Genomic DNA, 57,671 nt, shown 5'->3' on the forward strand with positions numbered 1-57,671 from the left:
CTTGCATATCCGACAGGCCTCCCCAGATAAGAACGCCATCTTTCCGCCCGTGCCTGCCCAAGTCTACGGCTACAGCCCTTGGCAGCTTTGGATTTCGTCATGTATTGGTGACTCATCCGACTGCAACCGCCTCCAATTGGATTCGTGTACCTCAGGCCGTGCTTTTGCCTCCGGCTTCCTTCAGATTCCACCTCACGGTGGACACCCTTGCCCTTGGCTAACGGTAGGCGCTTGCCAGCCCCCGCTCGGGACTTTCACCCTAGAGATGACGCCCATGCTGGGCGTACAATGAAGAAAACCGTCCCATGATACCGGGACGGTTTTTTTGTACTGTTGCAAACGAAGAAGCCATTACCTGTTGCTTCCGCAGGAATCGCGAAAGACTAACTCAGGCTCCACAACCACGTTGCTTGCTACAGACTGATTATTAATCAAGTCATAGAGCAAGGAGGCGGCCAAGCGTCCGATTTTTTCCTTATTCTGACGAACTGTGGTCAGCGGCGGCAGCGTATATTGGCAGGCTTCGATATCATCACAGCCGATGATGGCAACGTCCTGGGGAATCCGTAGATGATGCTCCTTCAAAGCCCGCATGGCACCGATAGCGAGCAGATCAGAAGCAGCGAAAATGGCCGTGGGCAAAGGACCTGCCTGGATCATCTGCTTCATGGCCTCATATCCACTCGACTCAAAGAAATTGGTGCCATTCACGAACCAGGCGTCGTTTTGTGGCAGTCCAAAGCTCTCGATGGCATCCTTGTACCCTTTCTCTCGCAGATTTGAAATATCAGACTCCAGCGTACTCCCAATGTATCCTAAATCGCGGTGGCCCTGAAGGTAAAAATGCTCGACCACCTTGAAAGACATCTTATAATTGTCCGACATAACATATCCGGACATCTGCCCGCTTAATTGAATATCCACTCCAATGCAGGGAATATCGCTCTGATCCAGTTCGCGAATGGATTCCTCCACCTCCTGGCCGGTAATGATCACACAGCCGTCTACCTGAAAATGCAGGCAACGGGCCAAATAATCCCCATCCGAGGAACGAAATTTCTCATTGGAAAAGAAAAGTAAATCATAGCCTAGAAGGCCCATCTGCTTCTTGAATGAATTGAGTACCTCCACAAAAAAAGGATGCATGAAATCTACATTTAGCTTGCCCGCAAAAATAACACCAATCAAATTCGACTTTTTAGTAGCTAAGGTTTTCGCTGAATTTGAAGGGGTATATCCGGTTTGTTTCATAATTTCGAGAACTTTCGTTCGAGTTGCTTCAGAAATATCACTGTAATTATTAATAATCTTGGAGACGGTGGATACAGATACACCTGCCATTTCCGCGATTTTTTTAATATTCATCGACAAGGTAGGGCCCCCTTAACATATAACCAAGTATCTTTTGAATCAGAAATATGGTTTTGCTAGTTTACGAAAACTTTCGTAAATAGTGTACCTATCCCTGCGGCATTCGTCAATGACTTTGCTTCAATTCGGTTTTCTTTCAGGCAGGGCAAGGTGAATAGACTCTTTGCAGTGTTAGCTTGATAAAGGTGCGTATAAAAAGAGCTTTACAAACTAAAAAGATGATGTAATAATATGTTTGACGAAACCGCTTTCGTTAAAATGAAGATCATATTATTATTTGTTTTATTTTTACGAAAATTTCGGAATCCTCTTCGGGTAAAGAGAATAATCCGGAGAAGCGGTGTCAAGCCATTAAATTATGTAGGGGGTACAAAGCAAATGACGAAGAAAATTTGGGTCTTGGTTCTGGTCAGCGCACTGACGCTCAGCCTGGCGGCATGCGGAGGCGGTAATAAAGGCGACAGTGCAGCCTCGGAAGGAGAAGGGAGCAGTAAGGCGAGCGGAGAGAAGAAAGTCGTTAAAATTCTTCACTGGAAGCAAGAGAATATCAATAAAGCGATGGAAGAAATTAACGCAGACTTCGAGAAGCAGTATCCCGAATATAAGGTGGACTACACGACAACAGGTCCGGATGATGAATACAAGCAAGCCCAGAGAGCAAGAATCACGGCCAATGATGTAGACATTCTGGCCGATCTGTCGGGGATGCGTTTATCTCCGCAAGAATGGACGCCGGGTGCGAAGGTGCCGGATTGGCAGCAATGGATCGATTCCGGTCTGATCGCGGATTTGTCCGGTCAGGAGTTCATTAAGAACTGGAACGCCAATGATATTGAGAAGGCCGGTACTTACAACGGTAAAGTGTATGCGGTTCCTACAGGCAAGGTAGCGATGTCCGGTTTGTTCTACAATAAAGAAATTTTTGAGGAAAATGGACTTTCCGTACCTACAACCTGGAGCGAGTTGCTTCAGCTTTGTGAGGATTTGAAAGCAAAGGGCATTACACCGATCGGTGTGGCCGGCAAAGACGTGTGGCCGCTGAAAATGCCAGTATTTGCCCTGCAAGCCAAGATTCTGGGTGGCGGCGATCAGCAGAAGTGGATTGAGGGCGTTTGGAAGGGCGAAACGGCCTACAACGATGCTGAGGCTGTAGAAGTATTGGAGAAGATGAAGACACTGCAAGACAATTATATGATTGATGGGTTTATGGGTATTGACTACGCTTCGGCCCCGGCCATTTTTGCTACAGGCAAAGTAGCCATGCTGGCTGACGGATCCTGGGATGCTCCCACCATTGCAACGGCAAATCCTGATTTGAAGTTTGGTTATTTCCCGCTTCCAGCAACAGAGGATGCTGCGAAAAACGCTTCTTTCGTTGGTAAATACGATGTAACCTGGTACGTAACTGAGAAAGGTCCAAACCAAGAAGGTGCGCTAAAATGGCTGGAATTCTTCTCACAACCTGAGAACTATACGAAGTTCGTAAAAGCAGCCGGATTTATTCCGACACAAGACAATATCTCCACAGACAGTGAATTCATTGATAAAGAATTGACGCCTTACCTGGGCGATTTTGAACTGGCCTATGAAATTATGATGATTAACCGTCAGAATGTTGGGGAGCATCTTGCCGCAGAAGGCGTGCATACCGAATACCTTGCTCCGGGAGGAGAGTTTAAGTCCGCGAAGGAACTGGCTGACGTACAACAAAAAGAATGGGAAGCTGCAGCTCCTAAATAAGTAAAGGAACATTCAGACCATACTGTCATCGGGGTCCCGCACTCACGGGCCCCGATCATTTATTGATTTGGATCAGCGAGGTGAGAGACATGTATCCATTTGGAAAAGGATTTGCCCGTTATATCCCTTTTCTTCTATTACTTATTCCCCTGGCATTGTACGTTATATTTTATTTTGGCCCGTCCATGCTGACCGTTATTTATTCTTTTACGGATGTGAAGAACGTGCCTGGAAGCCCCATTCATTTCGTGGGTCTGGGTAATTATTATGATTTGTTCTTCTCAGGAAATTCAGGGGAGCGGTGGCGCTCCATTGCCAATACATTGATCTTTATGCTTTTGGTAACGATCTTACAGAACGGCGTGGGATTATTCGTTGCTGTGCTCATTAATCAAAGGCTGCGGGGCGATTATTTCTACCGGGCCGTATTTTTCCTTCCGGTCGTGCTGGGAGTCGCTGTGGTTGCCCTGATCTGGGGGATGATGTTCGATCCGCTAAGCGGTCCGGTGAACATGCTGTACGATTGGCTGTTTGGCTATAAGGATATGTTCTTCTCCAGCTTCACTCATGCATTTGGCTACATTATTTTCGTGCAAATCTGGATGTACATGGGCTATTCCATGCTGATCTTTCTGGCCGGTCTACAAACCGTACCCAAGGATTTGTACGAGGCGGGGTATATTGACGGGACGAGCAAATGGCAATCCTTCCGCCATATTACCTTCCCGCTGATTTCGCCTTCCTTTACCGTGAACATGCTGCTTTCCATCATTGGAGCGATGTCGACCTTCGATATCATTCTGGCAACGACGGATGGCCGCTTTAACACAAGAACCATGGCCTATGACGTGTACAAGGAAACCTTCCGCGGCAGCTTGGAGATGGGTCTTCCTTCTGCTTTGTCCGTTATTCAGTTCTTGATCATCCTTGCTTTCGTTGTGGTTGCGGTTAAGCAAATGCGTAAGAGAGAGGTGGAATACTAATATGAAAAACTCCAAGTCCTTTCTGATTTTATCTTACGCCGTCATTGCGATTTTACTGGTCCTATATGTTGCTCCGCTTATTCTGGTACTCAATGTCTCACTCAAGTCGTATCCCGAGTATCTGATCAATCCGATTGGTCTCGTCAAAGAGGTGCAATGGAGCAACTACATTAGCGCTTGGACGGAAGGGAACTTTACCAACTATTTTCTTAATAGTGTGATCTATACCGGGGTTGCGACTGTACTTACCATCATCGTGTCGGTGCTGGGAGCGTTTCCGGTGGCGCGGGGTTATGTAAAATGGAGTGGCTTCATTTATTTGTTCTTCTTGCTGTCCCAATTCCTGCCTAATCCGATGGTCGCACAATATAAGCTGATGCTGACATTCAAGGAAAGTATGGATTTCTTCGGTTACGATACCAAGCTGGGTTATATCATTTTGAAAACAAGTGGTACTGGCGTAGTGTTCATGATGTTTGTCGGTTACATCAAATCGATCAGCCGTGATCTGGATGAAGCCGCCGGGATGGACGGGTCAGGATATTTGCGGTATCTGTTCCAAATTATTCTTCCCTTGATGAAGCCGGTTATTGCGACTGGGGTTATTCTGACGGCGATCGGGGTCTGGAATGATTTTGTTGGACCGATTATGTATTTACCGAGCAAAGTCAATTATCCGATCACTTTCGGATTGAAGGAGTTCAAAGGGCAGTACGGCAACAACTGGCCGCTATTAGCCTGCGGGATTACCATTGTCGCTGCGCCGCTGATCATCCTGTATACCTTCATTCAGAAATATCTGGTGGATGGAGCGCTGGCCGGAGCCGTTAAATCGTGATGCGCCTAATCAAGAGGGAGAGGGAGAAACGAACATGAAACACCAAGGCTGGAGGTTTGAGGGGAAGGACGGAGCATTCATACTGGAGCAGCCTGAGCTTACGAGCTACCTGTACTTCCCATTAGTGAATGAAGCGGGGATGATGTCAGCCGTTGCACCCAATCTGCACGGGGAGATCACGACCGGACACAATACGTTTTTGATGGAGCCTATCTCGGCGGAAGACTTGCACAACTCTAAAGCGGCCCGGAATTTTTGGGTTTATTCTGAAGGCTTTGGCCCTTGGTCTGTCGGTGGCAATTCGGCGAAGCAACAGGCCGATGTATTCTCGGAGGATAAGGACCATACCGAGCTGAAGGCAGGCTTCTTATGGCATTCGGTGACGCGAAAGAACACCAAGCTTGGGCTGAAGGCCGAGACGGTTAACTTTATTCCGGTTACGGATGATAAGGTCGAGCTGATGAAAATACGGCTGACGAACACGGGAAAAGGCACGTTAAGACTGACACCAACGGCGGCGATTCCGCTCTATGGCCGCTCGGCTGATGATCTTCGAGATCATCGGCATGTGACTTCCCTGCTGCATCGGATTTATACCTCATCCCACGGCATTGAGGTTCAGCCGGCTTTATCCTTTGACGAGCGCGGGCACCGGGTGAATAAGATGACTTACGGAGTGCTGGGAGCTGAAGCGGATGGAACGGCGCCCATTGGCTATTTTCCGATCGTTGAGGATTTCATAGGGGAAGGCGGAGCGCTGGATTGGCCGCAATCCGTCGTGTCCAACTTGTCGCCAGAGGTCGCTTCGGGTGCGGTGCTGGAGGGATATGAAGCAGTTGGCGCCTTGCGCTTTGCTGATGTAGAGCTGCGGCCGGGCCAGACGGTCTCCTACGTTATCGCGATGATGGTTGCCGATGAGCGAATTCATCAGGAACAGGTTGTGGCCCGCTACTTGACGGAGCAGCGCTTTGAAGAACTTCTGGAGCAAAATCGTAGCTATTGGCGTCAGAAGCTGGACGTCGTATCGTTTCATTCCGGTGATACGGAGCAAGATTTGTGGATGAAGTGGGTTACCTTGCAGCCGGTATTACGTCGACTGTACGGCAATTCGTTTTTGCCCTACCATGATTACGGACGCGGTGGTCGAGGGTGGCGTGATCTGTGGCAGGATTGCCTGGCCTTGATGGTGATGGAGCCGGAAGAGGTAGGCTTCCTGTTGTATAACAACTATGCGGGGGTTCGCATCGACGGCAGCAATGCCACGATCATCGGCAGCAAGCCGGGCGAATTTATCGCTGATCGGAACAACATCCCCCGCGTCTGGATGGATCACGGAGCCTGGCCGCTGCTAACGACTCTGTTGTATATCCATCAAAGCGGGGATATCGGATTTTTATTACAGCCGCAAACCTATTTCCGAGATGTGTTCGTCAAACGCAGCCGGGAAAGGGACGATAGCTGGTCACCAGAACAAGGCAACAAGCTGCTTGCGGCTAACGGAGAAGTGTATGAAGGGACGATTCTGGAGCATATTTTACTGCAAAATGTGGTGCCGTTCTTTAATGTCGGAGAGCATGGGAATATCAAGCTGGAGGGAGCCGATTGGAACGATGGGCTTGATCTGGCTCCTGTTAAAGGAGAGAGTGTAGCCTTTACGGCATTCTACGCGAGTAATCTGGCGGAGCTGGCCAAGCTCTTGACCCATTTGCAGCAGTCAGCGGGAATTGGGGAGATTGAAGTTGCTGAGGAAATGGCCATTTTGCTGGACAGTTTGAGCGAGTCTTTGTCTTACGATAGTATCCAGGCCAAGCAGGAGCGGCTGAACAGTTATTATGATTCTGTCACTCCGTCGGTAAGCGGACGCAAGCTGAAGTTGCAGGTTGCCAAGGTGGTCCAGGACCTGGAGCGGAAGGCGGACTGGATGGTTAAGCACTTGCGCACCCAGGAGTGGATTCGCAGCGAGGCCGGGCTTGAGTGGTTCAACGGCTATTACAATAACGATGGTGAGCGGGTTGAAGGGGATCATCCGCAAGGTGTACGTATAACGTTAACCGGACAGGTATTCCCGATCATGGGCCAGGTAGCCACGGAGGAACAGGTGGGCCGTATTACAGAAGCAGTAGACCGCTACCTCAAGGATGAGCGGATCGGTTATCGGCTTAATTCCCGTTTCGGAGAGATACAGCAGAATTTGGGCCGCGCCTTCGGCTTTGCCTTTGGACATAAGGAGAATGGCGCCATGTTCAGCCATATGACGGTGATGTATGCCAATGCCTTGTACAAGCGGGGATTCGTCAAGGCTGGCAAGGAAGTGCTGGATTCCGTCTACCGTCTGTCTACCGACTTTCCAAACAGCCGGATGTATCCGGGGGTTCCGGAATATATTAACGAACGGGGCCGGGGCATGTATACTTATTTAACGGGGTCAGCAAGCTGGCTGCTGCTTACGCTGCTCACGGAAGTCTACGGAGTCAGGGGATATTACGGCGATCTGTGCATTGAGCCCAAGCTGACAAAAGAGCAATTTGATGCTAACGGAGAGGCATCCGTAGTGACGAGCTTTGCCGATCGCAAGCTGCATATCGTATTCCACAATCCCGAGGGGAAGGATTACGGAGATTACAAGCTTAAGGGAGCTGCACTGGGCAATAAGCCATTGTCCTGCAAAATGCAAGGGCAAGGCTGTGTGATTCCGCGCCGCGAGCTTGCGGCATTGTCAGATAAAGCTGTTCACCGTATAGAAATCACGCTTGGCGTGTAGAAATAGCAAGGTGGTAGAGCAGATGGCGTATATGTTAAAAAATGATGTGTTAACGGTAGAGATTGCAGGCTTGGGTGAAGCCTATTCGGGAGTCCGCTTTGATGGATCGGGCATCATTACCGGGGTTACGTTGGCTGAAGGTGGCCATCGCTTCTGTGTGAAGGAGAGCTTGGCCCCCGAAGGGGGCACGGGCGGGATCGGCTTATGCAGTGAATTTGGAATTCGCAAGGCGATTGGATATACAGAAGCCAAGCCTGGTGAAGCCTTTCCGAAGCTTGGAGTAGGGCTTCTTACGCGTCCCGATGATACAGGCTACCTGTTTTACAGAGATTACGCCTGCCAACGCTTCACTACCCGAATAGAACAGCCAAGCCAGGAGCGGATTAGCTTTATTACCTTGCCGCTTGAACATCAAGGGTACGCCGCTTATATGGAGAAGCATATCGAAATTAGCGGAGGCCGGCTTACGGTGGAATATGTCGTAGAGAATCACGGAACGAAGCTGCTTGATACCGATGAATATTCACACAATTTTTTCGGTATAGACGACCATAAGGTAGGGCCGGAATATGTATTGCGCTTCCCTGGGCCGGTCCACCCATGGAGTGACGATCCAGCCACGCTTGCGGGGGTGCGCTTTGCAGGAAATGAAGTGTCCTGGGAGCGTGAGCCAACGGAGGACTTCTATTTCTGCCTGGAGCCGCTGGATGGACGTGAGCAGCCCTGGCTGTGGGAGCTTTCCCATCGGCCAAGCGGAGTGGCGGTACGCGAACTCAGCAAGCTTCCGATATCTGAGGCGGCTGTCTGGGGGCATGGGCATGTGGTGGCGCCGGAGATGTTCGTTGAGGTGAAGCTGGCTCCTGGTGAACGGCAAAGCTGGACACGAATTTATGAATTCATGAAATTGGTTTAGGCCAGAAAAATGGCGATGCGGAGAAGCCTCCGTGTCGCCATTTTTCTGTTCACTGGGAGGGACGTAGGTAGTGATTTCGTTTGCTTGTGCATAAGAAACGACAAAAAAAGGACCAAAATAAACATTGCAAGCGATTTCAAATGTCCGTACACTTCAAGTGAACAGAGATTTGAGGGGGCGCTTGCCATGCGATTTATAGTTTCCTATATCGAGAAAAACAGGTGGAGCATTTCGCGAATTTTGAACACCTCTTTTTTCCTGATGATTACCATTCCGATTTTGTTGGTGACTTTATTTGCGGTACGCTCTCTTAATTCTATTATGCTGGGCAACTTGACCAACCAGGCCTTGCAGACTCTTGAACAGCAGGCTGACAGCTTTGATGCCAAGGCCACCATGATGATTAATACAGCATCAGCCATCGCCAATGATGATCAAATCATCTCAACATCTGCGGCGATTCATAAGAACGAGGGGCAAGCAAGCCAATTCGAGCTACGCAAGTCGTTGGACAAACAGTTGAACAATTATTTTCACTATACGTCCGATGTAGTGAGCGTGCTGTTCCTGTTTAAAAATCAGGGCTCCTACGCCTATAAAAGAAATATGGATCTCGATCTGTCGCAGTTGTATGCGATGGAATGGTATCGAGAGGCAGAGCAGCAGAAGAACCGGGTAAGCCTGTTTGGCGTGCAGGAGAGTGCACGCAGCTTGGGACAAGGAGATCATTACTTTACGGCAGCGGTGTCACCCAAATACAGTACATTATTTTATAACGTGGAAATGATATATTTCATCTTCCGTTCCTCTGATTTTCTGGAGCGGCTGGATGCCAGCAGGGGAGAAGGCGGAGAGATATACGTGATTGGCTCCGGGGGGGATGTGATTGCTGCCAATGACGTAGCTGCCATGCAGCAAGGAATCACGGACCGGCTCTATTTGGAGGAAGCTCTAGATGGGAAGCAGGGCAGCTACGTTAAAAAGATCGCAGGTAATCAGTCCTTTATCATCTATACAACGTCTGATTTGGGCTGGAAATACATCAAGGTGGTGCCTTATGGACAAATAGTTGATCAGGTCAGAAGTGTGTTCCTGAGCATGATTGTGTTCTCTATTGGTGGTCTGATCGTGTTCCTGCTGGTATCTTACGGACTGACTCATAGCATTGTGAATCCGATTCTGTCCTTGTTCCGCGGGATGTCCCAGGCTAAGACCGGCAATCTCAAAACAAGGCTAACCCCTTCCGGGCCGCTGGAAATTCATGTGTTAGGAACGGCATTTAACGAAATGAATGCGAACATGGAGCGGCTGATCGCTGAGATTAAAGATCAGGAAACACAAAAGCGTCTGCTGGAAATCCGGGCACTGCAATCACAAATTAATCCGCACTTTCTGTTGAATACACTTAACACAATCAAGCTGATGGGGGCTATATCCAAGGCGGATCATATCGTGAAAATGACGGATGCCCTGACCAGATTATTGTCCTCCACGCTGAATAAGGGCGGAATGTATGCAACGGTAGGCCAGGAAATAGGTTTGCTGGGGGAGTATCTTCAAATTATGAAGACCCGTTACGGTGACCTGTTTGATGTGCATTATGACATCGATCCGGCACTGGAGCATGTATACATTTTAAAGCTGCTGCTGCAGCCGATTATGGAAAATGCCATTCTGCACGGCCTACACGAGAAGGAGACGCGCGGGAACATCTATATTTGGGGCGAGCAGCAGGGGACTGACTGCCGCTTCGTTATTGAGGATGATGGCATAGGCATTGATGCTGAGAAGCTGCCGTTATTGCTGTCCTCCCAGCGACAAAGCAAGGAGAGCTTCAGCGGCTTGGGGCTCCGCAATGTGCATGAACGTATCCGTCTCAACTATGGTGAACCATATGGTCTTCATATTACCAGCCTGCAAGGCGAGGGGACCCGAGTGGAGCTGCTGTTGCCTTGGCTTGAAGAGAACCCTGAGGATATTTAATGTGCACGGCAGCTACCTCTATAAGGAGGAAAAATGATGATTCGAGTATTGTTGGTTGATGATGAGCCTATTGTACGTATTGCTATGCGCGAACTAATTCCGTGGGAGCGGCTGGGCTGTGAGATTGCCGGGGAGGCTGCTCACGGCCGTGAAGCCTTGAAGAGGCTGGAGGGGAACGGCATTGACTTATTGCTTGTGGATATGCAGATGCCGCATATGAATGGCATAGAGTTGATTCGGGAACTCCACGCTCGCGGGCGAATGGAGGAACTGGTTGTAATCGTGCTTAGCGCCTACTCGGACTATGAATACGTCAGAGAGGCCTTCTTGTATGGGGCCAGCGATTATATGATCAAGAACGACCTGGAGGAAGCCAAGGTCGTTCCGGTGATTAATAAGGCAGTAGAGGTGATTTATCAGCGGATGAATGCTTGGGAGCGGAGGAATCAGGAGACGCGATCCCGGGAGCAGAAGTTGAAGGAGAATTGGCTAGTTAATGCCGTAAGATTGCACGCAAATGGTTCTCCTGTGGCTGTAGAGACGTTATCTCTGGAGGAAGTCGGAGAGGGAACCAAAGCGGCGAATACGGAGCCATTTCTCTTCCTTAAGTGGTGGAGTGAAGCGGGGGGACGTGACCGGCAGTCAATCGGTTGCTTGCTGCTGGACCCATGCCATAGAGGAAAGCAGGGAGGGGATTTGGAGCAGCAGGCCCGGTTTGTTATGCATACCGTACGCCAGGTTGTGGAGGGCTATGGCCATGAGCTGATCATCGTGCCGGTCGATCCCGGAGAGTTTGCGATGCTTCTATGGGTGACGGAGCGTGCGGAAGGACAGCCTTATCGAATTCGGATGACAGAGATGCTGCACAAGACCTTCTCCCATTTGCAGCAATATGTCGGTGTCACCGGGGCGGTCGGCTTGGCGGAGCCATGCTCGCATTGGCAAGCTTGGCAATCCCGGTACCTTAAGGCACGATTGTTGGCGCAGCTCCGTTTTTTTCGGGGCGGAGGTGAGGTATTCTTCACGGAAGCATTACCAGCGCAGACGGAGCAGGGTCAAAAGCCACCGGTCTGGAATATCTCCGGGTTAATCCGCAATATCGAGCTGGGCAGTGGGGAATGGGAGAGGGAATTACAGGAAGGGATGGAACGTCTGAGGCAGTCGGGACACACCATGATTGAGGTTCTCCTTCAGCCTTATCTTGCCTTGCTGTGGGAACTGGGATCACTGCTACGCGCCCAAGGACTGGACTGGGGGGAGCTCAGTGTAGGCAATCCATCCCCGGCGGAGCAACTCAAACAGTTCAATTTCCTGACGGAGGTGGAGAACTATATGCTGGGCCTGGTTCGGCAGGTAGCCGAGATGGTGCATCCGCTCTCTCGTGTTGCAGAAACGGCGCCGAGACTGGTCTCCAAGGTCAAGGAATGGATCGATGGGCATTATCACGAGCCGCTCTCCCTGACCCTTGCCAGTGAGATGGCTGGCATCAGTGAAAGCTATCTCAGTAAGGTCTTCGCCAAGGAGATGGGCGAGACCTTCGTAGAATATGTTGCTCGGCGGCGCATAGAGAACGCTATCGTGATGCTGCAAAGCGGTATGAAGCTGTATGAGATCGGGGAGCGGGTGGGTTATCCAAACCCCGGACATTTCACGAAGGTGTTCAAAAGGATTACGGGGAAGACGCCGCTGGAATACCGTGAACAATTGAAAGAGGATGTTCAAAAAGTCGTCTTCCCAGAACGAAGCTGTTCGAGGAGTAAACTCGACATCGAATCTTGAATTCAGCCGGGCCTAGCAGAAGCTTCCGTAGTATGTTTCCTTCAGAAGCATTTGAGTTGCTCACGTACCCATGCTTCCGAAGTCGTTTTCTCCGAAAACGTGTAGCTCTGCTACTCAGTCCCTGGCTTTATCCAACTAAAGCGTTTTGAAAAAACGCACATCGAAAGCATAAGCTTTGGTCCTGTAAACCCGACTTTTTGAACTCGCGCTTAAAGGATAAAAAGAGAGAAGAAAAGGATAAACAGAGATAATTGAAAGCGCAGCCAAAGGAAATATAATAAACCTGTAAACGGATTCATATTACAAATTTATAAGGGAGGCCAAACGATGAACAGAAGAAAGTGGGCAGGGTGGCTGCTTACCTGTATGTTGCTGGTTACAGTAATTGCCGGCTGCTCCGGTTCAAATCCCCCGGCTGCGACAAGTGGAGGAGAGGAAAATACAGAGAGTAAGGGGAATGGAGAGAAGGTCGCTTTAAAGATGGCCATGTGGGACTCCAATAATGATTTTATTACCTTTGTTACCGAGAAGGTCAAGGAATATAGCAGCGTCAATCCCAATGTCAGCGTGGAGGTCGAATCGTTCAAGAGTGATAGCGATTATTTGCAGGCGATCAAGGTCCGGGCTGGTGGCGGAGCGCTTCCCGATGTGATGGAACTGAAGCCGAACTGGCTGGCAGATTTTAAGGATCAGCTTATTCCACTGGATGATGTGGGGGTTGTCGCAACTAACAAATACGCCAAGACCTATGCCATTGACGGGAAAGTGATGGCGATTCCTTCAGTGTCATTCCCTGAGCTGGTCTATTACCATCCAAGCATCTTCGAGGAATTAAAGTTGGAGGTGCCGACCACTTGGCCCCAATTTCTGGAGGTGCTGACGGCGATCAAGGAAGACGGCACATACATTCCTTATGCAATGGGTGGCAAGGATGCCTGGCCGGATTACCCGTTTAACGAATTTCTGCCGCATATTCTATCAGACAATGAGAATTACTTAAGCGACTTGGCCAAGGAAGATACGCCCTTTGGCGAAGGCACTCCATTCTACCAAGCTTATCAACAGATTGCCGAGATGTATAATGCCGGTGTCATGGGACCGGACCCGCTGGGAGTTGGCGCAGACCAAGCCAATGATCTGTTTATTTCCAAGCAGGCGGCCATCATGGCTTCGGGGTTATGGTTCGTGCCTACCTACCAAGGCAAGGCAGGCAATCTGGATGATTTGGCAGCCTTCCCGATGCCATATCGGCCCAATGAGGATTCCCCGCTCAAGCTGATGATGTTCACCGACCATTTCTACGGAATCAGCAGCACGTCGAAGCATCCGGAGGAAGCGAAGGCATTTATGGAATGGTTTTATTCTCCGGAGGTGTATAAGGAGTATCTCAATGCGGCTCAACTGGATAGCGCCTTTGAGGGCGTCGAGTCGGAGGTGCCGTTCCTCAAATCCTTCTATGCGGAGCATCAGTATGAGAACTTCATTTATATCCCGGGTGATGCGGCCTACACGGAATTGTCCAATGCGATTCAACTTGACGTGAAGGCACTGGGCCAGGAGATGATGGCTGGTAAGTCGGTGGACGATATCGCTAAGGATTTGAATGCAAAGTGGACGGAAGCCAGAAAGAATAAATAGGATATATCGGGCGGCCATCATCACAGATATGTTGAACTTATGATTAATGCAGGGGAAGCTGGCCGAGAAAAAATGTTCTTACGATCGCTGTTGTTCATGGATTTCTGTAATTTAATGAATTCAAATAAAGTAGAAATCTATTCACAAAGGCGAACAAGTGTAAGCTTCCGATGTAGCTTTCTTGCAGAAAGCTTTGAGCTTCTTCAGAATCATTTTTTTCTCTTGCTTTTTCTGCATTAATTGCTGGTTCAACTTACGCGGGATGGCCGCCGGATATAAAAGGAAGTGGTAGATATGAACTATAACCTGCAAAAGAAACTGGTAATTTTCGGATTTTTATTTATACCGGTAGGACTGTTGATGTTATTTCTGCTGTATCCTACCTTGAAGCTGTTTCAGTTCAGCCTGACGGACTGGAATGGGATATCGGAATCCTTCAGCTATGTTGGGTTAAAAAATTATCTGATGGCGTTCCGGACAGAAGGGGTCTGGGATGCACTGGGCAACAATCTATTGTATTTTATCATGCACTTGGTTTTCATTCCGGTTGAAATTATGGTTGCTGTCTTGCTTAATCAGAAGCTTCGGGCAAGCCGCTTTTTCCGCTCCATTGTATTTATGCCTTACATTTTGAATGGAGTGGCCGTAGCTTATATTTTCAGCTATCTATATAACCCGATCAATGGCCCACTGAATGCGCTCCTGGGAGCAGCGGGGTTGGAAGGTCTGATCCAAAGCTGGCTTAGTGATCCGAACGTGGTCAATTATTCACTGGTAGCTGTATCCCTTTGGCGTTTTAGCGGCTTTCACGTCATCCTGTTCCTGGCGGGCTTGCAGTCAGTACCGCAAGACCTGTATGAGGCGGCCACAATTGATGGAGCCAATGGCTGGCATAAATTTAGATACATTACCGTCCCCGGCATCCGAAGAGTTATAGAGATTGTCCTCTTCCTGAATGTCAGAGGGGCCCTGCAAGTATTTGATATTCCGTTCCTGATGACTCAAGGCGGGCCGGGAACTTCGAGTAGTACGTTCACTGTGTATACCATTCAAGCAGCGTTCAAATATAACAATTATGGACTCGCTTCTTCGCTGGCCGTCATGTTAATGCTTATGATCATTGCATTCAGCATGCTACAGAGCAAGCTGCTTGGCGGGAAGGGGGAGGAATAAATGATCAGACGGATGTCGTCTCGTGTACCTGTGTATCTATTCTTTATCTTAATCAGTGCCATCGTCCTGTTCCCGGTCCTGATCAGCGTGTTCACAGCATTTAAAACCGGACCGGAACTGATGAAGTCCTCGCCGCTCGCCTTGCCGGAATCGTGGCAGTTTGGCAACCTGATTACCGCCTTCAAGACAGGAAACATGCTGGTGGGCTTTCGGAATACGGCTATTCTGGTCGTGGTCAGCGTTATTTTGAATACCGTGCTTGGCTCCATGACCTCTTTCATTCTGAATCGATTTGATTTCCGGGTAAAAAAGCTGATCATGGCTATGTTCATGGTAGCCATGGTCATTCCTTACTATACTACCGAGGTGTCCCGGTTTCAGATTATTAAGTCGCTGGGGCTGTATGATACGATATTTGCTCCGTTATTGATCTATGCGGGAACGGATTTGCTGCAAATCTTTATCTTCCTGCAATTCATTGAGAAGATTTCCAGCCAACTGGATGAGAGTGCAATGATAGACGGCGCATCCTATTTGACGATCTACCGGAAAATCATTTTCCCACTGCTGCTGCCAGCTTCGGCTACACTGGCGATTATCAAAGCTGTGGACATCATGAACGACATGTATATTCCTTATCTGTATATGCCTTCCAAGGAATTGCACACACTGTCTACGGCCTTAATGACCTTTGTGGGGCAGCGGTCCTCCGATTTTGGCCAATTGTCGGCAGCTATCGTTATTGTCTTAATTCCGACCATTGTCATCTATCTGTTGCTGCAAAAATATATTTTTGCCGGGATTACCGAAGGAGCGATCAAGGGGTAGTTGCCAAAAAAGAGTAGAAAAAAAGGATAAACCTGCCGCGGACTAAGGGCCGTTTGGCGGGTTTGTTTTGCTTATCTTCATTTAAATAAAGCGTTAATGTGTCATTTCTGTAAACGGATGGCCTTTTTGCGAAATAACTGCTTGCTGCAAAAAGAATAAGTTGCTATGATAATCGATAACTATATGGAAACCATACATCAAATGTGACGGAAGGGATGGGGAGAAATGAGTAACAGAGCTTTTAACTTTAATGCAGGCCCGGCTGCGCTGCCGCTTGAGGTACTGGAGCGGGCGCAAGCGGAGTTTGTTGATTTTCACGGAACAGGCATGTCGATAATGGAGATGTCTCACCGGGGGGCTGTTTATGAGGCAGTGCATAATGAAGCCTCCAGCCGTTTGCTGAAGCTGCTGGGCAATCCGTCCGGCTACATGGTGTTATTCCTGCAGGGCGGGGCGTCTACTCAATTTGCCATGCTGCCGATGAACTTGTTGACCGAAGGGAAAACGGCAGGGTACGTGAAATCGGGTAGTTGGGCCAATAAAGCGATTAAAGAAGCAAAGCTCATCGGCGATACCTTTATTGCGGGTTCCTCCGAAGCGGACAAGTATATGCGTATGCCTGACTTAAGTAGCCTGAGCCTTCCGGAGCATACAGCTTACCTGCATCTGACCTCTAACGAGACGATTGAGGGAACTCAGTTCCGCGAATTCCCGGATACGGGAAATGTTCCATTGATTGCAGACATGTCGAGCGATATTCTGTGTCGTCCGTTTGATCTGACGCAGTTCGGTATGGTGTACGCGGGAGCGCAGAAGAATCTTGGTCCGTCCGGTGTAACCGTTGTGATAGCCCGTGAGGAATTGCTGCAAAATTCTCCGAAGCATCTGCCAACGATGTTCCGGTATGATACGCATGCAGACAACAACTCGCTATATAATACGCCGCCATCCTTCTCGATCTACATGGTCAACGAAGTGCTTAAATGGATTGAGGAACAGGGGGCTCTGACCGGGGTGGAACAGAAGAATCGGGAGAAGGCAGATCTGCTGTACCGCTTCATTGATGAGAGCAACGGATTCTTCCGTGGCTGTACTCAGCCGGATAGCCGTTCAACTATGAACGTGACTTTCCGCTTGGCTTCTGAAGAGCTGGAGAAGCTATTCATTAAAGAATCGGAAAAAGAAGGATTTATCGGACTCAAGGGACATCGCAGTGTTGGCGGCCTGAGAGCTTCTATATATAATGCTGTTCCTTATGCAGCTGTTAAGGCGCTGGTGGACTTTATGGGACAATTCCAGAAAACGCACGGTTAATTATGAAATAAATGCAGCAGGCTCCATCATCGTGAACTCACGCGATGATGGAGCCTGCTTTGCCGTGGAGTTCATTTTTTCTGTTGGCTGCTAATTTGCTATAATGAGACAAGTACGGTTGAGGCAACAATATTATGGTTTCAAGATGGGGAGTTCGATCATCATGGCGTTACACATTGTATTAGTGGAGCCGGAAATTCCGGCAAATACAGGCAATATCGCAAGAACATGCGCGGCTACCGGCATTCATTTGCATTTAGTGCGTCCACTGGGTTTTCGGACAGACGATGCGACGCTTAAGCGGGCCGGGCTGGATTACTGGTATGCGGTGCATATCGAATATCATGATTCCTTCCAGGAAGTGAAGGATATGTATCCGGAGGGCCGATTTTTCTTCGGGACAACGAAGGCAACGAAACGTTATACGGATTTCACCTATCAGGACGGAGATTTCTTTGTCTTTGGCAAAGAAACGAAGGGGCTGGCACCGGAAATTTTGGAAGCCCATCCGGAAACGATGATGCGAATGCCTATGACGGACAAGGTGCGTTCTTTGAATTTGTCGAATTCTGCGGCAATTATCGTATATGAGGCCCTGCGGCAGCTTGATTTTCCGGGAATGGCATAAAAATTCGAGGAATTTCGTCAAAATCATTTTAAAAACGTCGAAATGCAGCAGGAATCCTGAAAATAATAGCGAATTATAAGAGATTAGGTATTTGGTTCTATTTTTCTACATAACTATTCTTTTCAGGAGAGGTGTGCCATTTTATGAAACCTGCTGGTGTGGTCCGGAAAGTGGATCAACTGGGACGTATCGTGTTGCCGAAGTCGCTGCGTAAGAGATATCAAATGAACGAGGGCGATCCTGTGGAAATTTTGGTGCAGGGGGACCACATTATTTTGGAAAGATATCGGCCAAAATGCGTGTTCTGCGGTTCGATGGAGAATGTCGGCGATTTTAAAGAGCGTTCCATCTGTGGTCAATGCCTGGTTGAGATGAATCAATTGTCTTAAGAGACAGGGCAGACGAATATGATGATCCAGACTCGTCGTCCATGGAAGGCTCAGGGCGGCGTTAAATAGGATTAAAGGCGTAGGCGTATATGTGTACCACGCTAAATAAGCTTCCCCTGGGGGAAGCTTATTTAGGTCACAGGCCTTTGGTTTTATCGTCGTTGTATGAGGATGTTAAAATACCGCATATGAGCATAACCATCACAAGGGCAATGATCCAGAACGTTATAGAGAATGACAAAACCGAACACCTCCACGTTATATGCCTCTGTCTTATTATACCCGTCAATCCTCTAAAAATAAATTGCAATATGATTTATTTCATAGACTAACTCATTGAAATTTCTATTTGAAAAACAGGAAATGGGTTGGCACTGGGCGAAGAGCGCCATCTGATGGCTTGTTAACCACTTTGCCATTGACGACGAGAGAGGAAGAGCCACCTCCATCCAGATTGTAGGCATCCTGAACGCCCATCTTCCACAGCTTCTCTTGAAGCTCGGTTAGAGTAGCGCCAGAGCTGCCACTTTCGTCCCGTCCATCAATGACGAGTACCGCCAGTTGATCATCCTTATAGTTGCCTATGACTGTACGCGGTGCACGCAAGGGCGAGGTTTGCCATTTCGGCGGAATCGCCGTTTTGTTGCCATTTTGCAGCAGGACCGGGACAAAAGAGGCGCCAAATAAAGGCTGCTTACGATCCAGGTCCTCTTGCTTTTTGAATCTTCCCCCAATCAATTGCCCGGACTTGTTCAGGCCGACAAAAAACAGATCTTTGAACGTGGCCTCAAAGCCGTTGAGATATTTCCCATTCAGCATCGTGGTGCTTAATGGGTAACGTGCTCCCCGGGAGTCGGCAAAGCCGCCGGCATTAATTCCGGCCACGGCCTTATAGCGCTGCACGGCTTGCTTGGTCGTCTCGGCCCCGCCAAGCTTATCCTTGCCAAGCGTCATCTTCATGGCATCCGGGGACTTGAGCTTGATCTTCATCGCATAACCACGATAGCTGCCAGGATTGATCTTAAACAACTCGATACGGATGCGGTCGCTTTGGATCGTCTGGTAGGGCGTCCCCAGCTTGGACGTAATCCGGCGGTTATAGATGGTTTCCGGCTTTCCTGCGGCAGTTCTAGCCGTAGTTACGATGGAACTCATAGTCGTTGTTGTCTTATGATACAGTTCTGCTGTCTCACGTATGGAGGAAATGGTTGTTTTGGCGTTGGCCTCCGCCTGATCCAATCCAGCCGAGACCGTGGCGGCAGTCTGAAAGATGTCGGCTTCGTGCGTCAGCTTGTTCAGGTTATTGTTCCATTCAATTGCTGCGCCTCCGATAAACAAAGCAATGAGCAGCCCGATGAGGGGGCCGGTAGCCAGCAGGAAAAAACGGTTGACTTGCTTGACAGGTGTAATCATTTCAATAAACCCATCTGCTTCTGCAGCTTGGCAAGCTGCTGCTTGACCTCGCTAAGCTGGCTATATAGCTTATTGCTGTTGTCTGTTTTTTCCGTGCTGTTATCCTTGGTAAATTCCAGTAATTCATTAAATGTGTCCACCTTGCCCTGCAGCAGCTTCATTTCTTCGGATAAAGCTGCAAGCTGGGAGGTGTAATCCTCTTTCATCAAGGCAGTTTCACTTTGCCATTTGGCATCCAGTTGGTCTATCATCGATTGCTTCAGATGATTGCTATAATAATAGGCTGCGGTCGCCCCCGCGCCGATCAAGAGCACCCATATGAGTATAATGATGGCTACGGATGACCTTTGCGACTTCCTGCTGCGCTTCATTTCATTAGCTGGTGCAGGCTCCGTAGAGTAAGACATGGTAAATCACCTCAAAACATTTATTTGCAGTTCCCATTCTATCACGGCGACATAGTCTTCGCAAAAAGGACAAAATTCGTCAAAATTTGTCTTGCTCTACCAGCTCTTCGGCAAATGGTTCACCACACTTCTAGGTACTTGAACTAAGGTTCAACCGATAAGTATTTTGCGAGCAATTTGAGGCGCAGTTGTCGGGGGAATTTGTCCCGGGGTACAATCGGCGTAGCCAAGTAAAGATAGGGGAGGGCGATGAGCATGGACCCGGGCTTGGAGCTGCTGAAGCCATTGTTGCCGCATCACTTTGCGCAAGAGCTTGAAGAGAGATATCGGGAGGGGAAGTTGATTTCTTTGGCGGGGCCACAGGGAGACGGAGGAGGCTGGGCTACAGCTTATGCGGCGAATGCTGCGGAAAAGCCCGGGCAAGAGGGTGAAAAGGCCGGGAAGCACATGGGAACAGGCGAGGTTCTACAAATTCCATCTGAAAGGGATGCAGAGGAAGAGGCTTGGCTGAGTTGGCTTTCTGAGGCCTATAACCAAACAGAGGGAGGGGGAACCACCCCTAAAAATATTCTCTTGACCGATCAGGCAGACGAGGCTCTTGATTTGGTGTTGAAGGCGATAGTACCGGAGGGAGGGACGGTGCTGGTAGAGACGCCGACCAGCCCGGAGGCGCTGGCGGTTATTAGGCATCGCGGCATTCATGCTGTCCCGGTGGGATGTGACCGGGACGGGATGCTGGCGGACGATTTGCGGAGCAAGTGCGAGAGGGCTGGCCAGATGCCGGCCTTGATCTATGTCACGCCGCACTATTCCAACCCGTCCGGCCGGGTGTGGAGTCGTGAGCGCAAGCTGGAGCTGCTTAAGCTAAGCGGGCAGTTCGGCCTGCCGGTGATTGAGGATGACACGGCAGGGGCTGTGCTCTTCGCCGAGGGCATCGGTGAAGGAAGTGCGGCGGAGGCGAGAGCCTGCCGGAAGCGGGGGCCAGGCCAGGCCGCCGAGCCCGGGCGGCCTGCGCCCTCGCTGTACCGGCTGCGGCAGCAGGCGGGCTTGTCCGATGCCGTGGTGATCGGCATCGGCTCTTGGGATCGCACGCTGGGGCTGCCATGGCCTCTGGCCTGGCTGCGCAGCGAAGCGGCAGTGCTGGAACGGCTGCGCCGCGTTCCAGCATCGGGCAGCGCCCGTGCGGCGGAGCTTGCCGCGCGCGGGCGGCGGCTGCACGCCTGGCTGGTGCAGCCACCGGCGCACGGCCGCTTGCGCCTGGCCGCGGCTGCAGCGGCGTACGCCGCGCAGCGCAAGCTGGCGCTGGCGCTGCTGCAGGCGCCGGCATGGCGTGGCGCCTGCGTGGAAGATCCCGGCGGCGGGCTGTTCCTGTGGCTGCGCCTGCCCGCCGGGATCTCCAGCGAAGCGCTGCTGCGCGCGTCGCTGCTGGAAGGCACAGCGTTCCTGCCGGGGACGCTGTGCTACGTCAACGAGCCGGATGAGCGCTTCATCCGGCTGAATGTCGCCGCGCACAAGCCGGCGATACTTCGCGAAGGGCTGGCGCGCCTTGCCGCCGCCCTCGGAGAGTTCACGGCGCGTGGGGCGGATTAGCCAGCCCGCGCGCATTCACTTTATCGCACTTGTCCTCAGTGTCTACGTGGCTCACTACCTAATTGAAGTCTGCGCTTGCTATTGCCCCAGGCTACTTAATGAACTCTTCCGCCGCTTTTCCCTCGATGGCTGCTGCGTCAGGGGCCACTTCCAGGGATGACGTTGCGGCGATTTCGCGCCGCCATGCATCCACCACATGGGCGTATTCCCGCAGGCTGTCTGCACCGGCCGGAGTCAGCACGTAACGGCCGTATCCGCTGCGGTGGAACCAGCCGTAGTAATCGCGCTGCAGGATGGCAGGAGCGGTGCCGACACCACTGCGTTCGCGCACTTGCCTAGGGGCCAGCTCTCCGCCTTCCTGGAGCGCCAGCGCGACGCGCAGTGCCTTCTCCCGGTAGGCGGTCACGAGCTTGGTGGCGTGACTTCCGCCGACATTGTAGTCGCCGCTGCGTTCATTAAATTCATGCACCAGCCGTTCCGCTCGCCGTTTGACCACCTTCGGTCCCGGAGAATATATAGCTTCGTTGCCGGGGGAACACAAAATGTCTACGAAGGCCGGCTTGGTTTTGTAGCGGGTGACGGTGATCAGCCCCAGGCCAAGCCGTTGACAGAGCCGCGTAATTTCGCTCCACCGCTGATTGTGAGCGCCCTTCTTGGCCCGGTTGCGCTCCACGGCCAGATAGACCTCTGTGCTGGAACGCTGGCGTTCCAGACCTTGCAGCAGCAGAGGGAGGTTGAAGGTCTTCTTCATCTCTACAATCAACGGCTGGTCGCTGCCCGGCTTCAAGCCAACCAGATCGCAATGCCGCACCTCGCTCTTGATGTTATATCCCCGCTCCTCAAAAAAGGCCTTTAACGGAGCGTACAATTCTGTTTCATGTTGTACCGCCATCATAATCTCCTTTTTGTTCCGATAATCCGATTAAATTATAGCATAAACGTGAATTCCTACTTTTTCCATACGAATATTTTCATTGGGAAAAAGGTCAACTTCTCCCCAAAAGCCGCATAGGTATGTAATACACTTTTTATCGTGGAAGCTCCATCTGTAACACTTGAATGGAAGGTTGCCGGGGATGCAGGAGAACCCCTATGCGGGAGTAGAGGAGGACCTAACATGGACATTTTTGATCGTATAGCAGCTTACCGGGCGGAAAGCGACTCCTTATCGTGGAGCGGCACATTCAAACAATATATTGAAATGCTTGCGAAGGATCCAACGCCTGCGATGACCGCCCATGCCAGGGTTTACGAAATGATTGAATCTTTCGGGGTAGAGGAAGTAAATGGCCGGAAGAGGTATAAATTTTTTGAGCAGGAGATCTTTGGATTGGATCGCGCTATTGAGAAGCTGGTTGAGGAATATTTCCACTCGGCGGCCCGGCGGCTGGATGTGCGCAAGCGAATTTTGCTGCTGATGGGCCCCGTAAGCGGCGGGAAATCGACATTAGTCACCTTGTTGAAGCGAGGTCTGGAGAAATTCTCCCGTACCGATAAGGGAGCGGTATATGCTATTGCAGGCTGCCCGATGCACGAGGACCCGCTGCATCTGGTTCCGCATGAGCTTCGGCCCGAGGTGGAGCAGGAGTTGGGCATTCGTATTGAGGGCAACCTCTGCCCGGTATGTCAGATGCGGCTCAAGACAGAGTACGGCGGCGATATAGAGCATGTGCGGGTAGAGCGGGTATTGCTTTCAGAGGATGAACGCGTGGGCATCGGTACATTCAGCCCCTCCGATCCGAAGTCACAGGATATAGCCGACCTGACGGGCAGTATCGACTTCTCGACCATTACGGAATATGGATCGGAGTCTGATCCGCGGGCTTACCGGTTTGATGGTGAGCTGAATAAAGCCAACCGGGGGTTGATGGAATTCCAGGAAATGCTGAAATGCGACGAGAAATTTCTGTGGAATTTGCTGTCGCTGACCCAGGAGGGGAATTTCAAGGCAGGCAGGTTTGCGCTTATCAGTGCAGACGAACTCATTATCGCCCATACGAACGAGGCGGAATACAAGTCTTTTATTGGCAACAAGAAGAATGAAGCCCTGCAATCTCGAATGATTGTCATGCCTATTCCCTACAATCTCAAGGTGTCTGAAGAAGAGAAAATCTACGCCAAGCTAATCGCCCAAAGTGATATGAAACATGTTCACATCGCTCCGCACGCGCTGCGAGCCGCAGCGATTTTCTCGATTTTGACCCGGTTGAAGGAGTCGAAGAAGCAGGGGATTGACCTATTGAAGAAAATGCGCCTGTATGATGGTGAAGAAGTAGAAGGCTATAAGGACGCCGACTTGAAGGAATTGCAAAATGAGCATTTGGACGAAGGGATGTCTGGCGTAGACCCGCGTTATGTCATCAACCGGATTTCCAGTGCCCTGATCAAGCAGGATATGCATTGTATGGGCGCGCTCGATATATTGCGGGCAATCAAGGACGGTCTGGACCAGCATGCTTCAATTACGAAGGAGGAGCGTGAGCGGTATCTGAACTTTATCGGCATCGCCCGCCGGGAATACGATGAGTTGGCCAAGAAGGAAGTGCAAAAGGCATTTGTATATTCCTTCGAGGAATCGGCTAGGACCTTGTTCGAGAACTATCTCGATAATATCGAAGCTTTCTGCAATTGGACCAAAATTCGTGATCCGTTGACGGATGAGGAGCTGGACCCTGACGAGCGGCTGATGCGCTCGATTGAGGAGCAAATCGGCATTTCGGAAAATGCGAAAAAGGCTTTCCGGGAAGAAATTCTGATTCGTATTTCTGCCTACTCGCGTAAGGGACGCAAATTTGAGTACAATCACCATGATCGGCTGAGGGAAGCGATTGAAAAGAAGCTGTTCGCCGATTTGAAGGATATCGTCAAGATTACTACGTCGACCAAAACGCCGGATGAAAATCAATTGAAGCGCATCAACGAAGTGAGCAAACGGCTGATTGACGAGCACGGCTATTGCCCGGTATGTGCCAATGAATTGCTTCGTTATGTGGGCAGTCTGCTGAACCGTTAATACAGACTTTTGACATAAATCTGGCATGAATAAGACCAGTCTGGGACTGGTCTTATTTGCGTTCGTTTATGTTCATGCTGCCAGCTTACATTCCTCCATGATGATCCATGAGACGAAGGATGTAGGGGGTAGAAATTACAATTAGAGAAAAAACACTTACCAGGAGAGCGCTCAGCTTACTTTTCATTCCTATACACCTCTCGAATAAGTTTTTTGTAGGTCTCTATTATGCTCTCGTTGCTGTTATCTCTGAAGTTCTCAAATAAGCCTACACATTTAATTATACAGCTCTTCTCGTTAATTAAAGATGCTTTTTCCAAAGCCTTCATCAGGTGGCTAAACCCTTGGCTTGCTGCGCCACGGTGGAGATAATAGGCGGCAAGCTCATAGTAACAACGGGCTATACGCTCATCAATGGTTTGCCTTGTATAGATGTCTGTTTCATACTCCGACTGATGGAGCAATGAAGCATATTCAATTCGTTCCAGGATGCCATCAATGTTATAGTTGTGACGATTGGCAGCTGTAACAATATTGAGCAGACATAGCCATATTTCTGCCTCATGGGATTCCATATAGGAGACGTACTCCGGAAGCACACTTGAATCACCTGCGGCTAATTGGGTCACTATCGTGTTCATCTTAGCCCAGGATTGAAATTTTTCCTTCCATCCGATTGCAGTCTCATCGTTCTCCCTTACCCAATTCAGGTTCTCATAAAGCTTGATGAACTGTAAGGCCTGATCATAATCTTGTCTGGATTCGTTTACGCTGCCAAGAAGGAGATAGGCATAGGCCACATAGGTGAACAGCGGTTTTACAGGAAGGTTCTCCTGCTTAATACGCGCCCCTCTCTGATATTGATGCTTGGCTTTTCTGAGTAGCTGCTCCGCTACTTCCTCCACCTTGTCCCATCGACGCAGTGAACGGTAAGTATTGGCTAAATCCTTCAGAGCTTCAAGCTGGTCAAATTCACTTAATCGTTCGACAAATAGCTCAAACTGTATAGCTGCCTGGTAGTTCATTTCCTGATCATGCTCCAGCTTACACAGGAACAAGCGGTATTGGCAGAGGGCAAGGCGTTCGGAATGCTGATTCTTCTCACCAAAGGCAATTTCGTCATAAATGATCGCAGCGAATTTCTTGTTGTTGTTATGATAGAGGTCTTCGGCTACTTCAAAAAGAACTTGAGCATACATCAGGTTCTCCAGCAGCAACCCGATGGATTTACGGAAATATTCCGAGTTGCCAACCTCCGCACAGGCGATCAGAAAAGGCTTGATTCGCCGCCAATTGGGCGTTGATTCGGCAATAAGCTCTTCAAAATACCGGCTATAAAAAAAGCCCCGATGGAGCCCGAAGCTTTCCGTCATCAGGTCCAGTTGCTCAATCGTTAAATTTCTATGCCCGTTCAGAATCGAGCTAAGCGAGCCCGCATTCAGCCCCACCCTTTGAGCGAACTGGTTCAGGTTGAGGCCTTCCTGCCTCATATGATCAGTCAGGATTGAACGTATCGTGGTTGTAGAGTTCAAGTGCACCACCAACCTCTGCGCATTCTATTATTTCAATAATATCCATTTTCTGATTGAGGGTCAATTTCGGCGATGTCTTGTCCTTGTTATAATGAAAACAGGCAACTGTATTTCTGGCAGTTGCCTGGCCTTGGCTACGATAATATTTTGCGTTGATGCTTTTGCCCATCGTAAGAGAAAAGGGCGCGTTTGTCCTCAACAATGGTCTCCAGATGAACGGGGCGCCCCCACAAGTGATAAACATGGGGAAGGGTGCGCTCCAGATATTTCAGATCCAGCTCCAGACCTTCATATTGATGCTTGAGCAGCAGCTCGCCTGAGCGAAGGTAGTCGCCATCCTGGACAACGATATAAGGGGAGCCTCCATTAACGCGCGAAGCGACAAGCTGATCGCGGATATGCTCCCAGGTTTTGTCGGTAATTTTCCATTCCGGGCCTTGCTTCTCGAAGATGTACAGATCCAGGTCCTGAACAAGCTCCTTGCTCAGATAGCTGCGCAAGAAGGAAATGTCCGAGTCCAGCTCCCGCACCTCAAACATCTTCTCCCGTCCCTTCCCGGGGATCCGTCCGAAGCGGCGCTGTTCTTCCTCAGTAGGCTGATTCCAGCGGCGTTCAATGTCCTCAAAGATTTTCAGGCCAAGGTAATACGGATTAAGGCTTTGCTGGGAGGGCTGCACCACGGAGGAATTCAGCTTGGCGAATTCAATCGTCTCCTCACTGCTCAAGTCCAGCTCCCGAATAATGCGTTGATGCCAGTAGGATGCCCAGCCCTCGTTCATGATTTTGGTCTCCATTTGCGGCCAGAAGTACAGCATTTCTTCCCGTAACATGCTCAAGATATCCCGCTGCCAGTCCTCCAGCACTTCGGAATATTCCTGAATGAACCATACCAGGTCTTTCTCTGGCTCAGGGGGAAATGCGATTAAGGAGGGGGTGCCTTGAGAAGGCCCCTCTGGCGCCGTGTCCAGCGCCCACAGGTCGTCGTAGATGCCTGGCTTAGTGGTATGCTTCCGTTCCTCGCGGGCTCTCCGCCGTTTCTCTTCCAACTGTCGCCGCTTATCGTAGCGCATGGGCTTGATCAGTTGGGGATCTACATGCTCCTGAATCGCCAGCACGTCGTCGATGAAGCTCTCGACGGTATCTGCCCCGTAGGCCAACTGGTAGCTGCTGATACGCTCGGCCGTGGCAGACATGCTCTCGATCATATCGCGGTTGGTGGCGGAGAAGCGAAAGTTATTTTTGAAGAAATCACAATGTGCCAGCACATGGGCGACAATCAGCTTGTTCTGAATTAGCGAGTTGCCCTCCAGGAGAAAGGCATAGCAGGGGTTGGAATTGATGACAAGCTCATAGATTTTGCTTAACCCGAAGTCATATTGCATTTTCATCTTGTTAAAGGTTTTGCCAAAGCTCCAATGAGAGAAGCGGGTGGGCATTCCATAAGCGCCAAAGGTATAGATAATATCGGCAGGACAGATTTCATAGCGCATCGGATAATAATCGAGCCCAAAGCTATCGGCAATCTCCATAATTTCCGCAATGGCGAACTCCAGCTCAGCTTGGGATTGAGTCAACTGGCCGCACCTCCCTCACGCTTGTGAAAAAATCGCTTCAGCGCATGGTATACCTCGCCTTTTTCCTTAATTACATAATGAATGAATTTCTCTTGCTTAATATTCCGATAGGCCGACATCAGCGTGCTTCCACGATTATACTGGTTGACTTCCCCGTAACCAAACATATTGCACCGCTTGAGTAGCTCACCGATCAATTTAAGGCAACGCTCGTTATCCGAGGTCAGATTATCTCCATCCGAGAAATGAAACGGATAAATATTGTAGCTGGAGGGGGGATAACGCGAGTCGATGATGTCCAGCGCTTTCTGATATACCGAGGAGCAGATCGTGCCCCCGCTCTCCCCGCGAGTGAAGAATTCTTCCTCCGTAACTTCCTTCGCCTCGGTATGATGGGCCAGAAATACGATATCGACCTTCTCATATTGATGGCGGAGGAAGCGGGTCATCCAGAAGAAAAAGCTGCGTGCGCAGTATTTCTCGAAGGCGCCCATCGAGCCTGAGGTATCCATCATGGCCAGGATAACGGCATTGGAGCGGGGGACGACGATCTCCTCCCAAGTCTTGTAGCGGAGGTCATCGGGCGAAATGCCATGGATGCCCGGCTGACCAGAGGTGGCGTTGCGTCGCAAATTTTCCAGGATGGTACGCTTCTTGTCGATGTTGGACATCAGCCCTTTTTTGCGGATATCGTTAAACCGGATTGCTTCACTCTCCAATTCTTCTCTATCTTTATCTTGAATAAAGGGAAGCTCTAACTCGTCGAACAGCATATCTTCCAGGTCCTCCATGCTGATCTCGGTCTCTACGTAATCCTGGCCGGGCTGGTCCCCTGCTTTCCCGCCCTTGCCGCTCTTGGGGCTATCCTGTCCCAGCACGTCGCCGACCTGGCTGTCGCCATCGCCCTGCCCCACGTGCTTTTGCTTCTGATAGTTATGAATGAACCGGTATTCCTCCAGATTTCGTAGAGGGACTTTAATGATTTGTTTACCGTCCGACATGATAATGTTCTCTTCGGTGACCAGATCGGGTAGATTCTGCCTGATCACTTCCCGTACTTTTTCCTGATGGCGCTGCTGGTCCTGATACCCTTTGCGGTGCAGCGACCAATCCTCCTTGGAGACGACAAAGTTATACCGTTCAGGTGAAGACATGGGGAACACCTCCATATGGGGATTTGCAGAATTGTAATTTCGCTGTTTAGTGGATGTAACTAAAGTATATTCAGGGAGAGGAACGATATGTGAAGGATAGGGGTTTGTAAACGACGGAAATAGAAAGAGCTGCCTCAAACCACGCTTCCCACTGGGCCATGCGTAATTCAAGACAGCTTGGCAAGCATGTCGGTCATGCCGATGGATTCAAGCCAATGTTTTGGTATAGAGAATACCGATTGTTTTGGCGCCACAGTGACTGGAGATGACACAGCCGGCATCCGAAATGGCAACTGTAGCCTGCGTGTTTTGTTCCAGCGCTTGCCTTAGAAGCTGGGCATCCGCGTCAGCCAAGGAATGGGTAACGAAGATCAGATCCTGGTCCATCTCCTCCACATGGCTAAGCGCATTGCTTAACAATCGATCCAGCGCCTTGTCTCTGCTGCCGCGGATTTTGTAAGCAGGGGTCATTTTCCCATTCACCACTTTGATAACCGGTCTAATCTTGAGCAAGCTGCCTACGATATTTTGCATTCCGGAGCAGCGGCCGCCCTTATACAAGTAATCCAGCGAATCGATGACGAACTCCGTTTCCACCTGCGGGCGTACGGCGGTTAGCAGCTCGATAATTTCAGGGATGCCTTTGCCTTGCTCTACTGCATGTGCGGCCTTCATCACCAGAAGCCCAATACCGGAGGACAGGTTGAGGGAATCGAAGACAGTCACGTCGCCTTCGGCGAACTCCGCTGCCGCCAGCAATGCATTCTGGTAGGTGGAGGACAGCTCTGAGGACAAGCTAATGTACAGGATTTGCCGCTCTTCTTGTACGAATGGAGCAAAGGACTGAATGAAATCGGCCGGAGAAGGGGCGGCTGTCTTGGGCAGGCTCCCCGATTCCGTTACTTTGTCGTAAAGCTTGGGTACGGTGAGATCTACACCATCCTTGTAGATTTGATCGGTGAACGTCACATATAGAGGCACAATGCCAATATCGTATTGCTGAATCCACTCTGAAGGCAGATCGCAGGTGCTGTCCGCAAAAATCTTAATCGAGCCCATGGTAACCCCTCCTGTTCAGGACATGATATAGCTGTTACCTTAATGAACGGGTAATTTCCGGGTGTACATAATACCGATGGTGTGTGGTCCGCAGTGACTCGAAATGACGCAGCCCGCTTCGGATACGGCAACTTTGCGGGCCCCGGTCTGTTCTTGTAAAATGGAGGCAAGCTTCAGCGCTTCTTCTTCCGCCTCTGTATGGACTACCAGAATCAAATCCTGATCCATGTTGTCCTTATCGGCAAGGGCGTTATCCAGCATTTGCTGTACCGCTTTCTCCTTGCGGCCGCGCACCTTGTAAGCGGGGATGATGCTGCCATCGACCAGCTTAAGCACCGGACGAATTTGCAGCAGGCTTCCAATGAAATGCTGCATTCCGGAGCAGCGTCCGCCCTTATATAAATACTCGAGCGTATCAATAACAAACTGAGTCTCTACTTGTGGCCGCATTGCGCTGACTTGTACGGCAATCTCTTCTGAAGAGAGGCCTTGCTCCGCCAGCTTGACGGCCTTCATAACCAGTAGACCAATACCGCTGCATAAGGTCAGTGAATCAATGACATGAATGCGGCCTTCGGGGAATTCCCCTGCCGCAATCTTTGCATTTTGATACGTAGACGATAGCTTGGACGACAAACTGATATATACGATATCCTGTCCACGTTCGATATAGGGTCCAAAGGCGCTAACAAAATCTCCCGGGGAGGGAGCTGTCGTCTTTGGCAGGGTACCTTCTTTTTCTACACGTTGGTAAATATCGCTTGGAGTAATATCGATGCCGTCCCGGAATGTCTCGCTTCCGAACACGACATATAGCGGAACAAGGCTGATATCATGGCGCTGAAGCCAATCGCCAGGCAGGTCCGAGGTGCTATCTGAAAAAATCTTTACATTAGGCATACACAGTCTCCTTGTTCCAAATCATACTAATTCATTACATGAGTGCAGCATATCATTTAGAAAAACCTATTCCATTTTAGCAAAAATGACGGGAAGAGGGAACGTACAGCCATGGAAGAACAAGCACAGATATAGGTTTTCTATTAGAGCGAAGCCATGCTTCCAGTGATGAGCAGGCCGATAAATCCCAATCCGGGCAGCAAGGAGAAGATTAACCCGAGGATGGCAAATACCTTTCTGCGGTTCTTGAGTGCAAGCCCGACGATTCCCAACACCAGCCCGATCAGATTAAGAAATAGCGAAGCCAGGAAGAGAAATACTGCGGAGATGGTGTCTGCGCGTAACATAATATCATCAGCGGTTGGCATGATCGATTGATCCATGATATTAACAACAGCTGAAGCGAAGAGCACCAGGGATGATACATATCCAATCAGCGCCAGCACGCTAACAATAAAAGAAGCGATGCCCGGTCCTGAAAATTTAGCTTTTGTAACAGGTGGAAGGTCTGCGCCAGGTTGTGGTGAATAAGATGAGTGTTCTGTTGGGTTGTAGTTCATAAAAAACTCCCTTTAATTAATCTTTTATGATTAATCTTTCATATCTATCTGGAAAATGCAAGGTTCTTTTGAGGTGCCGCATTGCGGGATGAATGGTAATTGAGGTAGTCCTTGGGTTATTATACTTTTATGAAGAAGGTTGAATTCATTGTAGGAGGTAAAGGCAAGGATGCGCAATTATGCGGGAATTGGAGCTATCATCATGCTGCTGGCAGTAGCTTTGGGAGCCTTCGGCGCCCATATTCTTAAAGAAAAAATCGGGGCTTCGGCTCTCGAAACCTATGAGACCGGAGTCCACTATCAGATGATCCACGGGCTTGCTATTTTGGCATGCGCCTTGTTTGCAGAGAAATGGGGGACGTCCCGGCGACTTCGCTGGGCTAACCGTTTGTTTGTCATCGGCATTGTTCTATTCTCCGGCAGCCTATACGGTCTCGCCATTATGGAGTGGAGATGGCTGGGTCCTGTAACTCCGTTAGGAGGTGTCTCTTTTCTGGCAGGTTGGCTGCTGCTGGCTATAGAGGCCTGGAGGGGCAACTCCTGGCGCATAGGCTAGAGAATTGATCCGCCAACCATCAGCATGGCGTTAATGAATAAGAACGGTGAGTTAGCTTCCTGAAGCGAAAATGCTCACCGTTCTTTGCGTGGATTTGTAGAAGTAAAGTAACAAGATTAAATCGTGAACCTGACTTTTGAACACGCACTTTAAGTGTCGAGAAAATCGATGACCTCACTTAACTTTAAAGTGTAGACCTGTTTCTCATCAACATGATAAACGCTGAGTGTATAGACTTCGGGTTGGAAATTCAGAATACGGCAAGGTATGTTTATTCGTTTTCCGTTGCGTTTGATATAGAGGCGGACAAGTCGGTTATTGTTGATATAGTTCTGAATCCAGGCCTGAAATTCTTCGCTGGCAGCAATATCCTTGAAGCTGCTCGAAATAGCTTCCTCGGCAGCAACGGGTAATTTGCTGGATTTGGGAGGAGACTCCTGTATCTCTGGATGCTTGTGCGATGATTTAATATGTGCCTGTTTAGAGTTGGCAAGCATGGATTCAATGATCTTGCCAAGCTGTGAACCCGAATTAATTCGATAATCTATAATGTTGTCGTTGTTGTTGAGCAGTTCAAGCAATGATTGTAATGCCAATGCATTGGAATTGCCTTTGATCAGAATATCGACGTTAAACAAATAGCCCAACTCTTCTTCGTCATGTTGTTCATTCTGTTTGTTCATAGCTCCCCCAAAAAGTTTCGTCCTTAGGCTGAAAATTGAATTGCTCACAAAAAATACCCAACTAATAATAGCATTGCTAACGAAACAATCATAGTCCAAATTCTGAGAATTTCTGCAAATTTGCTGAAAATTCAAAGTATGGAGCAGCTAAGTTACTTTAGACTTGTTCACACTTTGTTCGCAAAGAATGAGCCATGCTTGTTTCGCAAATACTGAACAAGGGTAAGTATGAGATGTGCACGTCAGGGCTTTTGAGATCATTGCTCAGGCTGCGGCTTGAGGATTGAATACACTAAACTTTTATAGAAAGCAGGGACTAGCATGGCTAAATCAGATGCAAAATCAACAGGAAAAACAAACACATCCAGACTTGAATCATTGATGAATGAACAGGTTGCCAATCTGAACGTACTTTATGTCAAGTTGCACAGCTACCATTGGTTTGTGAAGGGGAACAGCTTCTTCAGACTTCATGTTAAATTCGAAGAGCTATATAATGAAGTATCTGAGCAGATGGATGCGATTGCCGAACGGATGCTTACATTAAAATGGAATCCGGCAGCAACGTTGAAGGAATATTTAGAATTAGCTACTATTCAGGAGGCTTCCGGCAAGGAAGAGCCGCAAGCGATGGTTCAACATTTGCTGGAGGATCTCGCAACCTTGTGCGAATCCTACCGTGAAGGAATCGAGCAAGCCGGAACAGCAGGCGATGATGCCACTGCGGATTTGCTAACAGGTTATGTAGGTAGTTTGGAGAAGCATATGTGGATGCTTCGGGCTTACTTGGGCTAACAGAGGTAGTGGCGTTAACGAGGGGCCTTGAAGGCCGCAGAGCAGACCGCCGCGCAGAAGGACTTGGCCATAGGGATGGCCGAGTCCTTCTATGCGTTTAAGCAATTGTCAAGTCAACATCATGTGTCTGTGACATAAAACACATTGCCAGCGGATATCGGCGGACATACGTTGCTTATGCAAAAAAAGTAGGATAGAATGAAATGAGAATCAGTGAGAATCAGCGATAATCATTCTAAACTGATAATTATTATGGTACAATGGCAAGAACAAGGGCGGCGCCCTTGATCAAATAACGTTAATTATTGTTAATGGAAGGAGTAAGCTTATGGCGACGCATTTTGTGGTTGAGGGGCTTAAGGCAACAATCGAGGACAAGGAAATCCTGAAGGGGATTGATATTGAAATAAAAGGCGGCGAAATTCATGCCATCATGGGACCTAACGGTACCGGGAAAAGTACGCTTGCTTCTGCATTGATGGGTCATCCCAAATATGAGGTTACGGATGGGAAAGCGTTGTTGAATGGCGAAGACGTGCTGGAGATGGCTGTGGACGAGCGGGCTCGTGCTGGCTTGTTCCTGGCTATGCAATATCCAAGCGAGATAGCGGGGGTTACGAACTCTGACTTCTTGCGCAGCGCCATCAACGCACGGCGTGAAGAAGGGGACGAGATTTCTCTGATTAAATTCATCCGTCAAATGGAAGGTCAGATGAAGGCGTTGGAGATGAACCCTGAGTTCGCTCATCGTTATCTGAACGAAGGCTTCTCTGGAGGGGAGAAAAAGCGTAACGAGATTCTGCAAATGATGTTGCTTGATCCTAAAATCGTTATTTTGGATGAGATCGACTCCGGTCTGGACATTGATGCTTTGAGAATTGTAGCTAACGGTGTCAATTCCATGCGGAGTGAGGATCGCGGCTTCCTGATTATTACCCACTATCAACGTCTGTTAAATTATGTGAAGCCTGATTTCGTCCATGTTATGATGCAAGGACGTATTGTTAAATCCGGGGGCCCTGAACTGGCTGAGCGTCTGGAGCAGGATGGTTATGACTGGATTAAGGAAGAGCTTGGTATCGTGGACGAAACGGTCGGTCAAGAAGCCTAGACGGAAGGAGGAATAGAGAATGACGACACAAACCGTTCTTCCGGTAGAAGCGGAACAATTGAAGCAAATCTCCCTGAAGCAGGGGGAACCTGCGTGGCTGACGGACAGCCGTACGAAGGCTTTGCGGTTGGCTGAAGGACTGGATCTGCCCAAACTGGAAAAGACGCGGCTGGACCGCTGGAATCTGAGCAACTTTGGTGATTTCGGCGCAGAACGCGGGAACACGCTGGAGCAGCTTCCTGACAGCGTACATTCATTGGTAGACTTGACGGAGCAGAGCAACTTGCTGGTACAACGTAATGCTAGCCCGGTATTTGCTCGACTGACTCCGGAGCTGGCTGCCCAAGGCGTGATTTTTACCGATCTGGAGACGGCTGCGCGTGAGCATGGCGAGCTGGTACAGAAATACCTTCATACGGTAATCAAACCGGAGGAGCATCGCTTGGCTGCCCTGCATGCCGCTTTGTGGAGCGGCGGGGTTTTCCTCTATGTTCCTAAGGATGTCGTAATCGATACGCCGCTGCAAAGCATCTTCTTGCTGGACGAAGCTGACGCTGTGTTTGCGCCGCATGTGCTGATTGTTGCTGAAGAGAATAGTCAGGTAACCTATGTTGATAACTATATTTCGGTGAACTTGAGCGAGAGCGTAGTGCATAACGGGGCTTCCGAGGTGTATATCAAGCCGGGAGCAAAGGTGCAATTCGCCAGTGTGCATCATCTGGGTGAACAAGCGACCGATTTGACTTATCGCCGGGCCGTTGTGGAGAACGACGGAAGCATTGAATGGATCGTTGGTGAAATGAATAGCGGTGACTCGGCCAGCGAAACGTTGTCGATCCTGAAGGGGAATGGCTCCACTTCCGATGCCAAGGTAATTGCTGTTGGTTCCGGCTCACAACGGCTGAATTATACGACCAAGGCGGTCCATTACGGCAAGAGCTCCAGCAGCCAGATGATTACCCGGGCTGTGATGCGCGAAGGAGCAACCGCCATTATTAACGGCATTACGAAGATTGAGAAGGGGGCCACGAAAGCGGACGGACAGCAAACGGAGAAGGTATTGATGCTGAGTCCGAAAGCGCGTGGAGATGCCAACCCGATTTTGCTTATTGACGAGGATGATGTAACGGCAGGCCATGCGGCCTCTGTCGGACAAGTGAATCCAGAGCAAATTTACTATCTGATGTCCCGCGGGATTTCGCGTGCAGATGCTGAACGGTTGATTATATATGGCTTCCTCGCACCGGTCGTCTCGGATATTCCGCTGGAGCCGCTGCAGAAGCAATTGCAAGGTCTGGTGGAAAGGAAGCTGGGACAATGAGTATCGATGCTGGGGAACTTAAACGACAGTTTCCAATTCTGCAGCAGGAGATCAGCGGTCATCCGCTCGTATATCTGGACAGCGCGGCTACCGCCCAGAAGCCAATTCAGGTTCTGGAGGCAGTGAGGCATTATTACGAGTGGGATAATGCAAACGTTCATCGCGGTGTGCACACGCTAGGAAGCCGGGCTACGGACGCTTATGAGGGAGCCCGGGACAAAGTGGCCCGTTTCATCGGGGCGGCACATCGCGAGGAAATTATTTTCACCCGAGGTACGACCACAGCGTTGAACCTGGTAGCTTCTTCTTATGGAGGAGATACTATATGTGAAGGTGACGAAATCGTTATTACACCGATGGAGCACCATAGCAATCTGATTCCATGGCAGCAACTGGCCTTGAAGAAGAAGGCTGTCTTGAAATACATTCCACTTCAGCCAGATGGTCATATTGATCTGGCTGATGCGGAGAATGTAATTACCGATAAGACAAAGATTGTATCTATTGCCTATGTATCCAATGTGCTTGGCGTAGTGAATCCTATTAAGGAATTAGCGGCCATTGCTCACCGTCATGGTGCTGTGATGGTGGTGGACGGGGCGCAAAGTACACCGCATATGAAGGTGGATGTGCAAGAACTGGATGTTGATTTCTATGCTTTCTCCGGCCATAAAATGTGCGCTCCTACGGGGATTGGCGTATTATATGGTAAGAAGCATCTGCTGGAGGCCATGGAGCCGATCGAATATGGCGGAGAAATGATTGACGATGTTGGCCTGTATGAATCCAATTGGAAGGAGCTTCCGTGGAAATTTGAAGGGGGTACGCCGATTATTGCCGGCGCTGTTGGATTGGGAGCGGCCATTGATTTCCTGGAATCGATTGGGCTGGAGAACATTCATCGCCATGAAGCCAAGCTGGCAGCTTATGCGATGGACCGCCTGGCAGACATCGAGGGATTGACCTTGTATGGGCCAAGTGAGCGCGAAGTTGGTTTGCTTACCTTCAATCTTCAGGATATCCATCCTCATGACGTAGCGACCGTGCTTGATGCTTCGGGCATTGCGATTCGGGCAGGGCATCATTGCTGTCAGCCCTTAATGCGCTGGCTTGAAGCGAGCGCGACGGCCAGAGCCAGCTTGTATCTGTACAATACAGAACAAGACATTGACCGGCTGGCGGAAGCTCTAATCCAAACAAAGGAGTATTTTGGATAATGCAACTGGACGATTTATATCGACGCGTCATTATGGATCATTATAAGAATCCGCGCAATCGGGGGAAGTTTGAGCAAGAAGCTGTGACTGTTGACCTGAACAACCCCACCTGTGGTGACCGGATTTCCTTGCAGCTTATTGTGGAAGGGGATATCGTTCGCGATGCCCGGTTCACCGGGGAAGGATGCTCAATCAGTATCTCATCGGCTTCCATGATGACGGAGGCCGTGAAGGGGCGCAGCTTCGCAGAGGCTCTGGACTTGGCTGGAAGGTTCTCCCGGCTCATGATGGGAGAATCCGTAGAATTTGATGATTATGAAGACATTGAAGCTTTATCTGGCGTTAATAAATTTCCTGCTCGCATCAAATGTGCGACTTTAGCCTGGAATGCCCTAAAGAAAGGCATTCAGGCAGAATCATAAACCCTAAGGAGGTAGCCGAACATGGCCAAGAAAGCACCGGAACTGGAAGAGTACAAATATGGCTTTCGCGATGAGCATAAGTCCATATTTCAGTCGGGCAAAGGCTTGACCCGTGAAATCGTTACGGAAATCTCACGGATTAAGAATGAGCCGGAGTGGATGTTGAACTTCCGTCTGAAATCGCTGGAGCAATTTGAGAAGATGCCGACTCCTCAATGGGGCGGAGATTTAAACGGATTAGATTTTGACGATATTCAATATTATGTTAGACCTTCGGAGAAGCAAGGAAAGACATGGGAGGAGGTTCCTGCGGAGATCAAGGAAACCTTCGACAAGTTGGGGATTCCCGAAGCGGAGCAGAAGTTCCTGGCAGGGGTGTCTGCCCAATACGAATCCGAGGTTGTATATCATAGTATCCAGAAGGATCTGGAAGATCAAGGTGTTATCTTCATGGATACTGATTCAGCGTTACGGGAATACCCGGAGTTATTCAAGGAGTATTTCGGTACGGTTGTGCCGCCGGCAGATAACAAGTTTGCGGCTTTGAACAGTGCAGTCTGGTCCGGAGGCAGCTTCATTTACGTGCCGAAGGGAGTTAAATGCGAGGTTCCGTTGCAAGCTTACTTCCGAATTAACTCCGAGAACATGGGGCAGTTCGAGCGGACCTTGATCGTTGCCGATGAGGGCAGCTTCGTGCACTATACCGAAGGCTGCACGGCTCCGGTCTATAGCACCAACTCGCTGCATAGCGCCGTCGTTGAGATCATTGTGAAGAAGGATGCTCGCGTTCGCTATACGACGATTCAAAACTGGGCTCCAAACATCTACAACCTGGTGACTAAACGGGCGGTAGCGGAGGAGAACGCAAATATGGAGTGGGTTGACGGGAATATCGGCTCCAAGCTGACGATGAAATATCCTGCTGTTATCCTGAAGGGACGCGGAGCTAAAGGCAGTGTGCTGTCGATTGCTGTGGCTGGCAAGGGTCAACTCCAGGATGCAGGCGCAAAAATGATTCACCTGGCGCCCGATACAACATCAACCATCGTCTCCAAATCCATCTCCAAGCATGGTGGTAAAGTTACGTATCGCGGGCTGGCTTCCTTTGGCCGTCAGGCGGAGGGGGCCAAGTCGAACATCAAGTGCGACACGCTCATTCTGGATAACGAATCAACTTCGGATACGATTCCGTACAATGAGATCATGAATGATAACATTGTACTGGAGCATGAAGCGACCGTATCCAAAGTGTCCGAGGAGCAGCTTTTCTACCTGATGAGCCGCGGGCTTACCGAAGAAGAAGCAACGCAGATGATCGTTATGGGCTTTATTGAACCCTTCACGAAGGAACTGCCGATGGAATATGCGGTGGAGATGAATAGATTAATCAAATTTGAAATGGAGGGTTCCATCGGTTAAGTCCGATAACCTCTGATGCAGCAAGATTTTTAGGACCAAAAGAATGTGGTACGGAACGGCTTAGGCCGTTCCGTACCACATTTTTTAAGATTATAGAATTTATAAGTTTTCAGCGGAGCTGAACAATTCTATAATCGCAAGAAAAACTACCGCTTAACGTGGTCTGGCTTCAAAGATAGTACATCAATAGATGTTTTTCTTATGTGTTGCAAATTTTTTTTGTATTCATAGGCCTAATCGACTATTTCGCTAAAATATATGTCTAAAGAAGGAGGAAAATTGTCCTCTATGTAGAATATTATTCCTTACAATACAATGCAAAGGATGAGGGATATGAATGTGGTGATTGAACCTAATACTGCACAGAAGTCGCAATATGTAACAAGCGGACAACATCCATCAGTATTTGATGGTGGACTTGCGCAGTATATTGGATGGAGTATACTTGGCTGGCTGGTGACGATCTTTACGCTAGGTATCTGTTACCCATGGAGCCTTGTAATGATTTATCGCTGGAAGATCGAGCATACCGTTATTGAAGGACGCCGTTTAAAGTTTGATGGAACAGCGGTTGGCCTGTTTGGGAATTGGATTAAGTGGCTGCTGCTATGTATCATTACACTCGGTATTTATTCTTTCTGGCTGAACATTAAATTAGAGCAATGGAAAGTTAAGCACACTCACTTTTAAAAAGTAAAAACCTGCAAGCCAAATCAGCGGCTGGCAGGTTTTTTTGTTTTCTACAAGTATACCTCGGCAATGGATACCTTTCGTTCCTTGGACAGGTCTATGAACCGGGTGTCAGTCTGAACGAGCGGGCGGAAGAAGTCTGTATGATTGGTCATGACGATGGAGCCGGATTCCCCGGAGCTCAACAGGACCTTCTTGCCGATGAAGTTCGGCAGCAGGTGGCGGATCAGCGCCTGAGTTGGCTCAGGACTGAGCTTACCGAAGCTAAGGCTATTCAGCTCACGCAATACGGACAACAGCTCCTGCTTGGAGCCATAGACCCGCTTGGAGGTCATGGCCGAGTATACATCGGCTACTGCGGCAATCTTGGCGTAAGGATGTATTTCATGGCCGCGCAATCCATGCGGATAGCCGCTGCCATCCTCCCGTTCATGATGCTGCAGGGCTACCAGGGCGGAAAGTTCGTCACCGGTTGATTCCATAATAATGTCATGACCGTAAGTGGTATGAAGCTTAACTTCCTCGAATTCCTCGGGGGTTAGCTTGCCGGGCTTGGACAAAATACCGACAGGCACTTTGGATTTACCGATATCCAGCAGGTAGCCGGCTTTGCCAGCTTGATGAGCTTCCTCTTGAGAATAGCCGAGCCATGCGGCGATATAATAACATAGCATGCCCACCTGCATGGAGTGATTGTATGTATAGTTGTCGTCGTCCTCGATTGCAAGCAATAGAGAGACGACATCCTTCTGGCTCTCTAATTCCGAGAGAAGGGGATTCATTAATTGCTCTACCTTGGATTTGTTGAATTTGCCATTGGTTAACGCTTCCAAAAATATCTCTTCAAACTTATCGATCCCTTCGTCCATATAAGCCTTTACTCGTTGAGCCGGACTTGCCATGCGACCGGACGATGGGAAATCTACCTGGATGGTCTTGGCTTCGATATCTACATAATCGATGCCATGCTGTATTAGCTTGGCAATAGCTTCATTAGTCAACGCGGACCCCTTCTGTAGAACAAGGACGCCAAAATGATTATACACATCCTGTTGTAGAAGGTCGCCGGGACTGAGGTCCATAATATGTGCTTTCAAGGGCAATGCACCTCATATTCTCCAGTTTTTATTTCATCATATCAGGGAATAAATGGGTTGACAATGAGTAATACAGGCCGTTGGTCATATTGTAGTATAGAGGGTTCGGTGCTTATGGCGTAGTCGCCTGTTAACAAGTTGCATTATAACGAGACAATGATGATTTTTAAGGTATATAATACTCTTTGAACTCTAAAATTTAAAACAGACTGGATAGACCGAAAGCCAAGGAGGCAATACACGATGCCGGAGACGAACCCGGAAACGTTAACGATATTGTACACCAATGATATTCATAGCCATTTTGAAACGATGGGGCCCATTGCTGCGATGGTGGATCAAGAGCGCAGCGATGCGCCGGGCGAGGTCCTTCTGCTTGATATTGGTGACCACATGGATCGGGCAGCCATGGAAACGGAAGGCACGATGGGGAAGGCCAACGTGGAAGTTATCAACCTAATGGGATATGATGCGATTACGATTGGTAACAATGAAGGTTTAACTTTCACACCAGCGCAAATAAAACAAGCATACGCTGATCTGCATAGTCCAGTGGTGTGCGGCAATATAGTAGATAAAGAGACAGGCAATTTCCCCGAGTGGATGAAGCGCAGCTTAATCTTAAGCAAGGGGGGCATCAAGATTGGCCTGGTGGCGGCTACCGCAGCGTTTGCTGAATTTTATGAGCTAATGGGTCTGACCTCCTTGAATCCCCTGGAGACCATTGCCCGTGATGTTCGCGAACTGCGCGATCAGGTTGATCTTGTTGTTGTTATGTCGCATTTGGGCCTTCCCATGGATCGGGAGCTGGCTGAGCGGACTGCTGGCATTGACATTATTATCGGCGGGCATACGCATCATCTGCTGGAGGTCCCCTTGCTGGTCGGAGACACGACCATTACGGCTGCCGGCAAGTTCGGGGCCTATCTAGGCAAGCTGGTCATCCGCCCCGCTGAGGCACAAGGCGGGAGATTGAGCTTTGTAATAGAGGGTCAATGCCTCCCTGTGAAGCTGGGCAATAGCGCTAAGCGTATCGATGAAGCTCTTGCCATGCAGCAGACCCGGGCCCGGCAGCATCTGACTCATGCCATTGCCGTAACGAATCGGGAGCTTCCGCTTCAATATTCGGTTGAATCTCCCTTTGGGAACTTGTTGGCTCAAGCGGTGCGCCGTTATACGGGCAGTGACTTATCCCTGGTGAACAGCGGACAGTTGCTTGCCGGTCTGCCAGCCGGAACGATTAGTGAAGGCATGCTGCATGAACGTTGTCCATCCCCAATCAATCCTTGCACGATGAAGCTATCCGGACGGGACATTTTGTACAGTCTGGAGGAGTCTTTACTGGAAGACATGGTTAGCAAGGAGATCAAGGGGTATGGGTTCCGGGGGAAGGTATTGGGTGGCTTATGTGTGGACGGTCTGGAGGTCAGCTATGCACCCCAAGCAGCGCCTTATCAGCGTATCACTCAGGTTATGCTGGATGGTGTGCCAATTCGGCCGGAGCAAGCTTATACCGTGGGTACGCTGGATATGTTCTCCTTCGGTATTGGGTATGAACGCTTGCAGCATGGTACGGAGAAACGATATATGCTGCCGGATTTCCTACGAGACCTGTTACGGATGGAACTACAAATTCCCGGAGCGACGGAAACCTGTTTTCATTTGCGGTGGAAAAAAGTAGAATATTAGGAGGGGCCGATGAGTTTTATTGTTGCGATTATATTAGCGATCGTAGAGGGCCTGACAGAATTCATTCCCGTTTCCTCAACGGGGCATATGATCTTGACCGCCAAGCTCATGGGGTATGATGATCAGTCGCCGGAAATGAAAACCTTTGAGATTGTCATTCAGCTAGGAGCCATTCTGGCGATGGCGTTAGTGTACCGCGAGCGAATTGCTCATATGCTGGGCCTCAGCAGAAAGATCACGGTAGTAGATCGCCACGCTCCTGCGGGACGCCTTGATCTGTTCCATGTTATTCTAGGTATAACGCCGGCCTTGATCATCGGTTATTTCTTTCGCGATTTTATCAAGAGCCTGTTCAGCTCGCAGATCGTCCTGTGGGCGCTTGTGGCCGGCGGGATATTTATGATTTTTGCTGAATGGTTCTCCAAGCACAAAGCGAATGTTACGGCTCCCGGTATGGACCAGATCACGTACAAGCAGGCTTTGCTGATAGGATTATATCAATGTATCTCCGTATTGTGGCCCGGCTTCTCCCGCTCGGGCTCCACGATTGCAGGAGGGATGCTTAGCGGTGTCAGCTACAGGGCGGCGGCGGACTTTTCATTTTTGATTGCGATTCCGATCATGTGTGCGGTATCCGGCTATGAGATGCTTGATTCTTACCGTTATCTGACCTCTGACACCATAGGATATTTTCTGATTGGGTTTATTGTGGCTTTTATCGTAGCTTATGTTGTTGTGCTGGCGTTCTTCAAGCTGATTCAGAGAATTCAGCTTCGCCATTTTGCTTATTACCGCTTTGTTCTAGCGGCTGTATTCTGGATTTTTATTATGCATTAATTTGTGTTGCGGCATAAGTAATGCTTGGAGAAGACCGTTAATTCCAGAGACATGCAATCCCAAACAGAGATGGATGTGGAAGTATGCGGTTAATCCCCGTTGGCTCCCTGCGAGCCGGGATGAAACTAGGCAAAAAGATTTATAATGAAGATGGGATCATTCTATTGTCGGAAAATGCGGAGCTTAGCGATTCTATCATTCGGCGCTTGCGGAGCCATGGATTGGAGTTTGTCTATATAGAAGATTCCCGAACGGATGATGTGGTTATCCCTGAAATGATCACAGAGGAAACCCAGCGTTATGCGCTCTCGGAGATTCGGACTCATTTTCGCAAATGGGCAGGCCCTGCCGTGAAAGGTGTGGCCTACCCTTATTTAGGTAAAGCCTTCTCCAGACTTGTCGAGTCCATTATCGGGGATCTCAGCGCACGTGACGATGCCATGATTATGCTGATGAGCATGAATAGCATGGATCACTATTTGTACCGTCATTCGTTGAATGTTTGCGTGTATACATTGCTGCTTGGGCAGCTTTATGGTTATAGCAAGGAAGAATTGACGACGCTGGGATTGGGAGCGTTGCTTCATGACATCGGCAAAACCAAGCTCTCTCTGGAGGTATTGAACAAGCCTACAAGCTTGACCGATGAGGAATATAAGAGCATTCAGCAGCACCCGGAGCTTGGCTTCAAAATACTGAAGAGTGAACCGGGAATTCCCCTGTTATCTGCGCATTGTGCTTATCAACACCACGAGAAGATAGATGGAACAGGTTACCCGCGCGGAATAAAGGGAGATGAAATTCATGAATTCGCCCGCTGGATTGCCATTACGGATGCGTATGATGCGATGACAACACATCGAGTGTACCGCAGGGCCATGCTTCCGCATCAGGCACTGGAGGTGCTGTATGCCGGCTGTGGGGAATGGTATGAGAAGTCGAAGCTGGAACTCTTCCGTGATCGGGTTGCCATTTACCCCCTTGGAATAACCGTCAAGCTTAACACGGGGGAGACTGGTGTCGTGGTCAAAATCCATGGTCACTCCCCGCAAAGACCTATAGTTCGTGTGCTGACCGATGCCGGTGGACAGAGTTTGAAGAGCCCATATGAAATAGATTTGTCCGTTCAACTCTCTATTGTTGTGACGGAAATGGACGGAATGGATGGTGAACAGGTATGCTAAATAAGCAAGATACAATTTTTGCCGATAAAAAAATTAGCCCCAGCTATGATCCGTGGGACCCGATTCTCTCTCTGCGCGAGTTCGGCCGCCACGTACTGACCAGCGTCGAGCTGACGATAACGAATTTATGTAATATGCGCTGCGAGCATTGTGCTGTGGGAGATAGCCTCGTCTTGAAGGAGCCTGAGCAGCTGCCCTTGCCGCTGATCTTGGAATCACTGGATCAGGTAGAACATTTGAAGACAATCAGTATTACCGGAGGAGAGCCAACCTTCCGGCGCAAGACGGTAGAGGAGAAGATTGTCCCGTTGCTCAAATATGCCAAGGAGCGAGGCATCCGCTCGCAAATCAACTCTAACCTTACCTTGGACTACGACCGCTATGAGCCCTTGCTGCCATTTTTGGATGTGATGCATATTTCTTTCAACTATACGAGCGAGCGGGATTTTCATGAAATCGGGTTCGCGAGAAGCGGTCATTCAGTGCCCGCGCAGGCGGCGTACAACATGTATAATAAAATGATCGATAATACGCGCAAACTAAGCGAAGCTGGTATGTTTATTTCGGCGGAGTCCATGATTAACTACCGGACCCATCGGAAGCTGCCGGAAATTCACAAGCTGATTGTGGAGATGGGCTGCCAGCGGCATGAGGTTCATCCCATGTACGCGGCCGATTTCGCGGAAGGCTTGCCCGTTCTGGAGCTGAGCGATATGCGGGCCTCGATTCATTCGCTGCTCGATGCAAGAGACCCTTCGTTATGGATGTTGTTCGGAACTCTGCCGTTCTTTGCCTGCAACGCGAACGAGGAAGACCAGGCTCTGCTTCGCCGCTTGCGGCAGGAGCCCAACATAACGGTGCGCAATGATCCTGATGGACGGAATCGCGTGAACGTGAATATGTTTACGGGGGATGTATATGTCACGGATTTTGCCGCCATCCCGGCTTTTGGGAATGTGAAGAAGGGGCGCTTGGACGACATCTTTGAGCGTTGGCTAACTGAGCATCCGCTCAATCAGAAGGTCAATTGCTACTGTGAAGCAGCTGGATGCTGCGGACCTAACTTGCTAGTTGCCGATATGTATTACAAGCAGACGGATTTCAAAAACCGCCGAGCAATCACATTATAGAAAAGAGGCGTTTTTCGTGCCTGTTCCACCCGATGGACATACTGAGATCGAACTTGGCAAGCTAGTCTGGAATTTACTGTTGGTTTTTATCCTTGTTTTCTTGAATGGTTTTTTTGTCGCTGCGGAATTCTCGCTGGTGAAGGTCCGTCAATCGCGCCTGACCCAACTGGTTCGCGAGGGGAACCGGAGAGCTAATTATGCCCTGAAAGTCAATCACCGTCTGGATACGTATCTGTCAGCCACCCAGCTTGGCATTACTCTGGCCTCGTTGGGGCTAGGTTGGATAGGGGAGCCGGCGATTTCGGAACTGCTGATCGAACCGCTGATGCATAAGATTGGTGCGACCGATCCGACGCTAATCTCGACAGTATCTGTGGCAGTTGGGTTTGCAATCATTACTTTCTTACATATTGTAATGGGGGAGTTGGCTCCTAAGTCGCTGGCTATTCAGAAATCGGAGGAAACTTCCTTGTGGCTGTCATGGCCACTCTTGATGTTCTATCGATTATTCCTGCCCGTGATCTGGCTGCTTAACGCAGCGGCTAATGGAGTCTTGCGGCTGGTCGGTATTGAGCCGGTAAATGAACATGAAGCGGCTCACTCCGAGGAAGAAATTCGCATTCTGATGGATCAAAGCGCAAGAAGCGGAGTGATCGACAAGGATGAGATGAAGCTGATGGATAACCTGTTCGATTTCTCGGATATGCTGGCCCGGGAGGTTATGCTGCCGCGGACAGATATGGATTGCTTATATACGAACCTGAGCTGGGAAGAGAATATGCGAATTGTGGCAGAGACCAAGCATTCCCGATATCCGGTGGCGGTAGAGGATAAAGACCAGATTATCGGATTTGTCCATATTACGGATCTGCTGTTGCCTGATTCGGACAAGACGCTGGACTTGGTGGAAATGGTGCGGCCCATTCTGAATGTTCCGGAATCCATGGAAGTAAGCCATGTCCTTCGCTTGATGCAGAAGAAGCATTCACAGTTGACTCTCGTAGTTGATGAATATGGAGGGACGGCAGGGCTGCTGACAGCCGAGGAGATCCTGGAAGAGATCGTTGGAGACTTGCATGATGAGTTCGAGGATGAACGTCCGGAGATCGAGAAGCTGACGGAAGGCGTATTTTCCGTCGATGGCCGCTTGCTGATTGAGGAGGTCAATGAGCTGGTTGGCAGCGAGATTGAGGATGAAGAGGTAGACTCCATCGGAGGCTGGCTGTTTAAGGAATTGGAAGGAGCTCCGGTGAAGGGAAAGAGAAAGCAAATGGATCGTTATCTGTTTGAAGTGGAGGAATCAAGCCGCTTGCGGATTACACGGGTGAAGGTGGTCCGTCTGGCCATTGAAGAACCCGATGAAGAGGCTGAGGAAGGCTAGGGACAAGCCCTTTTCACGCCAAGAACAAAATGAACGCCGTGGTTTCTGCGTAAGCGGGAAACGGTGTTTTTTTTGTCTTTTCCCGGGAAAAAGGTTCATAAACTGGGCGTTTGTCATATCCTAATGATAGGAAAAATATATCTGTCAAAGGAGGAAATTGGTTTGAGCCAGCAGCCTCAAGAACGCGTGTATTACCCCTTTGTCGGCCCTTTTGATCCGTGTCCGCCGATCACGCCTAAAACCTACAGTACCCCTCCACAGCTATTCATTCATTTTCAGCCGATGAACTTGCCGCAATTCAGTCCGGCCGAAGCCTTAAGGCTAGGTACATTGTGGCCTGCCTTGTACAGTCCTTATGAATCCAAGTGGGGGAAGGGGCGGTGACCTCATGACAACGGAAAACCAACAACTGCCGTATGATGAGCAATATTATGAGTTGCTGGAGAAGCTGCAGGCCCTTGATTTTGTATTGGTCGAGCTTAATCTGTACCTGGATACTCATCCCGATGATTTGCAGGCGATTGAACAGTTTAATCAACTGACACAGGAGCGGACGCAGCTGGCTAACCATTTTCAACACTTATATGGTCCGTTACAGAACTTTGGCCGCGCTTATTCCAAGTATCCCTGGCAATGGTCGCAAAGCCCTTGGCCTTGGCAAGTGTAAGGCATGATCTACAGGCAGGTTGCCTGGATGCTAAAGGAGGTTGAACGGACGACATGTGGGTGTATGAGAAGAAATTGCAATACCCGGTTCGTGTGAGCAAATGTGATCCGCGAATGGCAAAGCTGCTGATTGAGCAGTATGGCGGGGCTGACGGAGAACTGGCAGCCGCGCTGCGTTACATGAATCAACGGTATACGATTCCCGATAAAATCATTGGATTGTTAACCGATATTTCCACAGAGGAATTCGCTCACCTGGAAATGATCGCGACGATGGTCTACAAGTTAACAAAGGACGCTACCGTAGAGCAACTGAAGGAAGCGGGGATGGCTCCGTATTACGTGAACCATGATCGTGCCTTGTTCTATGAGAATGCCGGTGGTGTTCCCTTTACGGCGACGTACATTCAGGCCAAGGGCGATCCTATAGCTGATTTGTACGAGGACATTGCTGCCGAGGAAAAGGCACGGGCTACATACCAGTGGCTGATCGATATGACCGATGACGTGGATATTCAGGATGGCTTGAAGTTCCTGCGTGAGCGCGAAGTTGTGCATAGCTTGCGATTCCGCGAAGCGGTGGAAATTTTGAAGGATGAACAAGGGAAGAAGACCGTATTTTAACTTGTACTTGTCTGTCCAGGAAAAGCCAAAGCAGCAGGTAAGGGGAGAAACTCCGCTATTTGCTGCTTTTTGCTTGCTTATTTTTATGAAAAGGCTGCTCGCAGCCTATTATTTTCTGGACGAGCTGTATTGCTGCGTACCTGACTATCTTGTTTCTGGTAATCTGAAAAAAGAGCCCCCTAATACGAAATCCTGTACGTTTACCTCCATGTTATAGACCGAGTACAATAAAAGCATGATTAATGAAAGTGCTTTCAAATTAAATGGAAACTAGCTAACCTGGAGGTCAGAGGGGATGGATATGAGGCAGTCAACGCAGCCCACAGCCGCATTAAAGCCAGAAATGCCGCAGATGCCAAGGCGGAAATGGCTGAAGAAGCTCTACACGCAGCGGCATATTCAGATTATGGCTTTACTTGGCATCGCATGGATGATTATATTCAACTATATTCCCATGTACGGTGTCATTATCGCATTTAAGGACTATGACATTATTAGAACGATTTCCGAGGCTCCATGGGCTGGGTTAGAGCATTTCAGAGAGTTTTTGTCAGACGAGAACTTTGGCTACGTGATGAGGAACACCTTGGGCATCAGCTTGCTTAAGCTGTTAACGTTCCCGTTACCTATCGTATTTGCCCTCTTCCTGAATGAGGTTCCTTCATTGCGATTCAAGAAAGCGATTCAGACGATTTCCTATTTGCCCCACTTCCTGTCCTGGGTTGTACTCGGGGGAATCCTGGCTACCTGGTTGTCGGAAGTAGGAATTATTAATGAAATTTTCATGGCCTTAGGGCTAGTCGATCAGCCGATCGCTTATCTGGCGGAACCGAAATATTTCTGGACGATCGTCATTGCTTCGGATGTGTGGAAGGAGCTTGGCTGGTCAGCTATTATTTATCTCGCGGCAATTACCAGTATTTCTCCCGAAATGTATGAGGCAGCCAGGATAGATGGGGCAGGAAGATTTCAGCAGATGTGGTACGTCACACTGCCAGCGATCAAAGCTACGATCAGCATTCTGTTTATTTTGGCAGTCAGCGGTGTGCTCAACTCCAATTTCGACCAGATTCTGGTGTTGCGAAATTCGCTTAATGATAGTGCAAGTAATGTCATTGATTACTATGTGTACTACACGGGGATTTCTTCAGGCCGTTACTCGTATTCTGCGGCAATCGGATTGTTCAAATCCGTTATTGCGCTGACGCTGCTGCTGATTGCGAACCAAGTATCCAAAAAACTCAACGATACATCGTTGTTTTAGGCCAAGGAGGACCTGTACATGTTTCTGACCAATCGTAGAACGAAAGGCGAGGTCGCCTTTGACTTTCTAAACAATCTGGGAATGCTCCTGATTTGCTTTGTCACCTTGTACCCGATCTGGTACGTGCTCATCAATTCCTTTAACGATGGTCAGGATGCCATGCTGGGTGGTATTTACTGGTGGCCCAGGGTGTTCAGTCTGGAGAATTTTGAGGCTGTCTTCAACAGCCCAGGCATTATGACTGCGATGTGGGTGACGGTGGCCAAGACACTGCTTGGGGTAGCGGCACACGTATTTTTTACAGCTATGGTAGCTTACGCCTTCTCCCGCAAGGAGCTGATCGGTGGCAAATTCTATATTCTGATGGGGACCATCACAATGATTTTCTCCGGCGGTCTCATTCCAACGTATCTGTTGATTCGGGACCTGCATTTGCTGGATACCTTTATGGTGTATATCATCCCTGTGCTGTTCAGCTTCTTTGACCTGATCATCTTCATGACCTTTTTCCGGGAAATCCCGGATGGCCTGGAAGAGGCGGGACGGATTGACGGAGCGAGCGATTGGACTATTTTTTTGCGAATCGTACTTCCGGTCTCCATGCCGGTGCTGGCCACGATTGCCCTGTTCCATGGGGTATATCAGTGGAATGATTATTTTGCCGGGATTATTTATGTCAATCAGGAATCCTTGCAACCTGTCCAGACCTTTCTCTACCGAGTCGTAGCTCAGTCAAGCTCCAATATTATGACAACTGCCCTGCAAGGAAGCGCAGTCACGAAGACCGTTACCTCACAGTCTGTGAAATTAGCTACGATGGTCGTCACTACACTCCCCATCGTATTTGCATATCCTTTCCTGCAACGGTATTTCGTCAAAGGGATGATGATTGGCTCGATCAAGGGTTGATTTAACGATCGTGTTTTAAGTACAGTAACTCCTCCGGGCCGCCTTGCGGCGGCTATGGAGTTGCATCTAATAGCACTTAACCATTAATCAATTCAGAAAAGGGGTAAAAAACATGGACATGAAAAGCAAGTCCCAAAAAATACTGATGCTGCTGATAGCAGCCATCATGGTGTTCTCTCTGGCAGCCTGTTCCGGCGGTAATAATAATACCCAAAAAGAAAGCGCTAACAACGCAGGGGGAAACACATCAACTGAAACGGTAACCCCTCCCTCTCCTGACGAGCCGGGGTGGAAGTCGGACACAGCTCCGATTACGTTTGATTGGTATTTGAACTTTGCCTGGTTTCCGAATAAATGGGGAATGGACCCGACTTCGCAATATGTAACGAAGAAAACAGGTGTAGATATTAACTTCATCGTTCCTGCCGGGAATGAGAACGAGAAGCTGAACACACTGATTGCTTCTGGCAAGCTTCCGGACTTCATCACGCTTTGGTGGGGAGAAGATGGCGTCAAGAAAATGATAGAGGGTGACTTAGTGCTTCCGCTGAACAAGTTGGCTGAAGAGTATGATCCCTACTTCTTCAAAGTATCCGACCCGGATAAGCTGAGCTGGTATACCCAGGAGGATGGCAATGTTTACGGCTATCCGAACTCCTCTTCATCGCCTAAGGATTATGAGCAATTTGGTGATACTTATGTATCCAACCAAACCTTCGTCGTTCGTAAGGATATTTATGAAGCGATTGGCAGCCCGGACATGCGCACACCGGAAGGTTTCCTGAACGCACTGAAGGCAGCCAAGGAGAAATTCCCGCAAATCGACGGGCAACCGATGATTCCGTTGGGTTTACATGAGTTCACAGCAACAGGCAACGATTCCTTGGAAGGCTACATTCAGAATTTCCTGGCGATTCCAAGAGAAAAGGATGGCAAGCTGTATAACCGCGAGACCGATCCGGAATATGTACGCTGGCTGAAGACCTTGCGTCAAGCGAATCAGGACGGCTTGCTGGCCAAGGATATCTTCATTGACAAGCGGGCACAAATGGAAGAAAAAATTGTGCAAGGTCGTTACTTTGCGATGTTGTATCAACGTACGGATTTTGCTGCACAGCTGGGAACCTTGTATCAAAAGGACCCTAACAAGATTTACATTGCGGTAGACGGCCCGGCGAATCAAAATCTGGATGCCCCTAGATTGAATGGACCATCTATCTCCGGGTGGACATTGACGTTGATCTCCAAGGATGTCAAGGATAAAGCACGTGCCATCAAGTTCTTGAGCTATCTGATCAGTGAAGAAGGACAAAAGGATCTTTTCCTTGGTGAAAAAGGCGTTAGCTATGATACAATTGACGGCGTAGACCAATTTCTTCCTGAAGCATTCGAGCTTATGAATGCAGACCGTGCCGCATTTGACAAGCAATATGGCTCTTCCTTCACCTTCTGGATGCTGCAAAATACGAATATTACGCAGCAATGGGCACCTAAAGCGGTTGAGCCTTACAAACAATTGGAGGACTGGACTCGTGGCAAAACGGTGAGCATCTCTGAATTTGACCTGATTGATCCGCTGGCTAACTCTGATGAAGGCATTATTCTGGGCAAAATCAAGGATCTGCGCGGCAAGACCTTGCCGAAGCTGCTGATGGCTTCTTCCGAAGCAGAGTTCGATAAGATATGGAATGATTATATCAAGAAGCAAGAAGAGCTTGGCCTGGATAAAGTTATGGCGTTCCAACAAACGAAATATGAAGAGAACAAGAAAAGGCTTGGCATGTAGTGATAGCCATGCCCAAAAGCTCGCGAACCGCGGGCTTTTGGGCGTTTAAAAAGGAGTCATCACTTTATGAAAAATAAGCGATGGATCGCTCTGTGGGATTCGTTCATGTATTGGTTTGGACGCCGCTCGTTACAGAGCCGTCTGATCGCCGCCTATATCTTTATTATTCTGGGGCCCTGTCTAATGGTGTCCTTTTATTCATATCAAGGCATCAATAATATGTATGTTCGTGATGCCAAGGAGAAAAATGAGTCCTTGCTGGACATGGAGGAGCTTCATATTCATACACAAATCGAGTCGATGGTTCGGGCCGTGCAGGTGGCTTATGATGACCTCGATGTCAGGGAGTATCTGGCCAATACCCACGAGCCTGATGCTGCAGATCTGGTTGATTTTAGCAACAGCAGCTTTAAAAATTTGACGCGGATACAGTATTACAACCCTAATGTAGAGCACCTGCGCTTATTTTCCAGCAGTAATGTCTCGGAAATCTGGCCGATTTTCTTTCGCGAAAGCCGGGTGGCTCATGAGCCTTGGTATCAGAAGGCTGTAGAAATGAAGGGAATGGAATCCTGGGCCTTTCAATACAATGATCCTGATGTGATAGAACGATTTAAGGGACAACCCCCGCGTAGAGCGCCTAAAGTATCACTGCTGCGTGAAATGAGTATCCCTGCCAATCACCATGTGGGTATGGTTCAGGTAGATATGCTGCTGGAGAAATTCAGCCCGAGGACCTATTCGGTCATTCAGGATAATCAATCCCAGATGCTGATAATGGATAGCGAAGCCCGGATGTTCACGCTGGAGCATAACTCCTTGCTAGCGAAGTACCCCAATATGGGGAAGGCGATCAAGGAGCGTCTTCAGAGCTACAAGGATACAGGAATTTGGGAGATCGATTACACGGAAAATGGAAAATCATTTCTTCTGCTCCACCAGCCTATAGAGCGCATCAATGCAGATCTATTCAATATTGTCTCGATGGACGGTGTATTAGAGGAGATATCCCATACGCGAAATTTATTAATTGGCGCCAACATCGTGTTTATTACGATGGTAACTGTAATTGCTTATGTGCTGAATGCCTTTATTCTGAAAAATCTCCGCCTTCTGACGGAGGAGATGAAGAAGGCGCGGCGCGGAGAGACTTATAACGGAATCACCATCCGCGGCGGCGGGGAAGTCGGAGAATTGGCGCATCACTTCTCCAAGCTGATGAATACCATTAACACCTTGGTAGCACAAGCTGTATATAAGCAAGCATTGACCAAAGAAGCCGAACTTCGTACGTTACATAACCAGATTGATTCACATTTTCTGTATAATACGTTAGAGAATATCAAGATGATGGCCGAAATTGAGAATCAACGAACGATCTCCGATGCATTAACCTCATTGGGCGGGATGATGAGATACAATTTCAAATGGTCTGGCGAATATGTGAAGCTGCGCGATGAAATCAGGCATATCCAGAATTATACGGAAGTGATGAATATTCGGTTTGACAGCCCTGTTCAGCTTCAGCTTGATATTCCCGAGGATGATCTGGGGCTTGAGGTGTTGAAAATGTCGCTTCAACCGATTGTGGAAAATGCGGTGAAGCATGGGTGGACCGGAGAAGAGACTACCGCTCGGGAAATCGCTATACAGGTGGAGGATTGGCAGCAAAGCGATATTCGCATCACAGTAACCGACAACGGTAAAGGGATGGATGAAGACACGTTGGCTAAGCTTAATCATCGGCTGTACACGGCAGGTATGAGTGTAAAGTTCTCCGGCCGCTCGGGGCAGGAATTAAAGCAGCAGGGTATCGGGCTGCGCAATGTGCAGGAGCGAATTCGCCTATATTATGGAAAGGAATACGGCTTGGAGGTCTTAAGCAGGCAGGGGCATTTTACCCGCGTTGTAATGATTATACCTAAGGTACTGCTAGCAGGGAGGGTTGATAGAAATGACCAGGCTGATCATCGTGGATGATGAGAAAAATATCCGTTTAGGCCTGAAAACCATGATCGAGCGTGAATTTCAAAATCGATATGAGGTCATTACGGCTGCGCAAGGAGCTGAGGCCCTTGAGATGTATTTAAGCGAGGGTGCGGATATGATCATCACAGATATTCGTATGCCCGTAATGGATGGCATTGCCCTGATTGAGCGAATCTCGACAGAACCGCAGCCTCCCGGGCAAAGCGGCCATCCCCTGATTATTATACTGAGTGGTTATGAGGATTTTGAATATGCCAAAGCAGCTATCCATTATCAGGCTATGGATTATCTGCTCAAGCCGATTCGCAGAGATGAATTGTTTGCTGCGCTCTCCAAATGTGAGGAACAGTTAGCCAAGCGTTCCGAGATGGCTCGTCAGATGGCAATCACTGAGAGCTACCGTTTGCAGGTTCAAACCACAAAGCTGCAGGAATTGCTGTTGCAGAAGAATTTTGTAGAGGAAGATATAGAGGCCTGGAGTACGGAGATTGGCTTTGAAGGGTATCTCTTGCCGTTCTCCGTTGCCGTGCTGACATACAAGTATGAGGACGGCAGCCGGATGAAGAAAGAGGAATTGAAGTCGCTGGCAGAGCGCATGTTTGAGAGCGTGGGGGGGCAGCTAAGCGTTTCATTATTGGATCGTGAAGGAAGAGTAGTATTGATCGGAGGACCACAACGCAAATTTGCTGAATTGTCGCTTCTGGCTGACGAGAAGGAACTTGATGGGCTGTTGATCGGTGTCAGTAAAGAAGGGAATCGACTCACGGATCTTGCCGAAGCCTACAGGCAAGCCAGCGAATCCTTAAGCTATACGTTTATTTATCCCAAGACCCGCTTGATCTGGTTTACGGAATTGCGAACGAACAGACCATTTTTGCCTGTTCCGAAGGAGGACATTCGCAAGCTAGGCAACATCCTGGGAACAACTCGGCAGAAGGAAATCACAACATTGCTGCATCAAATTTTCCGAATTGATCAACTGGCCGGGCTAGGCATCTTCTATCTGGAGGCGGTAAGTCAACAAATCAATGAACAGGTGCTGGATGAGGTGTTCCGGTTCTATGGGGAGGCTTCCGTAGAGGTCCTTAAGCTCTATCGTAAGGTGGGGGATTTAACTAATTTCCGCCACTTTCACGATTATTTCCGATCACTGGAGCAACTGCTGATTAATTTGGATGAATATATCAGGGAGATTCGTTTGGCACACAGTGAGCATGGGGATATGAAGGAGGCGGTAGCCTATATTGAGGAAAATTACCACCGTCCGCTAAATATGGCGATGGTGAGCAATCACGTCTCCTTGAATTATTCCTATTTCAGCGAAGCCTTCAAGACGTATGCCGGAGAAAGCTTTGTTACCTACTTGAAGAGGGTGCGAATTCGTAAGGCCAAAGACTTGATGGGGATGGGTTCGCTCAAGCTTTCGGACATTAGTGCTGCCGTAGGTTTTGAGAATACCAGGCAATTCTCACGTGTGTTCAAGGAACTTGAAGGAGTGTCTCCGTTCGAATATCGGAGGAAGCTGTTCGTGGGAAGCGAGCGGTTTACGAATCGGGAGTTATCTGAGAATGAAAAATGAGTATGATTGTTTTATTTTTTAACTATCCTTATAGTATAATGAGATCGACAAGCTTGGCATATTTTATAAAGATAGGTGTGGATGATTATTAAACTCTTGGAGAGATGGACCCGTGCTGCTAAATTTATTTTGTTCTTGTTAGCTATTGTGTATGTGTTTTCCTTGGTAAAACCCTTTTTTCTGCCTGTAAGTGCTGTGATTGGGGCGATATCTATCCCTATTCTGCTCGCCGGGTTCTTCTATTACCTGCTGCGTCCTGTAGTGAGTTACATGGAAGCGCGCAACATCAAGCGCACCTGGGCGATTCTTATCCTTTATGTGGCACTCGTTGTTATCACGATCGGATTTATTTCCGGAGTATGGCCGATGCTGCAGGATCAGCTCATAAATTTGGTACAGAATATTCCTCAATTGATTCAAATGCTTGATGTTCAGCTCAACAAGCTGGGAGATATCCCTTTCTTGGCTTCTATTATCCCGGCTGATTCTGACTTGGCATCATACTTTACAGAGTATCTCAGCAAGGCGATTTCGTTCTTGAGCAATTACATTTCGGGATTTGTGTCCTTTATATCCCAGTTTGCGATTATTTTGTTCACCTTCCCTATTTTATTGTATTACATGCTGAAGGAAGGCCACAAATTCAAGCGGAGTCTTGCGAAGCTATCTCCCAAGCGCTATCGGAGGGAGATGCTTCGTGCGGCTGTAGAAATGGATAAGGCTTTGAACGATTATATTATCGGTCGGGTTATCGTCAATGTGGCTTTGGGCATCCTCATGTTCCTGGGCTTTCTGATCATCGGCCTTCCGTATGCGCTTTTGCTGACAACAGTAGCGATCATTCTGAACTTTATCCCTTTGTTCGGGGCGGTTATTTCTTCGATTCCGATTGTGATTATTGGCTTGATTGAATCCCCAACTACTGGTATATGGGCATTGGTTATTATTCTGGTAGCCCAGCAAATTCAGGATAATATAATTTCTCCTTACGTGTTTGGCAAAAAGCTGGATATTCATCCGGTGACCACGATTTTGCTGGTATTGGGCAGCGGTAATTGGTTCGGCATCATCGGCATGATTGTAGTTATTCCGGTGTACATGCTAATCAAAATAGCCTGGCGTCGCATCTACAATCTGTTCTTCAGATCTCAGTGGGAGACATTGTAGTATAGGGTCAGTTTTCTGCAGGTCCTGGGATGATTTCTTTCTATAAGAAAGGGTGCCACCATAAAATGAAGAATAAAATGACGCTACTAGGAGTCGGGGGCGTTGTAATTGCTGCCATCGTTGGATTTTTATTATTGAATGGACCTGAGGAGAAACAGGCAGATCAGAATATGCCTGATAAGCCAAGCATTAAGCAACTGGTTCATGATTACAGTGTAGGAAATCTGACCGCAGAGTCGGCATCGATTACTCCGCGGGAGTTAATTGTGAACGGGGGGCGAGCTGACGAGAAGGTGTATACGCTGCCTCAGGAGGAATTTTTTGTATCTGTGGCTCCGTACATTGATCAAACCCATCCTTGTCAAATTCACAGTCTGACGGGTTGTCAGGGGGAGTTGACCGAGCAGGAATTTGAGGTTACGATTACGAACCTGGAGGGCAATACCGTTGTTGATCAGGTGATGAAGTCAGAAGCTAACGGATTTATCGACCTTTGGCTGCCGCGCGATCAAACCTACCGTATGACCATTGAATACGAGGGAAAGCAGGCCGAGTCGGAAATTTCCACGTTTGATACGGATAATACGTGTGTAACTACTTTGTCTTTAAGTTAAA

50 protein-coding genes are annotated in these 57,671 nt (G+C 49.0%); 38 read left to right on the top strand and 12 right to left on the bottom strand.

What is annotated here, in order from left to right; genetic code table 11:
* Positions 1-351: 351 nt before the first annotated feature.
* Positions 352-1,365 (bottom strand): LacI family DNA-binding transcriptional regulator, encoded by a 1,014-nt coding sequence (locus C557_RS0118185; RefSeq protein WP_018753313.1) that lies wholly within the window; start codon positions 1,363-1,365, stop codon positions 352-354.
* 384 nt (positions 1,366-1,749) lie between these two features.
* Here C557_RS0118185 and C557_RS0118190 point away from each other — a divergent pair, with 384 nt between their 5' ends.
* The 13 genes from C557_RS0118190 (at position 1,750) to C557_RS0118255 (ending at position 18,338) form a co-directional block, all read left to right on the top strand.
* Complete coding sequence (locus tag C557_RS0118190; RefSeq protein WP_018753314.1) at positions 1,750-3,111, top strand: ABC transporter substrate-binding protein; 1,362 nt, start codon at positions 1,750-1,752, stop codon at positions 3,109-3,111.
* Positions 3,112-3,200: 89 nt separating this feature from the next.
* Positions 3,201-4,094 carry a carbohydrate ABC transporter permease gene (locus C557_RS0118195; protein WP_018753315.1) on the top strand — a complete coding sequence of 298 codons (894 nt, stop codon included), beginning with the start codon at positions 3,201-3,203 and terminating at the stop codon, positions 4,092-4,094.
* A 1-nt stretch (position 4,095) separates the two neighbouring features.
* Positions 4,096-4,932 (top strand): carbohydrate ABC transporter permease, encoded by an 837-nt coding sequence (locus tag C557_RS0118200; protein WP_018753316.1) that lies wholly within the window; start codon positions 4,096-4,098, stop codon positions 4,930-4,932.
* A 34-nt stretch (positions 4,933-4,966) separates the two neighbouring features.
* Entirely contained in the window at positions 4,967-7,693 is a 2,727-nt protein-coding gene (locus C557_RS0118205) for a GH36-type glycosyl hydrolase domain-containing protein (protein WP_018753317.1), read from the top strand.
* Positions 7,694-7,715: 22 nt separating this feature from the next.
* Positions 7,716-8,606, top strand: coding sequence for a hypothetical protein (locus C557_RS0118210; protein WP_018753318.1), 891 nt, complete (start codon positions 7,716-7,718; stop codon positions 8,604-8,606).
* A 186-nt stretch (positions 8,607-8,792) separates the two neighbouring features.
* On the top strand, positions 8,793-10,589 hold the full coding sequence (locus C557_RS0118220; protein WP_018753320.1) for a sensor histidine kinase: 1,797 nt from the start codon (positions 8,793-8,795) through the stop codon (positions 10,587-10,589).
* A gap of 33 nt (positions 10,590-10,622) precedes the next feature.
* A complete protein-coding gene (locus C557_RS0118225) occupies positions 10,623-12,368 on the top strand; it encodes a response regulator (protein WP_083930255.1) in 1,746 nt (581 codons plus the stop codon).
* A gap of 327 nt (positions 12,369-12,695) precedes the next feature.
* Positions 12,696-14,006: an ABC transporter substrate-binding protein gene (locus C557_RS23750; RefSeq protein ID WP_018753322.1), complete on the top strand. Its 1,311-nt coding sequence runs from the start codon at positions 12,696-12,698 to the stop codon at positions 14,004-14,006.
* A gap of 294 nt (positions 14,007-14,300) precedes the next feature.
* Entirely contained in the window at positions 14,301-15,179 is an 879-nt protein-coding gene (locus tag C557_RS0118235) for a carbohydrate ABC transporter permease (RefSeq protein WP_018753323.1), read from the top strand.
* On the top strand, positions 15,180-16,007 hold the full coding sequence (locus C557_RS0118240; RefSeq protein ID WP_018753324.1) for a carbohydrate ABC transporter permease: 828 nt from the start codon (positions 15,180-15,182) through the stop codon (positions 16,005-16,007).
* A gap of 225 nt (positions 16,008-16,232) precedes the next feature.
* Positions 16,233-17,321, top strand: coding sequence for a 3-phosphoserine/phosphohydroxythreonine transaminase (gene serC, locus C557_RS0118245; RefSeq protein ID WP_018753325.1), 1,089 nt, complete (start codon positions 16,233-16,235; stop codon positions 17,319-17,321).
* Between the two features lie 163 nt (positions 17,322-17,484).
* Positions 17,485-17,949, top strand: coding sequence for a tRNA (uridine(34)/cytosine(34)/5-carboxymethylaminomethyluridine(34)-2'-O)-methyltransferase TrmL (trmL, locus tag C557_RS0118250; protein ID WP_018753326.1), 465 nt, complete (start codon positions 17,485-17,487; stop codon positions 17,947-17,949).
* Positions 17,950-18,092: 143 nt separating this feature from the next.
* A complete protein-coding gene (locus tag C557_RS0118255) occupies positions 18,093-18,338 on the top strand; it encodes an AbrB/MazE/SpoVT family DNA-binding domain-containing protein (protein ID WP_018753327.1) in 246 nt (81 codons plus the stop codon).
* A gap of 345 nt (positions 18,339-18,683) precedes the next feature.
* On the opposite strand, the gene C557_RS0118260 is transcribed toward C557_RS0118255, so the two are convergent.
* Both C557_RS0118260 and C557_RS0118265 read right to left on the bottom strand, forming a co-directional pair.
* Positions 18,684-19,751 carry a phosphodiester glycosidase family protein gene (locus tag C557_RS0118260; RefSeq protein WP_018753328.1) on the bottom strand — a complete coding sequence of 356 codons (1,068 nt, stop codon included), beginning with the start codon at positions 19,749-19,751 and terminating at the stop codon, positions 18,684-18,686.
* The gene (locus tag C557_RS0118265; RefSeq protein ID WP_018753329.1) at positions 19,748-20,158 is read right to left on the bottom strand and encodes a hypothetical protein; all 411 of its coding nucleotides are present in this window, start codon (positions 20,156-20,158) and stop codon (positions 19,748-19,750) included. The genes C557_RS0118260 and C557_RS0118265 overlap by 4 nt, the downstream gene beginning before the upstream one ends.
* A 255-nt stretch (positions 20,159-20,413) precedes the next feature.
* Here C557_RS0118265 and C557_RS0118270 point away from each other — a divergent pair, with 255 nt between their 5' ends.
* On the top strand, positions 20,414-21,748 hold the full coding sequence (locus tag C557_RS0118270) for an aminotransferase class I/II-fold pyridoxal phosphate-dependent enzyme (RefSeq protein WP_018753330.1): 1,335 nt from the start codon (positions 20,414-20,416) through the stop codon (positions 21,746-21,748).
* Between the two features lie 91 nt (positions 21,749-21,839).
* Here C557_RS0118270 and C557_RS0118275 read toward each other — a convergent pair whose 3' ends face one another.
* Positions 21,840-22,640, bottom strand: coding sequence for a DUF2161 family putative PD-(D/E)XK-type phosphodiesterase (locus C557_RS0118275; RefSeq protein WP_018753331.1), 801 nt, complete (start codon positions 22,638-22,640; stop codon positions 21,840-21,842).
* A gap of 225 nt (positions 22,641-22,865) precedes the next feature.
* Between C557_RS0118275 and C557_RS0118280 the strand changes: the two genes are divergently transcribed.
* Positions 22,866-24,761: a PrkA family serine protein kinase gene (locus C557_RS0118280; protein WP_018753332.1), complete on the top strand. Its 1,896-nt coding sequence runs from the start codon at positions 22,866-22,868 to the stop codon at positions 24,759-24,761.
* A 176-nt stretch (positions 24,762-24,937) separates the two neighbouring features.
* On the opposite strand, the gene C557_RS0118285 is transcribed toward C557_RS0118280, so the two are convergent.
* The 6 genes from C557_RS0118285 to C557_RS0118310 all read right to left on the bottom strand — a co-directional run bounded on the left by C557_RS0118285 (position 24,938) and on the right by C557_RS0118310 (position 31,540).
* Complete coding sequence (locus C557_RS0118285) at positions 24,938-26,299, bottom strand: helix-turn-helix domain-containing protein (RefSeq protein ID WP_240472982.1); 1,362 nt, start codon at positions 26,297-26,299, stop codon at positions 24,938-24,940.
* A gap of 128 nt (positions 26,300-26,427) precedes the next feature.
* Complete coding sequence (locus C557_RS0118290) at positions 26,428-27,867, bottom strand: SpoVR family protein (protein ID WP_018753334.1); 1,440 nt, start codon at positions 27,865-27,867, stop codon at positions 26,428-26,430.
* The gene (yhbH, locus tag C557_RS0118295) at positions 27,864-29,021 is read right to left on the bottom strand and encodes a sporulation protein YhbH (protein WP_018753335.1); all 1,158 of its coding nucleotides are present in this window, start codon (positions 29,019-29,021) and stop codon (positions 27,864-27,866) included. The genes C557_RS0118290 and yhbH overlap by 4 nt, the downstream gene beginning before the upstream one ends.
* 207 nt (positions 29,022-29,228) lie before the next feature.
* Positions 29,229-30,080 (bottom strand): DegV family protein, encoded by an 852-nt coding sequence (locus C557_RS0118300; protein ID WP_018753336.1) that lies wholly within the window; start codon positions 30,078-30,080, stop codon positions 29,229-29,231.
* Between the two features lie 39 nt (positions 30,081-30,119).
* Positions 30,120-30,980, bottom strand: coding sequence for a DegV family protein (locus C557_RS0118305; RefSeq protein ID WP_018753337.1), 861 nt, complete (start codon positions 30,978-30,980; stop codon positions 30,120-30,122).
* Positions 30,981-31,123: 143 nt separating this feature from the next.
* Complete coding sequence (locus C557_RS0118310; protein WP_018753338.1) at positions 31,124-31,540, bottom strand: hypothetical protein; 417 nt, start codon at positions 31,538-31,540, stop codon at positions 31,124-31,126.
* A 169-nt stretch (positions 31,541-31,709) separates the two neighbouring features.
* Here C557_RS0118310 and C557_RS0118315 point away from each other — a divergent pair, with 169 nt between their 5' ends.
* The gene (locus C557_RS0118315) at positions 31,710-32,096 is read left to right on the top strand and encodes a DUF423 domain-containing protein (protein WP_018753339.1); all 387 of its coding nucleotides are present in this window, start codon (positions 31,710-31,712) and stop codon (positions 32,094-32,096) included.
* A 149-nt stretch (positions 32,097-32,245) separates the two neighbouring features.
* Here C557_RS0118315 and C557_RS0118320 read toward each other — a convergent pair whose 3' ends face one another.
* Complete coding sequence (locus C557_RS0118320) at positions 32,246-32,779, bottom strand: hypothetical protein (protein WP_018753340.1); 534 nt, start codon at positions 32,777-32,779, stop codon at positions 32,246-32,248.
* Positions 32,780-33,100: 321 nt separating this feature from the next.
* On the opposite strand from C557_RS0118320, the gene C557_RS0118325 reads away from it, so the two are divergent.
* The 7 genes from C557_RS0118325 to C557_RS0118355 all read left to right on the top strand — a co-directional run bounded on the left by C557_RS0118325 (position 33,101) and on the right by C557_RS0118355 (position 39,754).
* Positions 33,101-33,574 (top strand): Dps family protein, encoded by a 474-nt coding sequence (locus C557_RS0118325; protein ID WP_018753341.1) that lies wholly within the window; start codon positions 33,101-33,103, stop codon positions 33,572-33,574.
* Positions 33,575-33,902: 328 nt separating this feature from the next.
* Entirely contained in the window at positions 33,903-34,685 is a 783-nt protein-coding gene (gene sufC / locus C557_RS0118330; RefSeq protein ID WP_018753342.1) for a Fe-S cluster assembly ATPase SufC, read from the top strand.
* A gap of 19 nt (positions 34,686-34,704) precedes the next feature.
* Complete coding sequence (gene sufD / locus C557_RS0118335; RefSeq protein ID WP_018753343.1) at positions 34,705-36,006, top strand: Fe-S cluster assembly protein SufD; 1,302 nt, start codon at positions 34,705-34,707, stop codon at positions 36,004-36,006.
* The gene (locus C557_RS0118340; protein WP_018753344.1) at positions 36,003-37,223 is read left to right on the top strand and encodes a cysteine desulfurase; all 1,221 of its coding nucleotides are present in this window, start codon (positions 36,003-36,005) and stop codon (positions 37,221-37,223) included. The genes sufD and C557_RS0118340 overlap by 4 nt, the downstream gene beginning before the upstream one ends.
* The gene (sufU, locus tag C557_RS0118345; RefSeq protein WP_018753345.1) at positions 37,223-37,645 is read left to right on the top strand and encodes a Fe-S cluster assembly sulfur transfer protein SufU; all 423 of its coding nucleotides are present in this window, start codon (positions 37,223-37,225) and stop codon (positions 37,643-37,645) included. The genes C557_RS0118340 and sufU overlap by 1 nt, the downstream gene beginning before the upstream one ends.
* Before the next feature lie 21 nt (positions 37,646-37,666).
* Positions 37,667-39,064, top strand: a complete 1,398-nt coding sequence (gene sufB / locus C557_RS0118350) for a Fe-S cluster assembly protein SufB (RefSeq protein WP_018753346.1) — start codon at positions 37,667-37,669, stop codon at positions 39,062-39,064.
* 333 nt (positions 39,065-39,397) lie between these two features.
* Positions 39,398-39,754 carry a DUF898 family protein gene (locus tag C557_RS0118355; RefSeq protein ID WP_018753347.1) on the top strand — a complete coding sequence of 119 codons (357 nt, stop codon included), beginning with the start codon at positions 39,398-39,400 and terminating at the stop codon, positions 39,752-39,754.
* A gap of 50 nt (positions 39,755-39,804) precedes the next feature.
* On the opposite strand, the gene C557_RS0118360 is transcribed toward C557_RS0118355, so the two are convergent.
* The gene (locus tag C557_RS0118360) at positions 39,805-40,851 is read right to left on the bottom strand and encodes an HD-GYP domain-containing protein (RefSeq protein WP_026263563.1); all 1,047 of its coding nucleotides are present in this window, start codon (positions 40,849-40,851) and stop codon (positions 39,805-39,807) included.
* Positions 40,852-41,094: 243 nt separating this feature from the next.
* On the opposite strand from C557_RS0118360, the gene C557_RS0118365 reads away from it, so the two are divergent.
* From C557_RS0118365 to C557_RS0118435, 15 genes are all read left to right on the top strand, one after another.
* The gene (locus C557_RS0118365) at positions 41,095-42,540 is read left to right on the top strand and encodes a bifunctional metallophosphatase/5'-nucleotidase (RefSeq protein ID WP_018753349.1); all 1,446 of its coding nucleotides are present in this window, start codon (positions 41,095-41,097) and stop codon (positions 42,538-42,540) included.
* 9 nt (positions 42,541-42,549) lie between these two features.
* On the top strand, positions 42,550-43,377 hold the full coding sequence (locus C557_RS0118370) for an undecaprenyl-diphosphate phosphatase (protein WP_018753350.1): 828 nt from the start codon (positions 42,550-42,552) through the stop codon (positions 43,375-43,377).
* Between the two features lie 83 nt (positions 43,378-43,460).
* On the top strand, positions 43,461-44,561 hold the full coding sequence (locus C557_RS0118375) for an HD-GYP domain-containing protein (protein WP_018753351.1): 1,101 nt from the start codon (positions 43,461-43,463) through the stop codon (positions 44,559-44,561).
* Positions 44,555-45,691 carry a radical SAM/CxCxxxxC motif protein YfkAB gene (gene yfkAB, locus C557_RS0118380; protein WP_018753352.1) on the top strand — a complete coding sequence of 379 codons (1,137 nt, stop codon included), beginning with the start codon at positions 44,555-44,557 and terminating at the stop codon, positions 45,689-45,691. The genes C557_RS0118375 and yfkAB overlap by 7 nt, the downstream gene beginning before the upstream one ends.
* A gap of 16 nt (positions 45,692-45,707) precedes the next feature.
* Positions 45,708-47,072, top strand: coding sequence for a hemolysin family protein (locus C557_RS0118385; RefSeq protein WP_018753353.1), 1,365 nt, complete (start codon positions 45,708-45,710; stop codon positions 47,070-47,072).
* Between the two features lie 123 nt (positions 47,073-47,195).
* Positions 47,196-47,456, top strand: coding sequence for a spore coat associated protein CotJA (locus C557_RS0118390; RefSeq protein ID WP_051082473.1), 261 nt, complete (start codon positions 47,196-47,198; stop codon positions 47,454-47,456).
* Between the two features lie 4 nt (positions 47,457-47,460).
* Positions 47,461-47,739: a spore coat protein CotJB gene (locus C557_RS0118395; RefSeq protein ID WP_018753355.1), complete on the top strand. Its 279-nt coding sequence runs from the start codon at positions 47,461-47,463 to the stop codon at positions 47,737-47,739.
* Between the two features lie 53 nt (positions 47,740-47,792).
* Positions 47,793-48,362 carry a manganese catalase family protein gene (locus C557_RS0118400; RefSeq protein WP_018753356.1) on the top strand — a complete coding sequence of 190 codons (570 nt, stop codon included), beginning with the start codon at positions 47,793-47,795 and terminating at the stop codon, positions 48,360-48,362.
* Between the two features lie 343 nt (positions 48,363-48,705).
* A complete protein-coding gene (locus C557_RS0118405; protein WP_420805402.1) occupies positions 48,706-49,626 on the top strand; it encodes an ABC transporter permease in 921 nt (306 codons plus the stop codon).
* Positions 49,627-49,644: 18 nt separating this feature from the next.
* A complete protein-coding gene (locus C557_RS0118410; RefSeq protein ID WP_018753358.1) occupies positions 49,645-50,535 on the top strand; it encodes a carbohydrate ABC transporter permease in 891 nt (296 codons plus the stop codon).
* A gap of 112 nt (positions 50,536-50,647) precedes the next feature.
* Positions 50,648-52,321 carry an extracellular solute-binding protein gene (locus C557_RS0118415; RefSeq protein WP_018753359.1) on the top strand — a complete coding sequence of 558 codons (1,674 nt, stop codon included), beginning with the start codon at positions 50,648-50,650 and terminating at the stop codon, positions 52,319-52,321.
* Positions 52,322-52,387: 66 nt separating this feature from the next.
* Entirely contained in the window at positions 52,388-54,301 is a 1,914-nt protein-coding gene (locus C557_RS0118420) for a cache domain-containing sensor histidine kinase (RefSeq protein WP_018753360.1), read from the top strand.
* Positions 54,276-55,889: a response regulator gene (locus C557_RS23760; protein ID WP_018753361.1), complete on the top strand. Its 1,614-nt coding sequence runs from the start codon at positions 54,276-54,278 to the stop codon at positions 55,887-55,889. The genes C557_RS0118420 and C557_RS23760 overlap by 26 nt, the downstream gene beginning before the upstream one ends.
* Before the next feature lie 81 nt (positions 55,890-55,970).
* On the top strand, positions 55,971-57,056 hold the full coding sequence (locus C557_RS0118430) for an AI-2E family transporter (protein WP_018753362.1): 1,086 nt from the start codon (positions 55,971-55,973) through the stop codon (positions 57,054-57,056).
* 65 nt (positions 57,057-57,121) lie between these two features.
* Positions 57,122-57,670 (top strand): CueP family metal-binding protein, encoded by a 549-nt coding sequence (locus C557_RS0118435; protein WP_018753363.1) that lies wholly within the window; start codon positions 57,122-57,124, stop codon positions 57,668-57,670.
* Position 57,671: the final 1 nt, after the last annotated feature.

Source organism: Paenibacillus sanguinis 2301083 = DSM 16941, assembly GCF_000374825.1.
Classification (GTDB): Bacteria; Bacillota; Bacilli; order Paenibacillales; family Paenibacillaceae; genus Fontibacillus; species Fontibacillus sanguinis.

Coding starts and splice junctions, on each gene's coding strand:
- C557_RS0118185 (WP_018753313.1), bottom strand. CDS start 1,365: ATGAATATTAAAAAAATCGCGGAAATGGCAGGTGTATCTGTATCCACC.
- C557_RS0118190 (WP_018753314.1), top strand. CDS start 1,750: ATGACGAAGAAAATTTGGGTCTTGGTTCTGGTCAGCGCACTGACGCTC.
- C557_RS0118195 (WP_018753315.1), top strand. CDS start 3,201: ATGTATCCATTTGGAAAAGGATTTGCCCGTTATATCCCTTTTCTTCTA.
- C557_RS0118200 (WP_018753316.1), top strand. CDS start 4,096: ATGAAAAACTCCAAGTCCTTTCTGATTTTATCTTACGCCGTCATTGCG.
- C557_RS0118205 (WP_018753317.1), top strand. CDS start 4,967: ATGAAACACCAAGGCTGGAGGTTTGAGGGGAAGGACGGAGCATTCATA.
- C557_RS0118210 (WP_018753318.1), top strand. CDS start 7,716: ATGGCGTATATGTTAAAAAATGATGTGTTAACGGTAGAGATTGCAGGC.
- C557_RS0118220 (WP_018753320.1), top strand. CDS start 8,793: ATGCGATTTATAGTTTCCTATATCGAGAAAAACAGGTGGAGCATTTCG.
- C557_RS0118225 (WP_083930255.1), top strand. CDS start 10,623: ATGATGATTCGAGTATTGTTGGTTGATGATGAGCCTATTGTACGTATT.
- C557_RS23750 (WP_018753322.1), top strand. CDS start 12,696: ATGAACAGAAGAAAGTGGGCAGGGTGGCTGCTTACCTGTATGTTGCTG.
- C557_RS0118235 (WP_018753323.1), top strand. CDS start 14,301: ATGAACTATAACCTGCAAAAGAAACTGGTAATTTTCGGATTTTTATTT.
- C557_RS0118240 (WP_018753324.1), top strand. CDS start 15,180: ATGATCAGACGGATGTCGTCTCGTGTACCTGTGTATCTATTCTTTATC.
- serC (WP_018753325.1), top strand. CDS start 16,233: ATGAGTAACAGAGCTTTTAACTTTAATGCAGGCCCGGCTGCGCTGCCG.
- trmL (WP_018753326.1), top strand. CDS start 17,485: ATGGCGTTACACATTGTATTAGTGGAGCCGGAAATTCCGGCAAATACA.
- C557_RS0118255 (WP_018753327.1), top strand. CDS start 18,093: ATGAAACCTGCTGGTGTGGTCCGGAAAGTGGATCAACTGGGACGTATC.
- C557_RS0118260 (WP_018753328.1), bottom strand. CDS start 19,751: ATGATTACACCTGTCAAGCAAGTCAACCGTTTTTTCCTGCTGGCTACC.
- C557_RS0118265 (WP_018753329.1), bottom strand. CDS start 20,158: ATGTCTTACTCTACGGAGCCTGCACCAGCTAATGAAATGAAGCGCAGC.
- C557_RS0118270 (WP_018753330.1), top strand. CDS start 20,414: ATGGACCCGGGCTTGGAGCTGCTGAAGCCATTGTTGCCGCATCACTTT.
- C557_RS0118275 (WP_018753331.1), bottom strand. CDS start 22,640: ATGGCGGTACAACATGAAACAGAATTGTACGCTCCGTTAAAGGCCTTT.
- C557_RS0118280 (WP_018753332.1), top strand. CDS start 22,866: ATGGACATTTTTGATCGTATAGCAGCTTACCGGGCGGAAAGCGACTCC.
- yhbH (WP_018753335.1), bottom strand. CDS start 29,021: ATGTCTTCACCTGAACGGTATAACTTTGTCGTCTCCAAGGAGGATTGG.
- C557_RS0118300 (WP_018753336.1), bottom strand. CDS start 30,080: ATGGGCTCGATTAAGATTTTTGCGGACAGCACCTGCGATCTGCCTTCA.
- C557_RS0118305 (WP_018753337.1), bottom strand. CDS start 30,980: ATGCCTAATGTAAAGATTTTTTCAGATAGCACCTCGGACCTGCCTGGC.
- C557_RS0118310 (WP_018753338.1), bottom strand. CDS start 31,540: ATGAACTACAACCCAACAGAACACTCATCTTATTCACCACAACCTGGC.
- C557_RS0118315 (WP_018753339.1), top strand. CDS start 31,710: ATGCGCAATTATGCGGGAATTGGAGCTATCATCATGCTGCTGGCAGTA.
- C557_RS0118320 (WP_018753340.1), bottom strand. CDS start 32,779: ATGAACAAACAGAATGAACAACATGACGAAGAAGAGTTGGGCTATTTG.
- C557_RS0118325 (WP_018753341.1), top strand. CDS start 33,101: ATGGCTAAATCAGATGCAAAATCAACAGGAAAAACAAACACATCCAGA.
- sufC (WP_018753342.1), top strand. CDS start 33,903: ATGGCGACGCATTTTGTGGTTGAGGGGCTTAAGGCAACAATCGAGGAC.
- sufD (WP_018753343.1), top strand. CDS start 34,705: ATGACGACACAAACCGTTCTTCCGGTAGAAGCGGAACAATTGAAGCAA.
- C557_RS0118340 (WP_018753344.1), top strand. CDS start 36,003: ATGAGTATCGATGCTGGGGAACTTAAACGACAGTTTCCAATTCTGCAG.
- sufU (WP_018753345.1), top strand. CDS start 37,223: ATGCAACTGGACGATTTATATCGACGCGTCATTATGGATCATTATAAG.
- sufB (WP_018753346.1), top strand. CDS start 37,667: ATGGCCAAGAAAGCACCGGAACTGGAAGAGTACAAATATGGCTTTCGC.
- C557_RS0118355 (WP_018753347.1), top strand. CDS start 39,398: ATGAATGTGGTGATTGAACCTAATACTGCACAGAAGTCGCAATATGTA.
- C557_RS0118365 (WP_018753349.1), top strand. CDS start 41,095: ATGCCGGAGACGAACCCGGAAACGTTAACGATATTGTACACCAATGAT.
- C557_RS0118370 (WP_018753350.1), top strand. CDS start 42,550: ATGAGTTTTATTGTTGCGATTATATTAGCGATCGTAGAGGGCCTGACA.
- C557_RS0118375 (WP_018753351.1), top strand. CDS start 43,461: ATGCGGTTAATCCCCGTTGGCTCCCTGCGAGCCGGGATGAAACTAGGC.
- yfkAB (WP_018753352.1), top strand. CDS start 44,555: ATGCTAAATAAGCAAGATACAATTTTTGCCGATAAAAAAATTAGCCCC.
- C557_RS0118390 (WP_051082473.1), top strand. CDS start 47,196: ATGATAGGAAAAATATATCTGTCAAAGGAGGAAATTGGTTTGAGCCAG.
- C557_RS0118395 (WP_018753355.1), top strand. CDS start 47,461: ATGACAACGGAAAACCAACAACTGCCGTATGATGAGCAATATTATGAG.
- C557_RS0118400 (WP_018753356.1), top strand. CDS start 47,793: ATGTGGGTGTATGAGAAGAAATTGCAATACCCGGTTCGTGTGAGCAAA.
- C557_RS0118405 (WP_420805402.1), top strand. CDS start 48,706: ATGCCGCAGATGCCAAGGCGGAAATGGCTGAAGAAGCTCTACACGCAG.
- C557_RS0118410 (WP_018753358.1), top strand. CDS start 49,645: ATGTTTCTGACCAATCGTAGAACGAAAGGCGAGGTCGCCTTTGACTTT.
- C557_RS0118415 (WP_018753359.1), top strand. CDS start 50,648: ATGGACATGAAAAGCAAGTCCCAAAAAATACTGATGCTGCTGATAGCA.
- C557_RS0118420 (WP_018753360.1), top strand. CDS start 52,388: ATGAAAAATAAGCGATGGATCGCTCTGTGGGATTCGTTCATGTATTGG.
- C557_RS23760 (WP_018753361.1), top strand. CDS start 54,276: ATGACCAGGCTGATCATCGTGGATGATGAGAAAAATATCCGTTTAGGC.
- C557_RS0118430 (WP_018753362.1), top strand. CDS start 55,971: ATGATTATTAAACTCTTGGAGAGATGGACCCGTGCTGCTAAATTTATT.
- C557_RS0118435 (WP_018753363.1), top strand. CDS start 57,122: ATGAAGAATAAAATGACGCTACTAGGAGTCGGGGGCGTTGTAATTGCT.